Genomic DNA, 56,874 nt, shown 5'->3' with positions numbered 1-56,874 from the left:
GTTGGTTTTTTTTGATATTAATACTCCTGAAATCTATAAACAGAAGGTAGTAGATTACAAAAGTGACTACGAAAATTTTGTTCCCGTTTTTATTGACGGTATGAAAAATTTCCTTCCCGAAATTGTAAAAACTATTAGTAATCTTGATTCCCAGGAATATATAATAACCTCACGGCTAGATAACGACGATTGTATTCACCAGAATTATATAGATGTTGTGCAAAGTTATTTTAATAAACAAGAGCATCAAGCGCTTGATATAATTGATGGTTATACTTTAGAAACCGGTAAAAATACCCGTTTGGGTGCTTTAAGAAAATTAAATAATCCATTTATTAGTCTTATAGAAAAGAAAGATGATTTTAAAACTGTTTGGTTTCGAAATCGTCATGGCTCCTGGAAATATGAAAAAAATCTGGTTAGAATAAAAAATCAAAGACTCTGGTTAAGTATAATTCATTCTAAAAATAAAGTGAATAGATTTTGGGGATATGGAAATATAAACCCTGAAAAAATCTATGATTTTAATATTTCTAAAACCCGAACAACAGAAATCTTTAAAAGTTTAGTGAGTTTTAATTCATGGCGATTATTAAGTTTTAAAAATAGGGTAAAGTTAATTAGCAAAGAAGTTTACAAAAAAATTAAAGCGGCTATAGGGCTTTATAGAAATACCTGAATTAAATAAAGCACAGGAACTTCTCTAATTTACTCCATAATCTGGATTTAATGCTTCAAGGCTTGTTACCAGGGAACATCTTAGCTTTCACTTAATCGCTTTTTTATCCAAAGTAAAATATAATTTAATATTTCGTCATTGGCCATATCCAGGGTTTGAAAGGTGAGAAAAAGTTTCTTTTGGTTTTTTTCAAACCATTTCAATTTTAGTTTTGTTGACGATAGGTTTTTATATGATCTAAAGTAAGTTAACTGCGAGTAACTACGATAATGGTAAGTGTTATTCTTAATTTCCAGATGCTCAGATAAGGAAGATAGCAGAAATTGATTTGGATTTCTAAATCTGTGTTGAATATTGTTTCTAAGTAAAGAATCTTCTTTAAAAAAATTTGTTAGAGTTGATTTTCTTACACTAACCGGAGTATGAAATCGTCTAACATATTTATCCATTTTCGCCAATTTGGCGCTGTTTTGTTGTAGTTTTTTAAAACTGATTTTATCCTTTTTTGTAGAAACATCCAGGAAGTTTAAAAATTCATGATATGATTTTCGTAATTTTTTGTTTTCATTGAAGTCTTGCCATTTACCTCTTATGATAGGTTCTCCATTAATAAAAAAATCATCTACAGAGACTTCTTTCATTACAAAAGTATCATCATTAAAAATAACAAAGTGCTCAGATAAGTTGGGGATTCTATACAACATAGATATAATAGAACACGAGTTAAAGGTGGGGAGGTATTCTTCAAATCCCCTAAAAATAATTTCGTGATCTACCAGTTCTAAGTTCATACCTTTCTTTTGAGCTAATGATTTTAGGTGATCAAAAGATTCGGGCGATTGATTATCGGTTACTAAAAAAATATTCCTAATAAAAGGCGCAAATTTGATTATAGATTTAATAGCCATATCAATTTCCCCAATTGAATTGTATCTTTTTAAGTGTTTTTTAGAGGAGAAATTTATAGGAGATTTAGAATAATTATTAATTTTTTTTTGCCAATTTTTGTCGTCGCCATCTACCCATGTTATAACGGCATCAACGGGAATATCTTCTAGAGATTCTTTCATTCTTTGAAAATTTAACCTGGTAATTTAGGTTTTAATTTGAATTATTCACTGAAAAATAAGGATTAATTTACCTTTTGTTTAAATGCTAAATTATAATATTCAAAAAAAAAGTAGCAAATTTAATACGTTAAAATCACTTAAGCGCTATTTAATTGTAGGTGGTTTTCGGTAAGTCTTTAAAGGATAGAAATTAAGGTTTTTGCGAACTTTTAGCTTTCGTATAATATTTAAGGGTTTAGGTTTTAAATGACTTTTATCGGCATGTAGAAATTTTATTGATGCATCTATTAAGCGCGCGCTAGACTTGCCATCTTTATAGGGGTGCATGTTTTTATTAAATTCCTGGATTTCTTCAAGTAAATTCACATCAGGATCAAGTGCATTTTCTATTGCGCTTTCAATTTTTTCAACCTGGGTGATATTTAGTAAGTGTTTTCCGGGTTGTGAATTTCTAAAAGTTACTACCGGTTTTTCTTGAAGCAAAAATTCAGTTACTACAGAGGTAGAATCGGCAAACAGTACATCGCTTTCTCGAAATAAAGGGATCAAATCTGTAGTATCGTAATAGGTGAGGTTTTTCCCCTGTATGTCTATAAATTTTTGAACACGTTCCTGCGGAATTTTTGGGTGGAGCACTACTTTAAAATTCCAATTTCCTTTTTTCGAAATGCGTTTTATTTCCTCTATCACATCATCATTATAGGCTAAACTCAGTTTTTTACTAAAGGTAGAGGAAATTAAGATACTAGGTTTTTCCCGCGGAATTTCTTCTAGCGGAAACAGGGGATCCAATTTGGGCCAACCGGTTTCTACTACTTCAAAGTGTCTATATTTTTTCTGCAACTCTTTAAAAGGTTGTGTAGTAAACGGTCCTTGAGTTGAATATAGATCGAAAAATCCGCGAATTCTAAAGTGCCCCTTTTTAAAATTACGTTTACTGGGGGCAATCCCATGAAATACCTGTACTTTTAAACCCGGGAGAAAATCGGCTATACTGTTGGTAATACTTAAAATAATATGGGGGTTGTAATCAATGGCCTGGTGAATATCATCTAACACAAGCTTATCTTTACTAAATTTCTTTTTGGTTTCCGGTTCATCAGCAAACCATTTTACCTGGTATCCACGTTTTTTAATTTCTTCTTCCAGGGGCTCACCAATTGGAAAAGCATAGGTATAACTGATATAAATAAGAAACCGATAATTCATATGTTGAGGTTTTTTAAAAACTCACTTAATTTTAATTCCATGAGCTCGGGATTTAATTTTTGATATAACCTGTCATTTTTAAGTTTGCTGAAGCGGGGTGTATTGTTTTTGAAAAGATGTGGTTCGAAGTCCTCCAAATGTATTGAAACCTGTTTTACATTATCTTCATAAATCGCCCAATAATTCTTTTTTACAATTGGGGAGTGTATAGAGAAACCTGGTATACCCAGTGCTTTCATAATATTGGCAGCTCCACCTTCATTTCCAAAATAAAGATCACAATTAGCCGCGTTAAGTATAAAGCCTTTTAATGAGTTTTCATAAATATCAAGAAAAATACACGATTGGGTTTGGGGACTGCACAGGTTGTAAATTTTTTTTGCTTCAGCATTTTGCATCGGCAAATAGTTAAATAATATCTGCGCTTCTGGTATTTGTTTTACAATTTTATCCAATAAAAATGCCATATAAGCTTTAGGATAAGATTTTGTGGTGGAACTTCCCAGTACACCGCACATAATTACCGGTTGGTCTATGTCTATTCCTTGCTTTTTCAGCTTCTTTCTAAAAGTCTCTTTTTCTTTGGGAGAGATAAAAATTTTAGGTCTAAGCGCTATAGGAAAGCTCTGATCCAGACCTTTTAAAAGTTGCATTCTGTTCTCTATGGCGAGACCTGCACTAGTTTGGGGATTTTCTTTATAACTAAAAGTTTTTGTATAAAACAGTCGGGTATAATTTTTATCAAAACCAAGTCTTCTAGGTGCCCCTGCAAAGTAGGTAATAATGCCTGAACTTATTTTAGAGTAAATGTCAATTATTGTAGAATAAGATTCATTACGAATAAAACTCAAAAACTTTAGAAATTTTAAAGGGTTTCTTCCTGTCTCTGGTTTATACTCAATAAGCTTATCTATAAATGGATTGTTTTCTACTACTGGCTTTGTGTGTGGGTAAATTAAATAATGTAATTCAGCATTCGGATATTTCTTCCGAAGGGCTTCAAATAAGATTGAGGATGTGAGCACATCCCCAATCATTTTTTGCTGAATTATAAGTATTTTCATACGTTTTTTTCACTCGCCTCACAGCAAAGTTTATAAGATAAAACCTTATACCGCTACATCATACTCACGTAGTGCATCGTTTAGCGATGTCTTTTTATTGGTAGATTCTTTACGTTTACCAATAATTAAAGCACAGGGAACATTAAATTCTCCCGCAGGGAATTTTTTGGTATAACTTCCCGGGATAACCACCGATCTTGCCGGAACAATTCCCTTCGTTTCTTTAGGCTCTTCGCCGGTAACATCTATAATTTTAGTAGAAGCGGTAAGTACAACGTTAGCGCCTAAAACAGCCTCTTTTTCAACTTTAACACCTTCTACCACAATACTCCTAGAACCTAAAAAGGCGTTGTCTTCTATAATTACAGGAGAAGCCTGTAGCGGTTCTAAAACCCCTCCAATTCCTACACCACCACTAAGATGAACGTTTTTGCCAATTTGAGCACAACTTCCTACGGTAGCCCAGGTATCTACCATAGTACCTTCGTCTACATAAGCACCAATATTTACATAGCTAGGCATCATAATTACTCCGCTAGAAATATAGGCCCCGTGTCTTGCAACCGCGTTAGGAACTACTCGAATTCCTTTTTCTTTATAACCATTTTTTAGTGGGATTTTATCGTGATATTCAAAAATGCCAGCCTCTAAAGTCTCCATTTGCTGAATAGGGAAGTAAAGCACCACGCCCTTTTTAACCCATTCGTTCACTTTCCAACCATTTTCAGTCGGTTCGGCAGTTCTTAACTTCCCCGAGTCTAATAGCGAAACAACTTCGCGTATAGCTGCTATGGTTTCTGTATCTTTTAGTAAATCCCGGTTTTCCCAGGCTTCATTGATCTTAGCTTCTAAATGATCCATAATATTATTCTTGATTTTCAGCAAATATAAGAGCTTAAAGCTAATTTTTGGTTCTAAAGCAATATAAACCTTACCTTTGCGCAAATTTTGAAGATGGCACGAATTATGGCACTTGATTTTGGGACAAAACGCACCGGTATTGCCGTTAGCGATGAGCTTAAAATGATTGCCTCTGGACTAACTACTGTAAAAACCCCAGAGCTTCTGGAGTTCCTTGAAAAATATTTTAAAGAGGAAAAAGTAGAACTGGTGTTGGTAGGGGAGCCTAAACAAAAAGACGATACAGCTTCAGCAGTAGAAGTTTATATTCAGCAGTTTTTAAAAATTTTTAGTAAAAAATTTCCTGAAATGCCTTTTAAGAGAGTAGACGAACGTTTTACTTCCAAGATGGCTTTTCAGTCTATGATAGATAGCGGTGTAAAAAAGAAAAAACGCAGGGATAAAGCGCTTATAGATGAAGTTAGTGCTACCATAATCCTGCAGACTTATTTATATGAGTGAGCTTAAAATGTATAATGCCTATTGAATAATTTATAATTTAAGTTGTTTAATTTAATGAAAACTGACTTAATTAATCGTTCAAATGTTTTTGCCCATAAATGCGTAAAACTAGCAATAAATCTTCCAAAAAATAAATTAGGAAGCCATATTGAGGGTCAGTTAATTAGGTGTAGTACTTCGGTTGCAGCAAATTATAGGGCCGCATGTTTAGGGCAATGAAAAAAAGCTTTTATTTCAAAATTAGGAATAGTAATTGAAGAAGCTGATAAATGTATTTTCTGGATAGAATTCGCGAAAGATGAAGATCTGCTAAATGAGAAAGATTCAAAGGAATTGATATTTGAAGCCAAAGAGTTGACATCAATCTTTATCGCGTCTGGAATCACAGCGGTAAGAAACCAAAATTCCGGGAAATGATATTATAAATTATTCATTATAAAATATAAATTCTAAAAAGAATGATTTTACCAATTGTAGCGTACGGAGATCCGGTTTTGCGAAAAAAGTGCAAAGATATCTCTGAAGATTATCCAAAACTGGATGAGTTAATAGAAAATATGTGGGCAACTATGTATAATGCTTATGGCGTAGGCTTAGCGGCACCACAAGTTGGCCTGCCAATTCGTTTGTTTCTTGTAGACTCGAGCCCGTTTGCAGAAGATGAGGAATTAGAGTTACAGGAGAGGGAAGAACTCAAAAAACTAAAAAGAGTTTTTATAAACCCAAAAATTGTAGAAGAAGAAGGAGATGAGTGGGCTTTTAACGAAGGCTGTTTAAGTATTCCTGAAATTAGGGAAGACGTTTTTAGAAAGCCTAAAATAGTGATAGAGTACCAGGATGAGAATTTTAAGGAGCATCGTGAGACTTTTACAGGTCTGGCAGCCAGGGTTATTCAGCACGAATACGACCATATTGAAGGAATTTTATTTACCGATAAACTATCCAGTTTAAAAAAGCGTTTACTAAAAAGTAAACTTGCAAATATTTCAAAAGGGAAGATTAAAATTGAGTATAAAATGCGTTTTCCCGAAATGAAAAAAGGCCGTTAATTGTATTGTTAAAGATTTAGAGAAGGTTGCGTGTCCTGATGGTTACCCCAGGCTTAGTTGAACATTATTCTTGAGTATTAGGAATATTGGGGAAGCTTTGTAACTACAAATATTTATGAGTTATCTCATAAATATTCCGGGCTAATCACTTTGATAAGTTGTTTTGGCAGCTGATATTTGCCAGCCTAAAAATAAAATCTGACAATAGGATTACAAAAACATTATTTAGAAAACTATTTATAATGCTGGGCCAAGGCCCACAAAATAATAACCTCGTCGAGGAATTAAAGATATACTATGGGATTAGATAAGATATTAGCGATTTCGGGAAAACCCGGTTTATACGAACTTACTGCACAAAGCCGCGGAGGATTTATTGTAAAATCTATTCCTGACGGAAAAAAAATGGCAGTAAATATTCGTCATAATGTAAGTTTGTTGAGTGAGATTGCCATTTACACATATACCGAAGAAGTGCCATTGGCAGAAATATTTGAAAAAATAAAGGAGAAAGAAGATGGTGGCGAAACTATAAACCATAAGTCTTCTAAAGCCGAGTTGGAAAAGTATTTTGCCGAGATCCTGCCAGACTATGATGTAGATCGTGTATATGCTAGCGATTTGAAAAAAATATTTCAGTGGTATAACCTGCTTATTAAAAACGGTATTACCGATTTCTCTACCGAGGAAGAAACATCAGCAGAAAAAGATACTTCTGGAGAGGAAGAATAAAGATTTCTGCTGTCATTGAGAAATGAAGCAACCTTGCAAAGTTACTTCAATTTGTTCTTAATGGCGTTAATTAATAAAACCTCACAGGTTCAAAAGCTGTGAGGTTTTTTGTTTAAAAATACGTCATCCTGCACTTGTTTCAGAATCTAGCATGGTTTTATTTCGCCGAAATTTTAATCCAAAATTCCCAAAAACTTAAGGCCAAAAACAAACGCAGCTTCCCGCTGGCCATCTTTATTGGAAATCACGTAGTCTAATCTTAAAAGCCTGTATTTTCCAAAACCAAGATTATCAATTCCAACCGAATATTCAGAATAAGGTTTGCTGTCTTCAGTATAGAGTGCATGGGCACCAATTACAAGGTTGTAATTTAGCCGATTTATAAATGGGATTTTCCCTAAAACCCATCCTTTAAAATCGTGTTCGGCGTGAACTTCGGCGTAAGTTTTATTTGTGCTTAATGAATAATAAGGGAGAAGGTTAAACCTGGAAACATTAGTAAAGCCATTATAAACCCTGGTTTGATTTCCTATAAAATGCCTGTAATCTAAAAAGGCCATATCTTGAGCATTCAGGAATGCACCAGCCTTTAAATTATAAGCTAGTTCACCTTTATTCCCCAAGTTAAGTTGTTGTGTAACCGAAGCATTAAAATAGTCGAAATTATAGGTTGCCAGGCTTGCTCCAAAAGCTTTTTCGTAACCCAGATAAAGTGTTGGGTACTTCTCATTGGAAACATTGAATTTACCACTAGGGTAGCTCATATATTTTTGACCAAACCTAATTCTGGTACTAAGCTTAAGCTTAAATAAATCATGTTCTCTAAAGGCTGAAGTCCCAAAATTTTCAGGTTGTAAGGGATTGTTGGAAGTGTATTCAACCCCATCATTATCAATAATTACCTGGCCGGTTTTATTAAATAGTGGTTTTCTCTTTTCATAACCAATATCGCCAAAAAAGTAAATGCCGTTAATAACTTCCTGCTGATAGGCGATTTTAGCGAAAGAGCGTTCATAAAGTTTAAGGTAATTACGTTCAAAAAATATACTGGTAATATCGTTTAATCGTTCCGAAATTGGAGTTCTATCGTTAATTTGTGCGGTTTCAATTCCGCCTGAGATTTTTAAAACCGGCCTGTTGTAATTATTAAATTGTTTTTGAAAACCTCCCTTAATCCTAAAGCGTTCATCGCTAAACCCATAATTGAAGCTGGCAAATAAACGCCAGAATTTACCGGGGTTTTCATTTTTAACGTCATTCTGTCTATAAGAAATTGTACTGGAGGTATTCCACCCCTGCACGGTATTAAAATGGGTGCCCATTAGAGGGGAGCTTATATTTAAATAACGTTCTTTAAAAGAATCTTGCCAGGAATAACCAAACACCGGAGCGCCTAAGTTAAATTTATTCCGCACTGAATCTATTGAATCTTTATATGGCTTTGAATTTCGAAGGCTTTGAATACTATCTTTTTTTACATAATCGTTTATTTCTTCATCGGTTAGCGGTACCGGACGCAGTTTTTGCCAATAGGTTGAATCCTTTTTATTGGCTGCTTCTGCAAAAGACATGATTTCATTACTAAAACTATTTTTATTGAAGTCAGGTTTAAAATTGTAGTTGCTGTAAATCGCGGTAAACCGGCCATCTCCCGAAATACCGAACATTTCAAATTTAAAATCTACAGTTTGGGAAATTTGAATATAAAAACCATTTTCTTGCGAAAACCGATAATTCTGTTTAAAATCCAGTGTTTCAATTGGCGGCACTTGTACGGCCTCACCGGTAGTTTGTAGTTCTACTCCAAAAATTTGCCATAGATCTTCTACAATATAGATATACCCTGAAAATACGCGATCTTTCTCTCGTTTCGGGCTTACTTTTATTTTATTGATAAGATTCCCGTTTTCATCATAAAAAGTTCCAACTAACTTATAATTATAGTAGTTAAAAGCATATTCTGCGATAGGTGAAACCATTTCACTGTTAATCTCAATCGTGTTTTCATAAAATGAAAAGTAAGACTCCTGGGCCGAGTTTAAACTGAAACCATTATCATCACCACTTACTTTAGAGGCAATAATTTTTTCATTAAAATCATCTGGACGTTTATAAGAAATTTTTGAAATAGTTTCGCTTAAATATACGATTCCGCTTCGGGTAGAATCCAGGCCCCCACCAAGATCGCCAACTTCCTGCCCGAGTATTTTTTCCGGGGCATTTTCAATTCGCCAAAGACCCCGGGAATAGAAACTAGCGGTATAGGCCTCCAGTTTTTTAGCATTTTGCTTCCTAAATTCTATTGCTTTTTTAATAACTGCATTTGCTAGATTTTTATCTGAAGAAATATTTATCTCATCCAAAGTGGTGGTTTCAGGCTTTAGACTTACATTTAGCTGATAGGGGAACTCTTCAATAGAAATAATCTTTTTCTGTGTTTGATAACCTAAAAACTGAAAAACCAGGTTATAGTCTCCGGGACTATCTATTTTCAATTCGTAAATCCCATTTTCATTGGATGTAGTTCCAAATTTTCCATTTTCGGTATAAATATTTACATAAGGAAGTACCTTATTTTCGGTATCGGTAACTTTTCCTGTAATTTGGGCAGTTAAATTTAATGATGAAAAAATAAGGAGGATAAATAGGATTTTATGATGCATGATGATGAATTGAATTTAAAAATAGAAAACTAAGTAAAATAATTGCTTTTTTATTTACTTTTCTTTATAATTCTCCATAAGCCAAATGCAGGGCCCAGGCTAAGAAGGCTAAGGCTGTAAACAGGTGCAACTTGATGTAAATAGTTAATTAATTGCAGATTTACTATGGTAATGACAAAGCCTATTGAATTAACAATGGTGAGAACCGTGCCTTTATTTTCTGCCACTGCGTTATTGGCTATTAAAGTGGAAAATAAAGGTGAATCTGCAACCACAGTGATGCCCCAAAAGCATAAAAATATAAGGAGTATTGTTGCTGATGTCTCCAGAAAAATTAATGGAAAAAGTAAGCAACAGACACCTGATAATAGTAAAGCTATGGAGGCGGTTTTCTTTACTCCTAAATGTTTAGAAATATAGCCTCCTAAAACACATGAAACCCCGCCAATTCCTATAATAACAAAAGACCAGAGGGAAATGTTAAAATCGCTTGTTGGAAATGAAAGTTTGTAGGCAGTTAGGATAACAGGAACAAAAGCCCAAAAAGTATAGAGTTCCCACATGTGGCCAAAATAGCCAAAGGCTGCACTGCGCAAAGGCTTATTGTTAAAAGCCTTAAAAATAGCATTAAATTTAAATTTGCCTTTTGCTTTTCGAAAAGGTCCATTGGGAACAAAAAGCAAAATTAAAAGTCCACCCAGCAAGGCGAACAAGGAAGTTGCAATAATCACCAAACGCCAGGGTAGTTCTTCGGTGCCGGTAAAAGTCTTTAAAAAATGGGGAAAAGCAGTTCCCAAAACCAGTGCACCTACCAGATACCCTAGAGATTTCCCCAGGCCTTTATCATAGTAATCGGCAGCGATTTTCATTCCAACAGGATAAATTCCCGCAAGGGAAAATCCGGTGAAAAAACGCAATAAAAGCAAGCTGTTTAAATTATTGTTGTCCAGAATTATTCCCAGATTAAAGATTGCGCCAAAAACTGCAGAGATAAAAAACAGTTTTGAGGGAGAAAACCTGTCGGCCAGGCTTAGAAAAGCGAAAATGAGTGTGCCCGTAATAAAACCAAATTGTACCGCAGAGGTTAGGTGTCCAAGCGCTTCTTTGTTTAAATTAAAGTTGAGGTAAAGCTCAGGCATTACTGCGTTCCCGGCAAACCAAAGTGAGGTACAGCAAAACTGGGAAAAAACAATGAGTGGTAAAATTTGTTTTGCCGGCCTCATCCGGGAGCTAGTTGTATTCTTTCTTAATTCTGTCTAGTTTACGTTTACTTTCTCTATCTTTTATAGTTTCCCGTTTGTCGTAAAGCTTTTTACCCTTTGCCAGCGCAATTTGCATTTTCGCAAGTCCACGATCGTTAATAAAAACACGTAAAGGAACAATGGTAAGTCCCGAGTTTCTCACCTCTTTTTCCAGTTTCCTTAATTCGCGACGTTGTAATAATAGTTTACGTTCGCTTTTTGGGTTATGATTAAAATGAGTGGCGTGAGAGTATTCTTCAACATGCATATTTATCACATATAATTCGTGATCCTGAAATTCACAAAAACTCTCGGCAATAGAGGCTTTTCCCTGCCTTATAGCTTTTATTTCGGTACCTGCCAATTTAATCCCGGCCACGTATTTATCCAGAATTTCATATTCAAATCTTGCCTTTCGGTTTTTTATATTTATGGTATTGGTATTCTTCTTCATAATCAACAAAAATAGGAAGCATTATAGAAAATACCTCTATGTTTATCAAATTCGTAACAAAATATCTTATAAAGTTTAATTACAAGACTATGATGTTGGGTTAATTATAAAGGATATGCGGCTTTCTTTATGATCTTGCTTAGCATTTTCTGCCAATATATAGGTTTTAATTATCTTTGCTGGTTTCAAATATTTATAATAAAGAAATGAAAAAGTACATATTAGGATTTATCGTGATCTCATTGATTTATGCTTGTGAAACAGAACAGGAGAGTGCGCAGCAAATTATAGATAAAGCAATTGTAAAAGCCGGTGGGGAGCGTTATAAAAATGCTGAAATTAGTTTCGATTTTAGAAAGGGAAGCTACCGAAGTAAACGCGAGGGTGGAGACTATGAATTGGAACGAATAATGTCTGATTCTACCGGAGCCCAGTATAGAGATGTGGTAAATAACAATGGTTTTACAAGGTACTATAAAGATACCGTAGTAAAACTTCCCGACTCCATGAAAACTATCTATGCAAATTCGGTGAATTCGGTTCACTATTTTGTGCAACTACCTTTCGGTTTAAATGATGCTGCAGTGAACAAAGAGTTGATGGGAAAAGACAGTATAGATAATAAAGAGTATTACGAGATTAAAGTGACTTTTGATGAAGAGGGCGGAGGAGAAGACCATGAAGATGTGTACATGTATTGGGTAGACACCAAAAATTATCACGTAGATTACCTTGCCTATAGTTTTGAAGTCAATAAAGGTGGATTGCGTTTTAGAAAGGCCTATAACCCACGAACTATAGAAGGAATACGTTTTGTAGATTATGAAAACTATAAAATGGACAATCTAAGCACTCCTTTAGATACCTTAGATGATCTGTATGAGAGCAGGCAATTGGAGTTGCTATCTAAAATTGAAACTAGAAATATAGAGGTAGAACTTTTAGAATAATAGGGCAGTATAAGGTGTTAGATGTTAATTCTTATTAATTAACTTGCTGTTTTAAAATCTTTAACGGCACATTACATCTATTTAGTTTTTGCTCTTTCTAACTTTAATTTTTAAAAATTGAAGAGTTATGGAAGAGAAAGTATTGAAGACTGTGAATCCTGCTACCGGGCAGGAATTAGAAACTTACAATTATTTTACCGATCAGGAAGCAAAAGATGCCGTAGAGCAATGCCACCAGGCATTTTTGAAATGGAAATTGAAATCTCCAAAACAAAGAGCTGAAATAATAAAAGCCATTGGAGAAAAGTTAGCCGAATACAAAAACCAATTGGTGAATTTAATGACCTCTGAAATGGGAAAGCTTCTAAAGCAAGGGGAGCAAGAGATAGATCTTTGTATAGGTATATGTGAATGGACGGCAGCAAATGGGCCGGATAATCTTAAAGATGAAGAATGCGAATTACCAGATGGGGGTCGTGGTATAGTTACTTATTCTCCATTAGGCGTTATTTATGGAATTCAGCCATGGAACTTCCCAACCTACCAGGTTATTCGTTATGCTATTGCCAATCTTATGGCCGGAAATGGAGTTCTGTTAAAACATGCAGAAAGTGTTACCGGTACTGGTTTATTAATTGAAAAAATACTTAATGAAGCTGGTTTGCCAAAAAACCTTTTTAAAACTATTTTGATAGACCATGAGCAGTCTGATGCTATTATTAAACATAAGCTTGTTCGTGGCGTTACTCTAACCGGAAGTCCTGATGCCGGAAAAATAATAGGTGAAAAAGCAGGTGCAGCCTTAAAGAAAAGCGTTCTTGAATTAGGGTCAAACGATGCATATATGGTTCTAGAAGATGCCAATTTAGATAAAGCGGTAGACTACTGCGTAAAAGGGCGTGTGTATAATAATGGAGAAACCTGTGTAGCTGCAAAACGTTTTATAGTAGTTGAAAAGCTATACGATGAATTCAAAGAAGCTTTTGTTGAAAAAATGAAAAGCCTTAAAGTGGGAGATCCAACTAATGAAGATAGTGATTTAGGGCCTATGGCTAGAAAAGATTTGCGGGAAGAACTTCATGAACAGGTAGAAGATAGTGTAAAAAAAGACGCTGCGGTTCTATGTGGTGGAAATATACCAGAAGGAGAGGGCTACTATTACCCTGTTACCGTATTGGCCAATGTTAAACCCGGACAGCCGGCTTATGACGATGAGCTTTTTGGCCCGGTGGCCTCTTTAATTAAAGCAAAAAATGATGAAGATGCCATGCGAATAGCAAACGATAGCCAATTTGGACTTGGAGGCGGAATCTTTTCTGAAGATGAAGAAAAGGCTGTAGAGCTGGCCAAAAAGCATTTTGATACCGGGATGGTGTTTATCAATTCTTTTGGGCTGGCACAGCCAAATATGCCTTTTGGAGGGGTGAAAGATTCCGGTTATGGTCGTGAACACGGTGGTTTCGGACTTAAAGAATTTGTAAATGCCAAGGCAATAAATATTTTAAAAGGATAATTGCAGCATAGGAATTATCAAATTGGCTAATTTATACAATCAAAGTAAAATATTTCAATTCATAAAAAAGACCGGAATTATTTTCCGGTCTTTTTTATGAATCTGGTGTTGCTAATAAATAAAATATAGAAGTCTTTTCTATTTTAATCAATATATAAAACTTGTACAGTGCGCTCACCGTTTGGATGAATAGTGACTATAAAAAGGCTGCCATAAACGCTTTCGTCCAATTGTTGGTATTTTTTCTTTCCTAAAATATAATTTACCCATTCCGGGTTAAGATTGCTGTGGCCTACCACTAATACCGTTTTGTTTTTTGTTTGTTTCTGAAAATCCCGGTCGTTTAACTTTTGCGTATCATAGAATTTGACGTCTATGTTTTTACTTTCTGCAATTGGTTTGGCCGTATTTAAAGTACGCTTATAATCTGAACTATAAATGAGGTCGAAATCTATATCTTTAAAAGTATTTACCCAATTTTTAGTACGTTTTATACCTGCTTCAGTTAGTTCGGGGTCTTTATTTGCAGCATTGGTAGTATCCTTTTCAGTATGCCTAATAAAATAATAGGTAGTGATCTTTTCTGAAGGATCAACGGTATTGTCCATAATTTCTGAAGTCTCTTCGTCTCCAAAATTACAGGAACTAAAAAATAGTAGGCTTAGTATTAAAAAGTAAGGTTTCATAACTTAATCGATTTCCAGTTCTAAAAGAATAAATTGAGTAATTTGCTTACTAAAACTACTAAAATTATCGTCTGAAACCAGGATTAAAGATTTTTTTTCGTTAGGCAATTCAGGCCCAAAGCTCATTCCTTCAATATTATCTATAATCTCCTGATTTAAAAAGTTTTTGATCGATTTAAAATCGAAAATCAATCTTTTTTCAGCTTCCTGATAGTCAGCTTTTTTTAGGTTTTCAATTTCCAGGGTATTGCTCGCTTTTGAGGCATCTACATCATAGATTCTAACGGTATTTCCATTTGAGCCGTAGCCGGCCGAATAAGCGCGTTCCAGAACCAGAAATTTATCTTCTGCATATTCAAGAATTTCAGTGACACCATTTACCGCAAACCAATTAATGGGAAGTTTTGAAATTCGGTCTAATTTATAGGCGAACTGGCTAACCGGCAACATAGATTGTTTATTGAATTTCGTGATTCTAACAGGAGAATTGGTTGGGTAAATTTTCGGCTTTGGCCCATCTTTTTCCAATGGAAGTTCCATGGCAACCCAATACCCGGTTTTATCAGAGCTTCTGGCAATACCTTCAAAAACACCATTATTTCTTGGTTTTTGTTCTCCAAAAGCTTTAAAATACTCAGGGATTTCGTAGGTCGAAATAAAATTGCCTTCGGTAGAAATATTAAAAACAGAAGGATCTTTGGCATTTTGAATGGAACCTTCAGAAGAAAGTATAAGCGATTTACTTTCGGCGTCAAAACGAATGCCTTCTAAATCTGGAGTGTGCTCTTTATAAAATGCTTCTTCTTTATTTAAATAAATAGCTTCTGTGATAATAACAGTGTCTATAGACCTGTTTGTAAATGGGATTTTTGCCTTGTAGATTCTTGGATTAGAAGGCTGGTCACAGACCAGGTAATAGTCGCCCTGGTGGTAATCTATACCCGAAAGTCCGCCTACCAGGCTTCCATTAACCTCAAGGTTTTGGGGTAGTACAAAATCGTCTAAATAGCTGAGTTTTATAGAAGAATTGTCTAGTTTTTTTGTGGAGCCGCAGCTAAAAATACCAAGAGAAAGTATTAATAAAATGAATTTTTTCATCAAAAGATTTTTGGCTCCAAAAATAACAAATCCTTAAGAGAACTATGGGAGTTTCTTGAGAGTTTACCCAAACATCGTATTGTAACTTAGTTTTATAATTAACACCTAAAACCAATTATTATGAATGAGGATCAATTAGAAGGAAAGTGGAAACAAGTAAGAGGTCAATTTAAACAAAAATATGGCCAGGTGACCGATGATGATACCACTTATACCGAAGGAAAGTTTGATGAGATGTTAGGTCGTTTACAGGAAAAAACCGGTAAGACCAAAGAAGAACTGAAAGAAGAAATTGATAAGATGTAATTTGCACCTATGAAAAAGGAAAAGGCCGGGAAAATTTTCCCGGCCTTTTTTTGCTCAATAATTTAAGGTTTAGTGGCATCGCCCAAAGGTCGTAATGCCTCAAGGCTTGCCTCGAAATTAAAAATTTGTTTCCAACAAATACCTCTTGGGCTTTCCCCGAGGTAGTTTACGTTGTCTCTACCGGATTGGTTTCATTTCTAAATACCAACTCATCGTTAAATTCATCTAACAGAATAATACTATCGGTTTTAATAGTTCCAGAGAGAATTTCTTTAGATAATTTATTTAAAACTTCCCGCTGAACAACCCTTTTTACAGGTCTGGCACCAAACTGGGGATCAAAGCCCCGACTGGCCAGAAAACTAATGGCTTCTTCTGTTGCATCCAAAATAATATGCTGTTTTTCAAGCATTTTCTTAACACCTTTAAGCTGCAAGGAAACAATTTTCTTGATATCCTGTTGGGTTAACGGGCTAAACATAATAATATCGTCTATCCTATTAATAAACTCGGGTCTTACATTTTGTTTCAGCAAGCCCAATACTTCAGTTTTTGCAGCCTCCATAGCGGTATCCAGGTCTTTTATATTTTCGTATTTCTCCTGGATAATATGGCTTCCCATATTAGAAGTCATAATAATAATGGTGTTTTTAAAATCTGCCAGGCGTCCTTTGTTATCGGTTAACCTTCCTTCATCCAGTACCTGCAGTAAAATATTAAAGGTATCAGGATGGGCTTTTTCAATTTCATCTAAAAGCACTACAGAGTAGGGTTTTCTTCGAACAGCTTCGGTAAGCTGGCCTCCCTCATCATAACCAACATATCCCGGAGGCGCTCCCACCAACCTGCTCACAGAATGCCTTTCCTGATATTCGCTCATATCAATACGGGTCATTGCCGATTCGTCATCAAATAAATATTCGGCCAGGGCTTTTGCCAATTCGGTTTTTCCCACGCCTGTTGTTCCTAGGAATAGGAAAGAACCAATAGGCCTTTTTTGATCTTGTAAACCGGCCCGGCTTCTTCTAACCGCATCACTTACAGCGATTATAGCTTCGTTTTGTCCAACCACCCGCTTATGCAATTCGTCTTCCAGTTTTAGTAATTTTTCACGGTCGGTTTGTAACATTTTGGTTACCGGGATACCGGTCCATTTAGCTACCACTTCGGCAATATCTTCGTTGGTTACTTCTTCCTGGATTAGGGATTTTTCATTTTGATTTTCGGCTACGGTTTCTTGCAGTTTTTCCAGTTTTTCCTGGGCTTCTTTTATTTTACCGTAACGAATTTCAGCTACTTTTCCATAATCACCTTCACGCTCGGCACGTTCTGCTTCCAGTTTATAGTTTTCAATTTCAGATTTTAAATTCTGAATATTGTCTACCACACCTTTTTCATTTTGCCAACGCGCATTTAATTCGTTTCTATCTTCTTTTAAATTAGCTAATTCAGCCCGAAGCATTTTTAATTTAGCTTCATCTTTCTCACGTTTAATAGCCTCAATTTCAATTTCCAGTTGCATAATTCGCCTATCTAAAACGTCTAATTCTTCCGGTTTAGAATTGATTTCCATCCGTAATTTAGATGCAGCTTCGTCCATTAAATCTATGGCTTTATCGGGCAGAAATCGGTTGGTGATATAGCGTTTCGATAGCTCTACAGCAGCGATAATGGCCTCATCTTTAATTCTAACCTTATGATGTGTTTCATATTTTTCTTTAATACCTCGTAAAATAGAAATGGCACTTTCGGTATCGGGTTCGTCTACAGTAACCTTTTGAAACCTTCTTTCCAGAGCTTTATCTTTTTCAAAATACTTTTGATATTCATCTAAGGTAGTGGCACCAATGGCTCTTAATTCTCCTCTTGCCAAAGCAGGTTTTAAAATGTTGGCCGCATCCATGGCTCCCTGCCCACCGCCGGCGCCTACCAGGGTATGTATTTCGTCTATAAAAAGTACAATATTGCCATCGCTGGAGGTAACTTCCTTAATTACGGCTTTAAGTCGTTCTTCAAATTCACCTTTATATTTTGCACCGGCAATAAGTGCTCCCATATCCAGGTTGTAAATCACTTTGTCTTTTAAGTTATCGGGAACATCCCCGGCAATAATTCTATGTGCTAAACCTTCGGCAATGGCTGTTTTACCTGTTCCCGGTTCTCCAACCAACATTGGGTTGTTTTTGGTTCTTCGGGAAAGGATTTGCAAGATTCTTCTAATTTCTTCGTCCCGGCCAATAACGGGGTCAAGTTTTCCCTCTTCGGCCATTTGGTTTAGGTTATTGGCATATTTATCTAAAGAATTGTAGGTGTCTTCGGCGCTTTGTGAAGTCACCCTGTCGCCTTTTCGCAATTCTTCAATGGCTGCTTTTAAAGATTTCTCAGTCGCTCCCTGGTCTTTTAAAATTTGCGCTACTTTGCTTGAAGATTTAAAAATGGCCAAAATAAGATGTTCTATAGAAACATATTCATCTTTCATTTTTTTTGCAATAGTAGATGCTTCATTCACGGCTTTTCCCGCTTCCCGCGAAAGCACTATATCGCCCCCACTAACTTTTGGAAAACTCTGTAAGGTTTTATCCAGAATATCGTTAAATAGGTTGACATTAATATTTAGCTTTTTCAATAAAAATGGAGCTACATTTTCGTCTACAATACTTATTGCTTTAAAAATATGCTCATTTTCAATTTGTTGATGCCCCATCTCTTGCGCAAGCTGCTGAGCCTGCTGAATGGCTTCCTGTGATTTTATGGTAAAATTATTGAAATTCATAGTCGTTGTTTTTTGAATGAGTAAAGCAATTGATATACCATTAAAATATTAAGACAAAATGACTGATTTTATTTTAAAATTAACGCCAAATTGACACTTAGGTTAAAATTCTGAAAATAATTTTGAAATGAAGAGCAGATTAAATTTATTAAGAATTAATTTTATACGAAAGAAAATTAACTATGGGATTATTAGATAAATTATTTAAAAGTGATGGCGGGGAGACCAGTAAGGTGACGAGCTTTCCCTGGACCAAATTAACCGATAAAGATCAAATAACGATAGCCATGGAGGAATCTAAAGATAAGCTTGTGGGGATATTTAAACATTCTACACGCTGTGGTATTAGTAATATGGTGCTTAGAACATTTGAAAGGGAGTATGAGGAAAATGAAGAGGTGAAATTATATTTTTTAGACCTAATTAAGGATCGTGAGATTTCTAACGCTGTTGCTAATGAATTAAGCGTACACCACGAGAGCCCGCAGTTTATTGTTTTGCGGAATGAGAAGGTTGTTCATCACGCTTCTCACCAGGATATTGATGCTTCAATATTAAAGGAGCTCGACTAAGAGTATAAAATCCTGTTAAAAGTTGTTTTAATTTAAGCTGGACGCATTTGCCTTTGTACCTTTTACTGTTGAATAATAAATAATGTGTTATGAAGGCAAAAAAAGAAGATATACGAAAGCTGGAAGAAAACTGGAAGTCCTTAAAACAGGAAGATAAAGATAGAGAGCAACGAGAGTTTCGTGATCTTAAACAAAAAGAAAAGGATTCAGGGAAGACTTTAAAGAAAGAAAAAGACAGGAGTTCTTCTAAAAATTCAGGGAAGGCCAGTTCCCGTGAAGAACGGGAATTTATGGATGGGGTTCAAAAGGAAAAGACTGATAAGAGAAAGTAGGATATAAGTTTTGAGGCTTGTTGTAATAAGTGGCACTTCATTAAATATATAAAGCTGTTTGAAAAGTTTTATCGGCGTCAAGCTGAATTTATTTCAGCTTCTAACTTGTATTAATTCCCTCAAGTTATATCCTGAAACAAGTTCAGGATGACGTTAAAATAACTTTTCAAACAGCTTTTTTTATAAATTAGATGTAAGAAATCTATTTTTTCTTAGGCTCAAATACGGGAAGTAATTTGCTGCTTACCTCTCCAAAACCTATTCTTCGGCCTTTGCTTTCGCAATACCCACGCATAATAATGGTATCGTGGTCTTCAATAAATTTACGTTCACTACCATCTTTAAGCTTAATTGGTTTCTCGCCTTTCCAGGTGAGTTCTAGCATAGAGCCATAACTATCTGGGGTTTTTCCCGAAATGGTTCCCGAAGCCATCATATCTCCAGAATTTACCGGGCAACCGTTAACGGTGTGGTGGGCTAGCTGCTGACTCATATTCCAATACATATTCTTGAAATTAGTTTTTGCCAATAGGTTCTCTTCAGAATGCTCGGGCTTCAAGGAAACCTCAAGATTAATATCAAAGCTTCTCTTTCCTGTACTTTGCAGGTAAGGGAATAATTCTTTTTCTGGTTTTGGGCCTTCTGTTCTAAAAGGTTCCAGTGCATCTAAAGTAACAATCCAGGGAGAGATGGAAGATGCAAAATTCTTGGCCAAAAACGGACCTAAAGGTACATACTCCCAGGTTTGTATATCTCTTGCACTCCAGTCGTTAAATAATACCATTCCAAAGATATATTCTTCGGCCTCATCGATTGGGATTGGTTCACCAAGTGGGTTGGCATCAGTAGTAATAAAAGCCATTTCTACCTCAAAATCTACTCTTTTTGATGGTCCAAAAACAGGAGTGTCAGAATCTTTTGGTTTGGTTTGTCCTTTTGGTCTGTGAACAGGAATACCGCTAGGTATAATAGAAGAACTCCTGCCGTGGTAACCTACCGGAATATGTAGCCAGTTTGGTAATAAGGCATTATCTGGATCGCGAAACATAGTTCCTACATTGGTAGCATGTTCTTTGCTTGAGTAGAAATCGGTGTAATCGCCAACCTGAACCGGCATTTGCATTTCAATCTCATCAAGCGTAAAAAGAACGCGGTTTCTATGTTCCTGATTGTCTCTTAATTTTTCATTGTTCGCATCAAAAATTTCAGCAATTCGGTTACGAACCAGGCGCCAGGTTTTTTTTCCGTCAGAAATAAAATCATTAAGCGTATCCTGTAAAAATATATCGTCGGTTAACGGAATTCCATCAAAATAACCCAACTGGTGCAAAGCACCAAGATCTATAGCAAAGTCTCCAATACGGGAGCCAATAGTTATTACATCGTCCCGGGTTAGGAATACCCCAAAAGGAATATTCTGAATAGGGAAATCGGTGGTTTCCGAAGTTTCCAACCAGGTTTTTCTATTTGGGTCGTTAGCTGTAATAGGCATGTTTTTCTGTTTTTATTAAGAAATCTAATGATTTCAAATATATTATTTTCCTGTTATTAACCGAATGTATTTATTACTTTTGAGGAATATTTAACGTAAACTTTTGTGATGCAACGAGACACCCAAATATTTAATTTAATAGCGGAAGAAAAAGAGCGCCAACTTAATGGACTTGAGTTAATTGCCAGTGAAAACTTTGTTAGTGAACAGGTTTTGGAAGCTGCTGGATCTGTTTTAACCAATAAATATGCTGAGGGCTACCCGGGCAAACGCTATTATGGCGGTTGTGAAGTGGTTGATAAAGTGGAACAATTGGCCATAGATAGGTTGAAAGAGTTATTTAATGCCGAATATGCCAATGTGCAACCACACTCTGGCTCACAAGCAAATACTGCAGTTTTTCATACTTGCTTAAACCCGGGAGATAAATTTTTAGGTTTTGACCTGTCTCACGGTGGGCATTTAACTCATGGTTCTCCTGTAAACTTCTCAGGAAAACTTTACAGCCCTGTGTTTTATGGTGTAGATAAAGAAACCGGACTTATAGACTACGATAAGGTTGCTGAAATTGCAGAAAAAGAACAGCCTAAAATGATTATTGCCGGTGCTTCTGCATATTCAAGAGATATAGATTATAAAAGATTTAGAGAGATTGCAGATAGTGTAGGGGCTATCTTAATGGCTGATATTGCGCATCCTGCCGGTTTAATCGCTAAAGGTTTAATTAGTGACCCAATACCACACTGTCATATCGTAACCTCTACCACACATAAAACCCTTCGTGGGCCGCGTGGCGGAATTATTATGATGGGAAAAGATTTTGATAATCCATTTGGTCAAAAACTTAAAAACGGAAAGCTTAAAAAAATGTCTACCCTATTAAACAGCGGAATTTTTCCAGGAAATCAGGGTGGGCCTTTAGAACATATTATAGCCGCTAAAGCCATAGCTTTTGGTGAAGCTCTTACCGATGAGTTTTTGCATTATGCTGTGCAGATGAAAAAGAATGCTGCAAAATTAGCGCAAAGTTTTGTTGAAAAAGGATATAAAGTTATTTCTGGCGGAACCGACAACCATTGTATGCTTATAGATCTTAGAAATAAAGATGTAAGCGGAAAAGAAGCAGAGGAGGCCTTAACTAAAGCCGAAATTACCGTAAATAAAAATATGGTGCCTTTTGACGATAAATCTCCTTTTGTAACTTCCGGAATTAGAATTGGTACGGCTGCAGTTACTACCCGTGGACTTGTAGAAGAGGATATGCCTAAAATAGTAGAGTTTGTTGAGCGTGTTATTACCAATATTGATAATGATAGCGAGTTGGAAGCCGTTAAACAAGAGGTGAAAACCATGATGCAGGATAGACCGCTTTTTAAAATGTAATTTTTTAAAGAACGAAATATAAATTATATTAAAGCTTATTTGAATGCTCTTTTTTCCCGTTATCCTGAAGTTGTTTCAGGAGTAAGGTTGAAGAATATTCAAATAGGCTTTTTTACAGCCAAATAATTGCCAGGCAAATTATAAGAAGGCTCAAAGCTGGCATAATTTGCTTAAAATTATCCTTTATTTTTAAATGCATTACAATAGCTCCAAGCATCATACCCGCCATCCCAATGGCAGCAGGATTTACTAGCGATTTAAACCAAATTCCTGCCAGGAGCATTAAGGCTAAAGTGATTTTTATAAAGCCCACCAAATAAACCAACGCCTCTGGTAATCCGTAGGCTTTGAATTCGGCTTTCATATTAGAGGCCTCTGCACCCCGATAGCTGGTTTTTTTGTTAAACCGTAATACTATACGTTAAGTATTCCCAGGCCAACAATTAGTTGAAGTACTATTTTTACTGTTTCCATAGCTTAAGTTTTTTTTAAAGATATAAATGTTTGATCTTTATTTTGAAATATTAAACAAAAATTAGGAATGTTTCTTGAATTTTTAAGAAAATAGCAGTGGTAGAATTAAGCCTATACTTCCTAGCTAAGAGATTGATGCTTATTTGGGAATTGTATATACCGTTCTTGGTTTTTCAGGGGGTAGTTTACTGCTGAAAAATTCTTTTTAACTCTTCAGAAATTTTGGTTGGTCGCTTCTTTTCCTGGTCCATAAGTGCCCAGGTGGTTTTTGCTTCCACCAGCACTTTTTTTGTTTCGGCATTTTTTATAATTACGTGCCTGATGGATTTTACATGGGAAGTCTCGCTTACATAGGTTTGTATCAGGATCTCATTACCTAAAAAAGCTTGTTTTTTATAGTTTATTTCGTGTTTTATTACCACCCAAAAATATTGTAGATTTTGCTTCTGGTTGGCTCTGGCTTCCCAATGTGCTTTAGCTATATCCTGTACCCATTGTACATACTGCACATTGTTAACATGATTTTGCTCGTCTAAATGTCGTTTTTCTACCAAAAAACTTTGCTCAAATATTTCTGGGGTTGACGTCATTATTTTTCGACTATTTCTACTTCAAAAAGCGTATCCCAATTTTTACCTGTTACGTAGAGCTTTTTGGTGTTGGGATTATAGGCAATTCCATTTAAAACGTGATTTTGGGGATCCAGGCTCTCCAAATTCCCTAATTCATCTCGAAGGCCTCTAAAATCTATCACACCTTCTATTGCTCCATTTTTAGGATTAATAATAGTCACACTGGGAAATTGGTATGTATTGGCGTAAATCTTTCCTTCAATCCATTCCAGTTCATTGAATTTCGAATAAATTTTGGTGTTGGTTGCTAGCTGAATAAAATCTTTTTCCGCAAGTGTTTCTGAGTCCAGGATCCAAATTTTTTCGGTACCATCACTTTTATAAAGCTTTTCCCCATCATTACATAAGCCCCAACCTTCTTTACTTTGGTTGTAGGCGAAACTCCCGGTTTGCTTAAAAGTATCAAGATTATAGATTAATCCTTCTTTTTCGCGCCAGGTAAGCAGGTAAAGTTTGTTGTTTAAAATAGTAAGTCCCTCCCCAAAATAGCGGTCTTCAAGGATGATTTTATTTAAAACTTCGCCGGTTTCCAGGTTTAGCTTTCTTAAAGAAGAACTTCCATATTGTCCGGTGCTTTCATATAAAGTGTCCTGGTAGAATTCGAGGCCCTGGGTATAGGCTTGTTTATTGTGTGGGTATTTATTTATAATTTTATAAGTATATGCTTTGGGGGGCTGATTGTTTAAAATTTTAAAGTTGTCACTAATGGTGTCGGTTTCTCCTTCAGAAAAAACAATGGCTTCTAATTTTTGGCGGCCTAACTTGGGATTTTCCAGGGCTACGGTAAAAGATGTCTCGCTAATAAGGGTTTTTAAATATTTCTGCTGAAAAAACAATCGAATAGAGTCTATTTGGCGATCTTTTAGGTTTTCTATAGATCCACGAATGGTTTGTCCAACTTGAAATTCGGACTTATTTTCTTCAGTTTTTAGTTTAAAATAAGAAGATTTCTTATCAGAATTGCTTCCGCAGGAAAAAATAAATAAACCTAATAATAACAGGCACAGGAACTTAAATTTATTCATGGATCTTTTGCATTAAATACATTGCTAAAATACTCAATTCACTATAAAAAATACTTGTGAAAAGGAGGAAAGATTGTATATTTGCACCGGCAAGTCCCACACAACCAGCTCCTGCTGAATCCCCCAGGGCGGGAACGCAGCAAGGGTAAGCGGTCGTAGCGGTGTGATGTGGGGAGCTTGCCATTTTTTGTTTCTGGAAGGTTCTAAATTTTATCGCATCTTTGCAGCCTATGAAAACAAATGCATCTCCTCAAAAAGTAGTGCTTATAACCGGAGCTTCTTCCGGGATTGGAAAATCTATAGGCGAATACTTATCTAAACATAATTTTAAGGTTTATGGTACCAGCCGAAATCCGGCAAAAATAGCTAATCCTCCCTTTACGATGCTTGCTTTAGATGTTACCAAAAAAGAAACAATTACTGCGGCAGTAGGCCAAATAATAGCTAAAGAAGGTAAGCTGGATGTGCTTATTAATAATGCCGGAGTTGGCATTACAGGCCCTATAGAGGAAACTCCCGATGATGAGATTGCCAGGGCTTTTGAAACCAATTATTTTGGACCTATAAAAGTGATTAAAGCCGTATTGCCTCAAATGAGAAAGCAAAATACTGGCTTGATTATAAATATTACTTCCATTGCAGGCTATATGGGCTTGCCTTATCGCGGCATTTATTCGGCATCAAAAGGTGCTTTAGAGCTTACTACAGAGGCTTTTAGAATGGAGATTAAAGATTTTAATATAAAAATGACAAATGTGGCGCCCGGAGATTTTGCAACTAATATTGCTGCGGGTCGTTACCATGCTCCTGTTTTAGAAGATTCTCCGTATAAAGAGCCGTATGCTAATACTCTGAAGTTAATGAACGATGATGTTGATGCCGGAAAAGATCCTTTTATAATGGCTAAAGCGATACATAGAATTATTCAGGAAAAAAATCCTCGTGGGCATTATAAAATTGGTGAGGCCCTGCAAAAGTTTTCGGTGGGTCTAAAAAGAATTCTACCCGATAAAGTCTATGAAAAAATGCTGCTAAAGCATTATAAATTATAACTTTGCGAACACAAGATTAACAAACAACTATAGCTTATGAAATTTTTTATTGATACAGCCAATCTTGACCAAATAAAGGAAGCTCAGGAACTTGGCGTTTTAGACGGGGTAACAACTAATCCGTCTCTTATGGCGAAAGAAGGAATTACCGGAAAGGATAATATCTACAAACACTATAAAAAGATTTGTGATATTGTTGATGGAGATGTAAGTGCAGAAGTGATCTCAACCGATTTTGAAGGAATGGTAAAAGAAGGTGAGGAGCTTGCAGAATTGCATGAACAGATTATTGTAAAAGTTCCTATGATTAAAGAAGGGATTAAGGCGATAAAATATTTTAGTGACAATGGGATTAAAACCAATTGTACTTTGGTATTTTCTGCCGGGCAGGCCTTATTGGCTGCTAAAGCCGGAGCTACGTATGTTTCGCCATTTATAGGGAGGTTAGATGATATCTCTACAGATGGTTTGAACCTTATTGCTGAAATTAGGCTGATTTATGATAACTACGGTTTTGAAACTGAAATTCTTGCAGCTTCTGTACGTCACACCATGCACGTATTGGAATGTGCTAAAATAGGTGCCGATGTTATGACAGGGCCGCTTTCTTCTATTGAAGGTTTGCTAAAGCACCCACTTACAGATATTGGATTGGAAAAATTCCTTGCCGACTATAAGAAAGGAAATCAGTAAAATTTCTTGATTGAAATTAAAAAGAAAGGCTATTTAGAGAGTTCTAAGTTGAAAAGAACTCTCTAAATAGCTTTTTTAATTATTTAAAAACTCCAGGATTTGCCTTTCAAAATTAGGTGTGTTAAGCTGGGCTTTACCATTAATTATGTTGCCTCTGGAATCAAGGAAAATAAGTTTGTTAAGGTAATTTTTAAGTAAATTGATATCAATATCGATGGTACTTAGTTTATATTCTCTGGTCTGGTCCATATTGTAAGCCTTAACTATATTTTTCCAGGCTTGCTTAGAACCTTTGTCAATATTTATTCCTACAAACTCAAGTTCCGGGTACTTCTCTTTTAAGCTTCTAATTATATCGTGCTGCCATTTGTAATGTTCGGGGACGTCTAGAGACCAATGGTAGGTTACAATGGGTTTGTTGGAAATGTCTTTTAGCCGAACCATTTCATCTTTAAAATTGATTAAAGGTAACTCTCCAATATTATTACCCGGTAATAATCTTTTTTGAATTTTTGCCATTTCCTGTAGCTCGGGTAACTTTTCGCCATTAAACTTAATTTCTTTAAGAATGTTTAGTATGCCATCAATTTTTTCGGCATTATCTGAAAAGGTGATGCCTTGAATGGCCAGGCGATTTATAAAAATACTTTTTATTTCTTCTTTTTCAATTAGAGAATCGGCGAGATTAATTCTATAGCGAATGTTTGGTACAGAGTGAAGTTCAAAACAATTAGAGTTGGTATCAAAATTATCCAGACAATTCTCAATAGACCGGGTTCTTAAATGATCCTCTATAAAATTTAAATAGCCATAATATTCCTTGAGCTGGCTGTTGTTAAAATTTAGGTCTTTTCGATAGCTATTAAAATCATCAGGAATTTGCTGCGCTAATTCGTTGTAGTATTTTTTTACCAAAAAAGTATAGCGTTCCCTTAAGTGATAGAAGTCGTAATTTATAGTATTATAGGCAAGTTCTCTAAAGGCCTCAGAAAATTGCTCTTTTTCATTTAAAGTATTTAATTTATTTCTTCTTGATTTCTTGATAGAGTCTGTGATGCCGGCAAATTTGGTAGGATTAATTTTGTAGTAAGAGAGCATCATATCGTTATTTTGCTCGTTACTTAGAAACATTTCTAAAAGGAAACTACTTTTGGAAGATCCCGGCCCACTAAAATTAAGGGACTCATCAAACTGCATAGTGTTTAGCCAAACCAAAATACTATCGCCGGGCTCCAAATACATTATTTGGTTTTCTGGCGGATGCGTAAAACTGTATATTCCGGGTTCTAAATTTTCTAGCTTTTTTCCAAATTGGTTGTTCTGATCCAAAAAAAGCGTATCGATAGTTTTAGTGCCTTTAGAAAGAACAAAATAAGGGTTATTGGGGTTCATAATTTGCCCTCCAATAAAAATTCCTTTTTGGTCTTTTTTAGAACTGTTGCAACCAAAAGAAAATATAACTCCGATAAGAAAAAAAAGTAAATAATATTTCATGTAGATCGTTAAGAGCTAAATACTTGGGATGCCGCTAATCCTGGTAGCAGCTACAAATATAGTTTGCGGTATACATTACCAATGTTAATCGGGAGTTAAAAGAATAATAAAAACGTTAATCTTTAGATAAGTCTTTGGGATTGGCTATTTTTGCAAAAATTTTCAAATTATAATTTTATGCTTTCAGTATCAAATCTTTCGGTTCAATTTGGCAAGCGTGTTTTGTTTGATGAAGTGAACACCACTTTTACTCAGGGTAATTGCTATGGAATTATTGGAGCCAATGGCGCCGGAAAGTCTACTTTTTTAAATATACTCTCTGGTAAAACCGAGCCAACTTCTGGTCATGTGAGCCTGGAGCCGGGCAAAAGAATGTCTGTACTGGAGCAAAACCATAACCTGTATGATGATACTCCGGTACTGGAAACGGTGATTTTAGGGAACCAACCTTTGGCCAGGATAAAAAAGGAGATGGATGAAATCTATATGAAAGAAGATTTTAGCGATGCCGATGGAGAAAGAGTAGGAGTATTGCAGGTAGAATTTGAAGAAATGAATGGTTGGAATGCCGAAAGTGATGCCGCTTCCTTGCTTTCTAACCTGGGTATTAAGGAACAATACCACGCTACCTTAATGAAAGATCTTGACGGAACCCAGAAGGTAAGGGTGCTTTTGGCTCAGGCACTTTTTGGAAATCCAGATGTGCTGATTATGGATGAACCTACCAACGATTTGGATTATGAAACCATCTCGTGGCTGGAGCATTTTTTAGCTAATTACGATAATACGGTAATTGTGGTATCTCACGACCGTCACTTCCTGGATGCTGTTTGTACGCATATTTCAGATATTGATTTCGGAAAAATAAATCATTATAGCGGAAACTATACTTTTTGGTACGAATCTTCACAATTAGCAGCCAGACAAAGAGCACAGCAGAATAAAAAAGCGGAAGAGAAAAAGAAAGAATTACAGGAATTTATACAGCGTTTTAGCGCTAACGTAGCTAAATCTAAGCAGGCTACTTCCCGTAAAAAGATGATTGATAAATTAAATATTGAGGATATAAGGCCTTCAAGTAGAAGATATCCTGCAATTATTTTTGAACGAGAACGCGAGGCGGGAGATCAGATTCTTAATGTAGAAAAACTTGAAGCTTCTATTGAGGGGGAAACACTTTTTAAAAATGTAAATATCAACCTTGCAAAAGGAGATAAAGTGGTGGTTTATTCTAGAGATTCAAGAGCAACTACTGCCTTTTATGAAATTATAAATGGAAAGCAGGAACCGGTATCCGGTAAATATTCCTGGGGTGTTACTACTTCACAGTCGTATCTTCCATTAGATAACTCGGCGTTTTTTGATAACGACCTTACCCTGGTAGATTGGCTTAGACAATGGGCTAAGACAGAAGAAGAAAGGGAAGAGGTTTATATTAGAGGTTTTTTGGGGAAAATGTTGTTTAGTGGCGAAGAAGCTTTAAAAACTTCTAAGGTGCTTTCAGGAGGAGAAAAAGTACGTTGTATGTTAAGCCGAATGATGATGATGAGAGCTAACGTTGTTATGCTGGATGAGCCTACAAACCACCTTGATTTAGAGTCTATTACTGCTTTTAATAATTCTTTAAAGAATTTTAAAGGAACTGTTTTGTTTACTACGCACGATCACGAATTTGCACAAACAGTGGCTAACCGTGTAATTGAATTAACACCGGGAGGGGCTATAGACCGTTACACCACGTTTGATGAATATATGAGTGATAAGAAGATTAAGGAGCAACGCGATAAAATGTATGCTGTAGAGGTTTAAATATTGCCTTACCTAAATACTTTGTTTTATTGATGAGATAGTTGCTTTAGCTCAAAGTTTGGACAAGAAGAAACAAGTAAAAAACCCGGTAGTTGCTACCGGGTTTTTTTTGGCTAATTAAAACAAAAAAACAAACTATCTGAATTCTTAAAACATTCCACCACCATCTGCTTCGTTGTCGTCTCTTTGCTTTCTTTTTAATGCCTGGTTTTTTCCTCCGCCAAAGCGGTAAGAAAAGCCTACATATACATTTTGGGTTTCGCCCTTAAACCTTCCTGTTTGTGGTAAGGGGCGACCGTTGATAAAACTAAATTCCTGTGTATTAAAAACATCGTTAAAATTCAGGCTAAGTGTGGCTTTACCATTTAGTAAAGAATACCGTCCTCCCAGATTTATAAAATACATGGGATCCATATCCATTTGTAGATTTTTGGCCTTGCTTCTATAGAAGCCAAATAATTGAAAAGTTAATTTTTCGGTGGCTTTAAAACTATGGTTAGATCTAAATGTCCATGCAGTGTTATCGGTTTCGAGGTAATCGGTGCCTACAACGCCTTTTAATTGTTGGCTATAGAGTTCAAAATTTGTATTGGTGCTCCACCAATCGGTAAATTTATAATTAAGTCCAAGCTCAAGGCCATAGGCATTATTGTCTTTAAAATTTTCAAACTGTAATAATAGTGAGCCTTCTTCAGTTGGATCTTCTATAAAGACCTGGCTAATTTCATCGTTAATATTTCTAAAGAACACTCCGGTAGTTAAACTTCCTTTTTTAGTGAATTTTCGGGTATAATTAAATTCGAGGGAATTGGTGAATTGTGGATCTAATTCAGGATTTCCGGATACAGTTAGCCTTGGTGTACTTATTTCGCGAATAGGGCTTACCTGGCCAAAACCCGGACGATCTACCCTTCGGCTATAGCTTAATTGATAGGAATTAGTTTCACTTGGTGTATAATTTAGAAATCCGCTGGGGTAAATATTAAAGTAATCGTCTGTAAAAACCTGTTCGCCATTATAAATTGCGTCTACACTAAAGTTTTCTAACCTGGCACCGATCTGATAAGACCATTTTTCGAAATTTTGGCCATAGGTTGTGTAAAAAGAGTAAATATCCCTTTTATATTGATAAGTTGCAGGGGTAAATAAACTACTGTTGGTAGTGTAGTCGTTATCGGTATCTAATAGACGGGCTTCAGCGCCTATTTCTAATTTACTATTTTCAGAAAGCGGATTTTCATAATCTATATTTGCGATAAAATTTTCCCTTGTTTCTTTTACATGGTCACGATAATCTGTAAAGCCTTCGGTATCCCCTTCAAAGTTAAAAATAGAATTTTCATCTTCATCAAAGGTGTTGTAGTCTAATTCAAACAGGATTTTATGTCCCTCTTTTTCAAATTTCCGGTCGTAAGCAAAATTATAGGTGCTATTAATATTATCGTAATTAGAGTCCAGGTTTTGCGCTAAATTGCTTTGTGGATTGTTGGGGTAAATAATTCGCAAGGCTCCCTGTGGGCCGCCGTTATAATGATTCTGATTGGTATAGAAGGAAAAAGTGTTTTTTTCGTTTATATAAAAATCTACGCCAACTTTATATAAATAAGATTCTCGGGAGTTAAGGATGTCAAAAGCCTGGCGATAATTATCTTCGGTAAAGTTTATTCTTCCCATGTTTTCCCGGTCTCCAAACTGTGTTCCGAAATTTCCGTAGAAATTTAGTTTACCTTTTCTATAGTTTAAATCTAAAGAACCGTTATACCTGGTATTTTCACCAATAGTCACGCCCGTATTTAAATTTCCGTTAAAACCATCTTTTGCATTTTTGTGAAGTACAATATTGATAATTCCACTCATTCCTTCCGGGTTATATTTGGCAGAAGGGTTGGTAATTAACTCTATAGTTTTAATAGAGGTTGAAGGGATTTGTTTTAATAATTGGGCCGGATCCATATTGGTGGGTTTTCCATCTATTAGGATACGCACATTTGAATTTCCGCGAAGTGCTATATTTCCGTCCTGGTCTACATTCACCGAAGGTACATTGTTCATAATCTCGGAAGCACTGGCCCCGGTTGTGGTGAGATCTTTCCCAACATTAATTACTTTTCGGTCTATTCGTTGTTCTATGGTGGTGCGCTCTGCAACTACGGTTACACCTTCCAACATAGCTACGTCTGGTTCTAAAGCTATATTGCCAAAGTTGTAGGTCTTCTGGTCTTTGGTAACCTTAATTTCTTTAGAAAATGTTTTATAGCCCATAAACTGCACTGAAAAAGTATAGGTGCCGTTGGGGATTTTTTCTATGCTGAAGGTTCCATCGGCAGCAGAAGTATTTCCCGATACCAGGTTTCCTTCTTTGTCTGTAATACTAATAGTTGCGTAAGGGATGGGCTCTTTGAGATCATTATCCAGCACTAAACCTGAGATTTTTCCCATGGGTTCATTGGCCATTGCGGTTAAACCGCTAATACATAATGTTAAAATTAAAAATAACTGTTTCATTTTTTGATTGATTTTGATGGTTAGTGTGTTTAGAATAATTCCTTGTAATACATAATAGATGAATATTTATTTTGGTAATTTTCGGGTTGTTGATGAGTGAAACTTACCATGTTAGATTGATGAATGACCCCGTTTGTTTTGTTATGCCTTATACTTTGTATTGCATAATACATAAGCCTGAGCTTCCAAAATTTCGATCTTTCTTCTACTATAAAAGACGAGGTGAAAAATGAAATGTTACACTTTTTTTAAATATTTTTTTGAAAAAGGGCCATCTGCATGTTTTTAAAGATTGTTTTTCCGGAATAACAAACTAAAACTTACAGACAGCCTATCAAAAGCTTGCCGGTTTACTAACCATCACATCTATATTCCAACAAGCCTCTCTAAATAAAAGACTCGTACCAAGTATTTTTGTTACACTTAGGTCTAAATCTTAAGTTTGTGATATGCAAAAGAAAACATTGGTTTTGGGAGCTTCTTTAAATTCGGCACGATATTCTAATATCGCGATTAAGCGCTTGGTTAAATATAACCAGCCGTCAGTAGCTTTGGGCTTGAGAAAAGGAGAAGTAGAAGGGGTGAAAATTGAAACCGAAAAAATTATGTTTCGGGACATAGACACGGTTACACTTTATCTAGGCCCTCCCAGGCAGAAGGAATATTACGATTATATTGTTTCTTTACAGCCTAATAGAGTGATTTTTAATCCCGGAACCGAAAACCCTGAGTTTTACGATATTCTAAGAGATAATAATATTGAGTTTGAAGTTGCCTGTACTTTAATTATGCTTGGAACGAATCAATATTAATCCTAATAAAGTGAGAAATCCATTTAGAATTAGAATAAAGAAACCAAATTCAAAGCCAAACCAAACCAGACTGTTTATACTGATTATATAAGATAAAACCGGAGCTACTATAGCTACTATCGGAACAAGCTTATCTTTTACTTTTATGGAAGTGAAAAGGCCAAGCGTGTATAGGCCAAGTAGTGGCCCGTAGGTGTAACCCGCAAATTCAAATAGTTTATTGATCACACTTTTATCGGCTATGGCGTATTTAAAAATTAACATAACGCCGATAAATAACAGTGAGATTACAATATGAATTTGCTTTCTTATCTTCATTTGTTTAGCCTCTTCATAGCGTTTTTCAATATTTAGAATATCGATACTAAATGAGGTGGTAAGCGCGGTTAAAGTGCCATCGGCACTGGAATAAGCTGCAGCAATTAAGCCAAGGATAAAAAGAATGGCGACACCAATTCCCAGTTCGCCGCCTGTAGCTATGGCCGGGAAAAGTTCATCTTTAATGGCGTCTATTCCACTTAAATCGGCGTATTGACTAAGAAGCACTCCTAAAATAAGAAACATCATATTCACTATGGTAAGCACCAGGGTGAAAGAGAACATGTTTTTTTGGGCTTCTTTCAGGTTACGACAGGTAAGGTTTTTTTGCATCATATCCTGGTCCAGTCCGGTCATTACAATTGCAATAAAAGCTCCACTAAAAAATTGTTTTACAAAATGGTCGCTACTTTTCCAATCTTCAAAAAAGAAGATTTTTGTGAGGCCACTTTCCGAAAGGTGATTAATCATGTTGCCTGCTGTAATTCCTAATTCATCTGAAACCACAATTAAAGTTGCACCAAGGGACAACAGCATAAAAAATGTTTGTAGGGTATCTGTCCAGACTACCGTTTTAATCCCGCTTCTAAAAGTGTATAACCAAATAAGTAATATGGTTGCCGATACAGTTACGTAATAAGGCACCCCCAGTTCATCAAAAAGGATAAGTTGTAAAACGTTGGCTACCAGAAATAGTCTAAAGCTAGAGCCTACAATCCTGGATAATAAAAAAAATGAGGCCCCGGTTTTATAGGAGTATTTTCCAAAACGAGATTCCAGGTAGGAGTAAATAGAGGTAAGGTTTAATCTATAGTATAACGGTAGTAACACAAGGCCAATTACCGCATACCCTACAGTATAACCTAAAACCACTTGAAAATAACTAAAACTATCGGTTGCAACCGTACCGGGAAGAGAGATAAAAGTAACCCCGCTAAGCGAGGCACCAATCATTCCAAAAGCTACAATATACCAGGGAGACTGCCTGTTGGCCCTGAAAAATTCGGCATTACTACCGGCTCTACTCGAAAAGAAAGAGACCAAAAACAAAAGTCCGAAATAAACGGCTATTAAAATTAAAATCTGGTAAGGCTGCATAGCTTGTGATTTTAGAAAGGGACGAATTTACAAATTAAGCATAAACTTTTACCTACTTCCTTAAAATGGAACTTTAGCTCCCTTCAAGATGCTGCTTAAAGCGGCGAAAGCAAAAAAATATCATTACAATTAGGCTAAGCCTCGGCATTTACATCTTTAATATCGCGTAAAAGTCATAAATTCGCAATATGGATTTTTCTTCGAAATTATTGGAACAGGCGGTAGATGAAATGTCTCAGCTACCGGGTATTGGTAAGCGTACTGCCTTAAGGTTGGTATTACACTTGCTTAAGCAACCCGAGTCGCAAACCAAGCAACTTACAGAGGCCCTTACCGGGCTTAGGTCTGGGATAAAACTTTGTAAAAACTGTTACAATATTAGTGATACAGATTTATGCGCTATTTGCGCCAATCCTGCCAGGAATTCAGAAATTATTTGTGTGGTAGAAGATATTCGCGATGTAATGGCTATTGAAAATACCAATCAATACCGGGGGCATTACCACGTTCTGGGAGGTAAGATAAGTCCGATGGACGGGATTGGCCCCTCACAATTAAGTATTAAGCCATTAATTGAAAAAGTGCAGGCCGGGAAAGTAGAAGAGCTAATTTTTGCGCTTAGCAGCACCCTGGAAGGTGATACCACCAATTTTTATATTTACAGACAATTGGAAGGTACAGAGCTAAGAACTTCTACTATAGCCCGCGGAATTTCAGTGGGAGACGAACTAGAGTATGCAGATGAGGTTACTTTAGGGAGAAGTATTACCAACAGGGTTCCTTTTGAAAATTCTACCAAAAATTGATATCTTTAAGTGAGCTTCGCGCTAAAAAATAAACAGATGGAAATTTCAGCATTAAAAAAGCGATTATTGAAAAATTAGAGGAGCTTGATGAAGTTCAATTGCTTTGAATTCAGGAGTTGATTGATATTTTTATCAACCTAAAGTATTGAGCAACCGCAAATCGATTATCACCTTGAAGGGTGAAATTTAATATCTGATTGGCAAAAGAAAGAATTTAAAATGCTGAAAAAAGTTTAATTAGGGTAGCAGGAGTTTTTCATAAGGAAGTTGCAAAACGAGTAAAAGTTAAATATGGCTTCTAAAAGGGAAGTTGTTTGGGCTATTTCAGTAATAAAAAAGCTAGACAATATTCTTGATTATATTGAAAATAATTGTAGCAAAACAATTGATGAAAATTTCTTTAATACCTTAAAGCATTCGATAGAGCTAATTAAATCCTTATCATTTTCCTGCACTTTCAAAAGAAAAGAGTTTTTATAAATGTGTGGTAACAAAGCATAAATCTATTTTTATAGTGTTCCGAATGAAGCTCTTATTAGGATTCTTAATGTTTTTGACACGCGACAGGATCCTCGAAAACTTCCACTTAATCGATAATATTTGTACTGAAAAATTTAGTTTCAGCTTTTGAAATTGTAATTTTACCCAGAAGCGGATCTTGTTTCTAGAACACGGAATATAGAATGAAAATTTATTTTATTGATTTTTTAATACTTTTAAACTTGAAATTTCATTAAATTCGCAAATATAAACCTTAAAATAAGCTTTCTGATAAAGATATGGCAAAGTTTGAACTTAAGCTACCAAAAATGGGCGAAAGTGTCGCCGAAGCAACTATTACCAACTGGTTAAAAGAGGTAGGAGATGCTATTGATGCCGACGAACCTGTATTGGAGATTGCAACCGATAAAGTAGATAGTGAAGTCCCTAGTGAAGTAGAAGGTACTTTGGTGGAGAAACTTTTTGAAGCCGACGATGTAGTGCAGGTAGGTCAAACTATAGCTATTATTGAAACTGAGGGGGAAGTTCCGTCAGGTAGCGATGATGATGAGATAGATCTTGACCTTGAAGATGAAGAAGAAAGTGAATATGCTGAAGAAGTTGCTGAAAGTGTAGAAGCTGCAAAAGAAACCGCAGGAAGTAATGATTTTTCTGAATCTTCCAGGTTTTACTCTCCGCTAGTGAAGAATATTGCCAAAGAAGAGGGTATTAGTCTTGAGGAGCTGGAAACAGTAGAGGGAACCGGTAAAGATAATCGGGTGACTAAAGACGATATTCTTGCTTACGTTGAAAACAGGCAGGAAGGTACTTCAACTCAGCAAAAGCCTACAGCAAAACAAGCACCGGCGGCAGATACTTCAAAAATGGCCAGTGCTACCGCCGAGTCGGAAAAGGTGGTTCGTTCGGGTGAAGACGAGATTATAGAAATGAGCCGTATGGGTAAAATGATTTCCCACCATATGGTAGATAGCGTTCAAACTTCGGCACATGTTCAATCTTTTATAGAAGTAGATGTTACCAATATCTGGAACTGGAGAAATAAACACAAAAACGATTTTCAGAAAAAAGAAGGCGAAAAACTTACCTTCACCCCAATTTTTATGGAAGCCGTGGCGAAGGCTATTCGCGATTTCCCGCTGATTAATATTTCGGTTGATGGTGATAAAATCATTAAGAAGAAAAATATAAACCTGGGAATGGCAGCAGCCCTTCCAGATGGCAACTTAATTGTACCGGTAATTAAAAATGCCGATCAGCTTAACCTTGTAGGGCTTGCTAAGAAGGTTAATGATTTGGCAAACCGTGCGAGACAAAATAAATTAAAGCCAGACGATATTCAGGGGGGGACTTATACGGTAACCAATGTAGGAACATTTGGTAGTATTATGGGAACACCTATAATTAACCAACCACAAGTTGGTATTCTTGCGTTGGGCGCTATTAGAAAAGTGCCGGCTGTGATAGAAACTCCGGAAGGCGATTTTATTGGAATTCGTTATAAAATGTTTTTATCGCATAGCTACGATCATAGGGTTGTAAACGGGGCACTTGGTGGCCAGTTCGTGCAACGCGTGGCTCAGTATCTGGAAGGATTTGATAAAAACCGTGAGATATAATAACTGGCAGACTTGTATTAAAGTTTTCTAAGTGATTAAGGAGAAAATCCTCAGGTTGAAATAGGTTCAGCCTGAGGATTTTTAGTTTACAGTTTTCTTCGCTTAAAGATTTTTACAAAATTCTTTAATAAATTTAGCGCAGGTTGTTCATCTCGGTTTTTATTGGCACCGCCAAAGGGGGGAATACCCCGAGGCTTGCTTCGAAATTAAAAATTTGTTTCCAACGAATGTCTCGTGGACTTGCCCCGAGGTAGTTTGCTATTCTTAAAAAAATGGTCGGTCTCCAAATCTCTATAGCCTAGAATTGTAAAAGCTTCATTTTTCTGTAACTTTTAAAAGTCATAGGCCAGTTAGAAAAAGTCCGTTTCTCACTAAATCCAGAGTCTATTTCAATGACATTTTTGTGGCGTTTGTCTCTTGCTATTTTACTATACAAGCTATCTACCTGTTTTTCTTTTCCTTCAAAATATAGATAAAAATTCCCTGGAAGTAAATTAATAAGCCTGTAATTTCAATGCTACTATTATTATTACGAGATTTTTCAAGTAATTCTTTTAAGTCTTTATTCGGTAATTACGTGACTCTGTTTGCTAACCTAAGCCAAATATTTAAGCATCCTCAGTTTTTATATAAATTCAAAGATTAAAAATGAGTTTTGTTTTTGTTGAAAAGGAGGTAAATTAGGAACTTCTTAAAAAGTAAAGCTCATAAATTATAGTATCTTTACCCCCAAAACCAAGCCCATTCTATGGAATTAAACCTAACCAAACCCATTTGTTTTTTTGATTTGGAAACTACCGGAACAAATGTGGCTAAAGATCGTATTGTAGAGATTGCCATTCTTAAAGTTTTTCCTAACGGAAATAAGGAAAGTAAAACCTGGTTGGTAAACCCCGAAATGAAAATCCCAAAAGAAGTGGTGGCCATTCATGGTATTTCAGATGAAAAAGTAGCCAATGAGCCAACTTTTAAAGAACTTTCTTCCCAGGTTCACGAAATGATAAAAGGCTGTGACCTGGCCGGGTATAATTCAAATAGATTTGATATTCCCTTATTGGTAGAGGAACTTTTACGTGCCGGCGTAGATTTTGAAATGAAAAATGTTGTAGCAGTAGATGTGCAAACCATTTTTCATAAAAAAGAACAAAGAACACTGGCGGCTGCTTATCAGTTTTACTGCGGAAAAGATTTAATAGATGCCCACAGTGCTGAAGCCGATACCACTGCTACTTATGAAGTTTTAAAATCGCAGTTAGATCGTTACGACGACTTACAAAACGATATGAAGTATTTGGCCGATTATTCTGCCAGAAAACGTTTTGCCGATTTTGCCGGCTTTATAGCTTTCAATAAAAAAGGAGAAGAGATTTTTGCCTTTGGTAAATTTAAAGGGCAAAATGTAGAAAAGGTATTGGAAGACGAACCGGGTTATTATGGTTGGATTCAAAATGCCGACTTTCCTTTGTACACAAAAAAGGTACTTACTGCTATAAAACTAAGAAAGCTAAATAATAAATTGTCTTAATAAAAAATGAAGCAAACTTTTATCGTATTGCTTCTGCTTTGCTGTAATTTTTTAAGTGCTCAGCAAAACCATGTGGTGGGCCAGGTGGTAGATGCCGTTTCTTTAAAAGGTTTGCCTTATGTGAATGTTGTTTTAGAGGAGCAGCATAAAGGTATTTCTACAGATGCTCAGGGGAGGTTTGCTTTTGTCTTTAAAGGTGTTGATTCTTCTGCTAGCCTTAAATTTAGTTATGTAGGGTTTGAAACCAGAAAATTAAAACTGTCTGATCTGGATAGCAGGGTGGTAAAGTTGCAACCGGGCGTTGATGATCTTGAAACAGTATATTTATACAATATTACCGGGGAGAATTCTAAAAAGATTAATGATTTTCGTGGAAAAGAAAGCATTGGGCTGGGCAACTTTAGTGGCGGGCAGTTTCCAAGTATGGTGGCACGTTATTATGCCAGGCCTAAAAAGTTTACTGCAGCTTGTTTTATAGAAGAGATAGAGGTTAGATTTTTTTCTACCGATATAAAAATGAATAGAAAGTCTAAATTCAGGTTAAGAATATTAAATGTAGGAGAAGATGGAAAGCCTTCAGGAGACTTGTTAACCGAAGACTTAATTATAGAACGAGAAGACCATAGGGCTAAGGCAAAAATTCCTTTGCTTAAATATAAGATTTCAATACCTAAAGAAGGTTTTTTCGTAGCTGTAGAGCATCTATTTATTGAAGAAAATAAGTATATTGAAAAGAAAGATTATCGGGTATATCGGGAAACAGATACACTTCACTATAAAGATTATAAGGTAGTTAAATATTTACCCGTATTTAAAGGGGTGTTGGAAGAAGGAGGTGAAGATTTCAAATCTTTCTTTAAGGATATTAATGGTTGGAAAAAAATGAATAATTTAGATAATTCTCATTCTGTTTTTAAAGGGGAGATTCCTGCTCCTGCTTTTAAAATTAAACTAACCGATTAATTATTGAAGCATGAAGATAATTTGTATAGGTAGAAATTATACCGATCATATTTCTGAATTGAAAAATGAAAAACCCGAAGCACCGGTAATTTTTTTAAAGCCCGATACTTCCATTTTATTAAAAAAACAGCCCTTTTTTATACCAGATTTTTCTGAAGAAGTACACTACGAAGTAGAAGTTTTGGTAAAAATTAAAAGAGTAGGAAAACATATTCAGGAAAAATTTGCGCATAAATATTATGATGAAGTTGGACTTGGTATAGATTTTACCGCCAGGGATCTTCAGCAGAAATTAAAGGAAAAAGGTTTGCCCTGGGAAAAGGCAAAAGCATTTGATGGGGCTGCGGTTGTAGGAGAAAAATGGTTGACTAAAGATTCGATAGCCGATATAAATATGCTTAACTTTAGTTTAGAAAAGAACGGGGAAACCGTACAAAAAGGGAATACAGCATTAATGCTTTGGAAAATTGATGAGCTAATCGCTTATATTTCCCAATTTTTTACTTTAAAAATAGGGGATATTATTTTTACAGGAACACCGGCCGGAGTAGGCAAGGTTGCAGTAAATGATAGATTAACCGGATTTATAGAAGAACAACAAATTTTTTCAATTCAAACAAAATAGTGATATGAGCAACTACAATTTAAGTGAAGTTAAAGAAATGGCCGGTGGTGACGATGATTTCATGAAGGTGGTGGTGCAGACTTTTTTAGAGGAGATTCCCCCAGACGTAGAGGCTATGAATGAGGCAATTTCAAACGATAACCCCACACTGGCCTATCAATATGCCCATAAAATGAAGCCTAATTTGCAACTTTTTGGCTTAGAGTTAATGGACGAAGTAAAAGTGATAGAATCATGGGCCAAAGCCGGAAAGAAAAAGGATGAAGTGCCGCAGGCAGCCAGTAAAATTACCAAAAAGGTAAATGTAGCCAGTATTGCACTTAAAAGAGATTTTGAGCTGGAATGAAGGCAGAAATAATTACCATTGGAGATGAAATCCTTATAGGCCAGATAGTAGATACCAACTCTGCTTTTATCGCAAAAGAATTAAATAAGATTGGTGTTTCCGTAAAACAAATTTCTACGGTAGAAGACGAGAGAAGTCATATTCTGGAAGCGCTGAGCGAAGCTAAAAATCGTGCCGATATTATAATTATTACAGGTGGCCTGGGGCCTACCAAAGATGATATCACCAAAGATTGTTTATGCGAATTTTTTGAAGATAAACTCGTTAATAACGACGAGGTTCTAAAGCATATAGAATTTCTGTTTGAGAAGTATATAGAAACTCCAATTTCAGATTTAAACAGAAAGCAGGCCATGTTGCCTTCAAAAGCTGCGGCATTAAAAAACCAGTTTGGAACTGCGCCCGGAATGTGGTTTGAAAGCGAGAACAAAGTTTACGTATCTCTACCCGGTGTTCCTTTTGAAATGAAAGCTTTAATAGAAGGTGAAGTAATCCCAAGGCTCCAGCAAAACTTTAAAAGGCCTGTTATTTTGCATAAAACCGTATTAACATACGGGATGGGAGAGAGTGCCATTGCTGAAAAAATTGAAGACTGGGAAGATAGCCTTCCGGCATATATTAAATTGGCTTATTTACCAAACCTGGGCAGAGTGCGGTTGCGCCTAACCGCTAAAGGAGATAATGTAGAGCACCTTAAAAATAGTATAGAGAGCCTGGTTAGTAAGCTTCACAGTATTATTGGTGATATAATTGTGGGCTACGAAGATGACGAGCCGGTTGAAATACAAATTTCCAGACTACTTTTAAAAAATAGAGCAACAATAGCCACCGCCGAAAGCTGCACAGGTGGAAAATTGGCGGCCTTATTTGCCACTCCTCCGGGAGCCTCTAATTACTATAAAGGCAGTGTGGTAAGTTACGCCACCAGTGCTAAAGAAGATGTTTTAAAAATAGATAAGAAGCTAATAGAAGAACATTCGGTGGTTAGTGAAGAAGTAGCTATGGCCATGGCTAAAAATGTTAAAGATCTTTTTAAAACCGATTATGCGATTTCTACAACCGGCAATGCAGGCCCAACAAAAGGTGATTCCGATGCAGAAATTGGAACTGTTTTTATAGGTATTGCAACCCCAAAACAGGTGTATGCAAAGAAATTTAACTTAGGAAATCATCGTGACAAAGTAATTGGGAAAGCGGTAAGCAAAAGTATAGAAATGATTAGAGCCGAGTTGTTTCAGCAGGTGAAAGCACAGAATTTGTAGATGATTTTGTATAATAAAACTTGTGAGTATTTTAGTTGAAATAATTGAAATTCAGTATTTTAAATATTCAAGGTATTGATTCCTTTAAGATGGAAATCAATACCTAATCTAAGTTGGTTTCAACCTAAAGTAAACACTGGCTTTTAGCTGAAGAAACCCAAAGAAAGAAGAAAAATTGTAAACCTGATATTTTTTTTCAAATTAATATTGTTTGTTAGGTGAAAAAATCGTTAATTTGCAGCCTGTTTTGAAATAACGAGAAAAGAATAGAGCAATGTCAAGAGTTTGTGAACTTACTGGTAAAAAAGCAATGGTTGGGAACAATGTTTCTCACGCTATGAATAAAACCAAGCGTAGATTTAATGCTAATTTAGTAAAGAAACGTTTTTTTATTCCTGAGGAAGATAAATGGGTCACTTTAAAAGTATCTACATCTGCACTTAAAGATATTAATAAAAAAGGTATCTCTGCTGTAATTAAAGAAGCGAGAGAAAAAGGATTTTTGAAAAAATAATCCTGATAAAAACACATTACAATGGCAAAGAAAGGAAACAGGGTACAGGTTATATTAGAATGTACAGAGCATAAAGCTACCGGGAAACCGGGAACTTCAAGGTACATTACTACCAAGAATAAAAAGAATACACCGGACAGGATGGAATTAAAGAAATTTAATCCAATCCTTAAGAAAATGACGGTTCATAAAGAGATAAAATAATAAGTTATGGCTAAGAAATCAGTAGCATCGATACAAACAGGGTCTAAGAGATTGACCAAAGCAATAAAAATGGTTAAATCTCCAAAGTCTGGTGCCTATACTTTTGTAGAACAAATTATGGCTCCGGAAGAAGTGAACGACTTTTTAAAGAAAAAGTAATTCGAGCAAACTACCTTGAAAACATTTATAAAGCCGTCTGGATAATCTCTGGACGGCTTTTTCTTTTTGTGTATATTTACCACTTGAAATTTCGGAAACAAACTTTCGGAATTTGTTGATTTTAAACCTTCCAAAAATGAGTTTATTTAAAAAGATATTTTCAAAAGATAAAAAAGAAAATCTGGATAAAGGCCTGGAAAAGACCAAAACCAGCTTTATGTCTAAAATGAGTAAGGCCGTTGCCGGAAAATCTAAAGTAGATGATGAGGTTTTAGACGATCTGGAAGACGTGCTGGTAAGTAGCGATGTTGGTGTTACCACTACCGTTAAAATTATTAATAGAATAGAAGATCGTGTGGCCAGGGATAAATACCTGGGCACCGACGAGCTTAATAGAATACTTCGCGAGGAAATTGCCGGTTTGCTATCAGAAACCGAAAATGGGGAGGCTGCCAATATTCAATTACCCGATGTAAAACCTTATGTTATTATGGTAGTTGGTGTAAATGGGGTGGGGAAAACAACCACCATCGGTAAATTGGCGCATCAATTTAAAAGTGCCGGTAAAAAAGTGGTATTGGGTGCTGCCGATACCTTTAGGGCTGCCGCTATAGACCAGTTGCAAATTTGGGCAGATAGGACCGAGGTGCCTATCGTAAGACAAAAAATGGGAAGTGACCCCGCTTCTGTGGCTTTTGATACGGTGCAAAGTGCCGTAAAACAAGATGCCGATGTGGTGCTTATAGATACCGCAGGGAGGTTGCACAATAAAGTGAACTTAATGAACGAGCTTACCAAAGTAAAACGCGTGATGCAAAAGGTGGTTCCCGATGCTCCTCACGAGGTATTATTGGTCTTAGATGGTTCTACCGGGCAAAATGCTTTTGAGCAGGCAAAACAGTTTACAGCGGCTACAGAGGTTTCTTCACTTGCGGTTACTAAACTAGATGGTACAGCAAAAGGCGGTGTGGTAATAGGTATAAGCGATCAATTTCAAATTCCGGTAAAATATATTGGGGTTGGGGAAGGTATAAATGATCTGCAGGTTTTTAATAAATATGAATTTGTAGATTCTTTCTTTAAAAAGTAACCGGCATGATGCCGGAAGCAAATAATTGGCAATACCATAGTGGATAAGTGTTGCCGTCCAATTAATTTCCGGTATAAATTCATACTAAATGAAGAAACTTTTAATCCTTCTTTTACTTCCGGCTCTAATTTCTTGCGGAAATGATCAGAAATCTAAAACAGATGTAGAAAAAACATCTCAGACAGATTCCCTAAAGACTGAAAAAGAAAAAGAATTTAAAATTTTAGATTCTAAAAATATTTCCCAGGATTCGCTCTGGGTTCCATTTAAAAGTGATTTAGCCGAGTTTTCGGAAGAAAAATATAATGAGCTGAAACCATTTATTCTTGAGAAGAATATCCCCGAAATTCAATCGGCCATCAAAAATGGGAAACTCACTTACACAGAACTTTCGCTGTTTTACCTACATAGAATCCGGCAATTTGACCGGGAAAATGAATTGTCTTTAAATTCGGTTGTTTCTTTGAATCGTAATTTGCTGGAAGAAGCAAAAGAAAAGGATAAGAAGCTTAATAATTCTGAAAAAAATGATCTTTTTGTGACATTCCGGTATTGATTAAAGATAATATCAATACAAAGAAAATGGCAACAACTGCCGGGGTTTTGGCTTTTGAAAAGGCTACCAAATACCGAAAATCTCCTAAAAAATACGAGTAAATGAAGCAAAGAAATTTAAAAGCACTTATAAGTAAGATCATTTTATTTTATAGTGTTTTTTATGGCGCTATGAAAATTATAGCCGTATTATTTAATGATGCATGGCCGTTGCCTAACCTTATTATGGCTATTCCTTTTGTGATTTTTGCCGTAGTAGGAGGGCTTATGTTAAAAAGAGATAGTTATTCGTGGATATATGTAGCCGCCGGGGTAATAGTTATAAGTATTGTGCGTTATTACGAAATACAATGGTTGCAACAATTGCATCAGTATTTTAGTTAAATATGTCTGGTTTACTCATAAGATCAAAATCAAGAACAAATCGTCATGCTGAGTTATTTCAGACTTTATCCCGATTTTTTTCGGGAATCTAACATAATAGTACGATACATTCAATTTAGATCTCCGAATAAATTTAGGAGCAGGCTCTGAAACAAGCCCGTCTGAACTGTCGGGCAGGTTCAGGATGACGACCATTTTACATTATGATTTTTTACGGAGAACAAATTTATTACTATGAAACCTGAAAAAAAGTATCCTAAAGAGGTTTATTTAAACGGAAAGTGGTTAAAGCCCGATGAAGCTTTTGTCTCGGTTTTTGACCGTGCGTTTATGTTTGGTGATGGTATTTATGAGGTGACCCCTTTCTATAAAGGAAAAGGTTTTAAACTAAAGGAGCATCTTAAGCGATTACAATATTCTCTAGACCAAATACAAATAACTTTTGATGCTTTTAGCCTTGAAAAGTTGATGTTAGAAGCCATAGACCGGGCCGGCTTGCATAATGCCGATGCTGCGGTATATATCCAGCTAAGTAGGGGGGCGGGGGCCAGAAGTCATTTTGTTCCCGAAAAGATTGAAACCAGTATTTTATTGTATGCCTTTGGGGTAACTTTGGAAGGTTTTGAAAAAAAGACCTGGCATGTGATGGCAAGCGAAGATAAACGTTGGTATAGATGTGATATTAAGTCTACTGCCTTACTGGCGAATGTAATGGCAAATGAAGCGGCTATTTCAGCCGGGTTTCATGAGAATTTACTGCTGCGTAATGGGTATTTTACCGAAGGTTCACACTCCAGCCTGTTTTTTGTAAAATATGGTGTGGTATATACGCATCCCGAAGGTCCTGAAATTTTATCGGGCATTACCCGCGCCGAAGTTATTAATATTTGCGCCAGTTTAAATATTAAAGTGATTGAAAAAACGGTGCATTTTGATGAATTGGTAGAAGTAGAAGAAGTCTTTGTAACCGGTACCACCACGCAAATTATTCCTATAAGCTCCATTACCCACCATAATAAAAAAGTCTATACCACCCGTAAAGACAGCCTTACCAAAAAACTACAGGAAGTTTTTATTAAGAGAACAAGGAGGTAGATTTTGTTTTATATTTTTTGCTGGGGGATGTTTTAGCCAGGTAGAAGCTTCTAAAACAGGATTGCCTTATTTTTATGAAAATTTTGCACCAAAAATAAGATAATTTATCTGGAAGTTAGCTCAGTTCTTTTTTGCCTTTTTTTACTTCGATAGCTGATAATTATTCACAAGAACGGAAGCGGAAATATGTAAAACCCGTTCTAATTCTCTAATCATATCTACCGTCAATCTTTTCTTTTTATTGAGAATCTCTGAAACCCTGCTTTTTCCACCAATGATTCCTACTAAATCTTTTTGTTTAAGATTCATTTCTTCCATTCTTATTTTTATAGCTTCTATTGGATCTGGAGCTTCAATTGGGTACTGTTGGTTTTCGTAATTCTCGATTAAGAGTGATAAGATTTCCGCTTCATCTCCTTCTTTTGAGGTTGAGTCGGCATCAAAAATCACTTCTAATCGTTGTAAAGCCTGTTCGTAATCTTTTTCTGTCTTTATAGGTTTTATTTTCATAGTCTTTTGTGTTAAATCGTGTCCGCATTTATTTTGTCATACTCAGCGTGAGTTCCCACAAATCGTATAAACGCCCATTCTCTATCATAGTTGAATTTTACAATCAATCGATAGGAATTTCCTTTAATATTGAAAATTACTCTGTTATCCTTTAGAATGCTTGCATTTATGTACGTTCTCTTAATATCATTTGGTGACTTCCAGTTTGATGATTTTACTGTTTCATACCAGGTCTTTAAATATTGTTCGGAATCGGAATGTTTTTCCCAAAATTCACGTAAAGTTCTTTTTGCAATTATTCTTTTCATAGATTAATTTCTACGGCAAAGATAAATAAAAGTTCTCTATTTTGGAACTTTTATTGTCGATTCTTCTTTTGTGAAATTAAAGGCTAACGATTTTATGATACAAAGTTGTGTGTTCGCTCTATTCTTCTCTCAGTTAGTTTGGAGAGTTAAGAGCCATCTTATTTCCTTCGGAATCAATGAATATAGCAAAGTATCCACTTTCGTCTGCGTGAGCTGTTTTAGGTACCAGGATTTGTCCGCCATTTTTTTCTACTCTGTCAAGAACTACCTGGAGATTTTCTCCTGCGTTTAAATACATTGTAACTCCGCCTGCAGATGGCTCGTATCCGTCTGCCTGAATTATGATACCTGTTACCATTTGTTCTTCATAAGGTAATATTCCCATTTGCATTCCTTCAACATCCATTTTCTCTATTTTAATGTCTAACAATGCCTGGTAAAAATTAATTGCTCTTGAAATATCCGTTGCTGGAATTTCAAACATTGAAATGTAACTCTTCATATTTTTTGCTTTTAAATTTGTTAAAGTATCTTTTCCCATTGCTTGAGAATTTGTCTTGCCTGAATTGGTGTATAAAACAAAACAAATTGCAGAAACCAACGATGCTAAAATTATTCCTTTGGCTTACATTGATGCGCTAATTTTAATTCAATTGTAAAGTTACAAGTAGGCAAAAAGTCAAAATAGTAGAAATGCGACACTAAAAATTTATTTGTAGAAGAGTGAAGATAGAGTCATGTTTTCATTGCCTAAAAACTGCTTTGGAGTTACTCCAACAAGTTCTTTAAAATCTTTTATGAAATGATTTTGGTCGAAATATTCATTCTCGTAAGCAATGTCTGTAAGTGTTTCTGATTTTTTGTTGAGCATCAAATTTAAAGTGGCTTGCAGTCGAATGGCTTTAGATAACTGTTTTGGGCTAATACCAATTTGTTTTTTGAAGTGCCTTTCAAGCTGTCTTCTTTTTGAAATGTCTTCTTTTAAAAGAACATTGATGGGAGTTGTTCCGTTTGTTTTGAGAAGAGTATTAACGGTTGATTTCACAATATTACTAATCGTATTTTTTTCATGTAGTTTTTTCAGAAGAAAGTTTTCAATAGTATCAATTCTTTTTTGAGTGTCAATAGCTTGAATCATTTGTTGCTCTAGCTCATAGGCTTCTGATTGCTCGAAAAGTTCTGAAATAGGTATTTCCTTGTCAACCAGGTTTTCAAGGGGTGTTTTCACGAAGTTTGCAAATCCAATAGGATAGAAGCAGATTGCCAGAGAGTCAACATTACCAACAGGTAATATATTAAATGATTTTGTTCTTTGCCCCATTACCATTGCATTGGGATGAAGGATAAATTCTGTTTCCGAAGTGAATCTTTTAATCTTGTCGCCAAAATTGAAAGTCATTTCTATACATCCATCAGGCACGATTTTTTGTTTTTGATTTTTCGAATCAAAAGGAACTTCCAATGTCCAATAAAATTTAACTATTGATTCTAAATCTTTATGTGGCTTATATGTCTGATAGTTCATTTAGAATGGGTGTTTCTTAGAGTGACCCACAAAGGCTGTGGTTACCGCCAGTGCAGAAACTAGCACGTGGAGTAGTCGGCTTATTCTTTTGTTATTTGGAGTTCTAAGTTATTCTTTTTCCCGGAATACCGCATATTGGCCTTGTTAATCGCTATTTGCGGAAGTTTTTTACAACCAAGAATCATTTCACACCTTACCTTTGAGGTTCCTAATCTAATATATTTGATCTTTTTGCGGAATTTCGGAATGATGACCGCAGTTTCCTTGACCTAATTCTAAAACGGAATATTTATCTTTAATATTTAGAAAATCGATTGTGTTAGAAATCATTCGTTTGTTCGATTCATTTATCAACTTGCCGGGTTCAACAGCTTTTTGTCCTGTTGGATTTAATTGCTGTGCAAGTTCAGTAAGTTGTTTTACCCATCGTTTAATTATAATTTCATAGTTATAGAATTATCCATTTTCTTTACATCTGCTAAAAATAATGGAATATTTTCTATAATTTCATTAGAATGTAGTACACCTATGTGCAAAGATGGTGTCTTCAATATTTTTAAGGCAAGTTGAACGGTTAATAATGCCGTAATATTTCCCTCGTTTTTACCTATTAATTCGCATTCGTAGGTTTCTTTATCGCCATTTTCAGCTATTACTTTTACCCCAAACAAATCGCTACCCAAAGATGCTTTTTTAAACAGTGGAATCATTATTTTTTGCATTTTTACATTGCTGAATATTTTCGTTATCCCCGTTTTTCTTAAAATTGCCACAAGTTTTGTAAAAAAAATAGAATCGAAAGCGAGCCTTGTTTTTACTGTGGGAATGCTTGTTATGTTTGCTAAACTATGTTGGTCGGAAAAATTGAAATAGTAAAAGGTTCTTTGGCCTAATAGATTTGTTGTTTTAGGCTCTGTAAAGCTTTTTACTGTCTTTTTTGTTCCGTTAATCTGTATGACATAATTTTTATGAATGTTCTCTAAGGTCCATTGATATGCAGAATCTCCATGCTTTTCTCCAAGACCCAATAAAATATAAATTTCAATTTTTTTGGTATTTGGTAATTTTTCAATACACTGTTTTGCCAATAGGTTTGTAATTCCGGGTGCTAAACCAACGCTTAAAATTACGCTTACTTCTTTTTCTTTGGCTTTGGCGTTTAATTTTTCAAATTTCTCAATGAGTTGTTGATTGGCAGTTATATCTATGTAATTTATTTTATAGTTGATGCAGGTCTCCACAAAATTGCTGTCCTCTTGATCAATGCACATAATCACCAATCTTACATTTTTTAAAATTTCGAGTGAACTGATATTTGAAACGTCAAATTCATAAGGAATAGTCAAATTATTGAGCTTTGTAGTAAGCTTTTCAGCCTTTTCAATATCCCTGCCGGCAACAATTATTTTGTTAGGATACACTTTTGATAAGTTTGTGGCGATTGTACTTCCAACCGTTCCATAACCACCAATAATTAATATTTTATCTTTCAATTTGCTTGTTTAAATTTGATAGTTGTTTTTAGGTTGGAGATAATGGTCTTGTTTATAGATAGTTGGATGGATAAGGGACGCGGACTTGTCGGTTTAGTATTGGTTCGTTGGTCAAGTTAATTATTTTCTTACTAACGCTTAGTATATGAAAAGTAGGCGATTTCGAAGCACGAAACTTTCGGTTAAGTACAAACTTTGGTACAAGCCAAAAGCCTTGAATTTACTGCTATTTCGCCTATTTTTTATAAGATACATTGTTAGCCACTGGCTTTCTTTATTTAGTTTCATATTCCTAATGTAATCTGTTCTTTTACATTGTGATAAATCAAAGATGCTCTTATACATTCCTTTAATTCTAATTCAGGAATTTTTTCGTTTAATTTAAAGACGATTGCTCGTTTTCCTTCGAATTGAAATTTGTCGTCAAAGACTAACCTGAAAGTATTAACTAATCTACTCGTACATTGGAAATACATTGCATATTGGTCAGGTGTTTTTTCTTTCCAATCCATTCGCAAAGTGCTTCCGTTTTTGGTAACAAAACTGGGCTCTCCCCATTTCAAAGTTTCTTCCAAAACAGTTAGACTTTCGGTTTCTTCCGCTGTTTCTATTACCAATTCCCGAAGATGTTGCAATTTATCCCGAACAAAGTCGGGATAATTCGCAAAAACTTCATTTACTCTTGGGTCTGTCTTTAAGGTTAGTTTACCCATTCGTTTCTTGTTTTATACCTACATAGAAATCTACTTCCGCATCAGAAGGATTTTGTGCTTTTTCCCCGAAAATCTCAAAATCGGCATCATAGGTTCTGTCCAATTCCATTTCAAATATTTTAGACCATTGGTTAACGACCAATCCTTGCATTAAGTCTCCTTTTGCAGTTGTCTTGGTGTATGTTCCTCCACTAAATGATTTACCAACCATTCCGCTGGGAATGTTGTCTAAATTTTCAACTTTGCAACCAAGTATTGCAGTATACGGTTTTGTATGGTCGCCTTCATAGTCCGTATAAAGTGAATAAATTTCATTGTCAATTTTGTTAGGGATTTTTGCTAAAACACTCTCGGACATAAACTTACCCCAAAGTTCAGCAATTTCTTTACTTGCCTGTCCGTTCTCGTTTGTCGTTCTAATCGAGATTCCGATAATGTTAAAAGGTTCAATTTTTACTGTTTGCATTTTTTAAACTTTATGATTTAATGCAAAAGTAGATTGACCTTGTGCCAAAGGTGTGTCAGGGGTGCCCTTATATTTTTCACTACATTTTTCAAGGTAATCTTGCAAAGTCATTTTATGTGGTTCAAAATGACCATCCAAGATTTCTATTTTTTGGATACAATCAAGACGAAACGCTCTAAAGTCATTTCTTAATTTACAAAAGGCGATAAGTATCCAATTGTCCTGTGTAGTGTAAAGTGCAAACGGTTCAATTTTTCTTTGACTTTGCTTGTTTTCCAATGACAGGTAATCAATTTTTATTGTTTGATAATTTGATATAGTCGATTGAAGTTGTATCAGATATTTGCTTGTTTTTTCATTTTCACGATTATTGCGTACCTGTATTCTGTTAGTCAGCAATTCTGATTTTTCTTTTTGGGCGTAGTTTAAGACTGACTTGATTTTTGTGACAGCACTTTCGTATTGTTCAGTTAAAGATTGGTCTTTATTTTTTCTGATTAGTTGTTCTGCTGTTATTAAGGCGTTAGCCTCTTCTTGGGTAAACATTACGGGCGGAAGTTTGTAACCTTCCATAATGGAATAGCCTTTTCCTTCTTCCGTCACGATTGGAATTCCCGACTTCTCAAGAGTTCGGATGTCTCGATAAACAGTTCTGATACTTACATTATGTATTTCGGCGATATCCTTTGCGGTTACAATCCTTTTCGATTGTAATTGGGTTAGGATAGCTGTCAATCTTGCAAGTCTTGGTTTTTCTTTGTTCATCGTTTTTTCAGCTGCTTACAACGGTCTCCTTTATCGCCAGTTGGCGGAGTAAGGGACGCGGATTTGTCGGTTTAAACCTGGTTTGTTGGTCAAGTTAATTATTTTTTTCTAACGCTGCTTCTTATTGGCGATGAATCATTTTTGTTGGCAGCTGCTTTTTTATTAATTATTTATTTTTAATGTGAATCTACATTTTGGATAATTTTCACAACCATAAAATTTACCATATTTACCTTTCTTTTTAATAAGGTTACTTCCACATCTTGGGCAAATTTTCCGATCTTCATTTCTCTTTTTGGCCCGAATATTATCTTTTATTCGTTTTGTATGATATTTCTTTACCTTCTTATCAGTTATGTTGTGTTGTTGTATTTTATCAGAAATCAATTTCATTTGATTAAATGACAAGTTTTCTGAATCATTTACTTTTCTAATAGTTCTCAATAGTTTATTGGTATAAATAACAGGAATATCGGATGTTATATTTTTTAATTTTCCATTTCCTGAGAATACTATTATTGGAAAATATATGATATTGTTATATTCTGAAAGCAATTTTTTAATAGTAAAAACATGAACCCAGTTTTGTTTTATTGGATTTCGAAGCCTCTTTTTGTATTTATAAATGGTTTGAGTCCAATATTCAGAATTTTGGTGACCATGGATCCAACCCTTATAATTTTTTGTTTCAATTACAATAATTCCACTTTTACAAATTACGATATGGTCAATTTGAGAAGTTGAATTACCTTTTCTTAATAGTATATCGTTTAGGATTATATATTCATTTTTATTGAGGTGTTTTAATTTACTAGCGACCTTATATTCTCCAACAGCACCTTTAATTTTAGGAAGGATAATTTTTTTGAAATAGAGTGAAATTCCAGAAACAACTAAAAAAATAATAAGGAGAATTAATATTTCCATTTCTAATTATTCTTCTTTCTATTATTTTGAGCGCTAGTAGTTAACGGTCTTGATTAACGCCAGTGTGCGGACTGAAGCACGCGGAGTTGTCGGCTTATGATTTTGTTGTTTGGAGTTCTAAGTTATCGATTTTCTTCGAATACCGCATATTGGCCGTTAATCGTTGTTATATGCTGTTTGTTTGCTATTTTCAATTAGATAATTATAAAGGTGCTTCTCATCTTCTTCTATTTCTTCAACGGATACTTTTCCTTTACCAATTGATTTAGCAGAAATTGAAATCAAACCTGTAAATACTTTTGTGTATTTGTCAGTTAGTGACCATAACTTTTCTATAAACTTTGTCACTTCTTTTTCGTCAATCTCTTTTTTAGAAAGAAATTCTTTATGAAAACTGTGTATGAATTTATTCCTTTTTGATAAAAGTTCTTTAAATTCTGCATTATCAAAATTTGGTATTTCTGATTTAATTATAATCATTAATTGCCCAAGTGTCTGTTTAGTTTTTTCAGTATTATTATCTAGAATATTGCGACTAGATAATTCTTTAATTCTATATTTTTTATTCTCTTTTACACTCGAATTACATAAAGAGATGAAAAGCTTAATTATAGTTTCCAAAAATTGCAATTTGATCAGAAGCTTTCCAAAACTAGCATAATTTAGCTCATTCATTCTTGTTCATTTATAAGGTTTTTTCTTTTAGCTAGAAATTCTAATATTTCTATCCTGTCTTTATGATTTATTTCCTTCTTAGAAAGCGTTCTTTCAAAATTTCTCAGTTTAATCAACTCACTCTCTTTATATTCGTCAGGCTTGTAATTTATTTCAAATATTACTAATGCAAAAAGAAGAGCTTTCATTTCAAATTTATCTCCATAATAATTAGCAAAATAAATTGGAGTTTTGGGATGTCCCCAATATTCTTCAATTGTTTTTTCGAGTAACATTCCGTAATCTTTCATATCAGTTTAAATTTTGATGACAAATAGCATATAACTCAGTTTATACCGCTTAATATAGCCTTTTAAGAGTAAATTTATCAGGATAAACCAATGTTTTGCTAAATATAAACCAATAATACAAATTAAGAATGTGGAAAACCGTAAAGGCGGCTATTGTAGACCGGAAAGTATAGCTTATTCTTCAATAAACTGTTTATAATGCTTATAGCGTAAAAATATATCTTTTACATAGTTGTAGGGTTCGGTGCCTCTTACAAAACCATGTCTTACTACCTCGTCCTGGTAGTATTTTTTGTCTTTTAATTTCAAGATATATTCTTCTACATTTTTATCCCAAATATTGGGGTTTTTACCGTTTTTTTCTGCTAGTCGCATCGCGTCAAAAACATGACCGGCTCCGCAATTAAAAGCAGCCAACGTGAATTTTATCTTTTGAATAGAATCTTCTACGCTTTCAAAATTGCCACGCATCCTTTCTAAATACTTCACGCCGCCTTTAATATTTTGTTCGGGGTTATAATTATTGCTAACTCCAACTTCTTTGGCGGTGGCTGGCATTAATTGTATAAGTCCTGTGGCACCTGCCCATGATTTTGCTTTGGGGTTAAACCTGGATTCCTGGTATACCTGCGAGGAAAGAAAACGCCAGTCCCAGCCTAATCTTGCTGCGTTTTCTTTAATAATAGCATCGTATTTACTAATCTTATTTCCGTTTTTGCTGTAAAAATCACTCTTTATCCTGGTTCTATTAGACCTGGTATTTTTAAAGTACTTATTATAGATTACATAATAATCGTCTAATTTTTTCTCTTTGTTAATCCATGTATTTATGGCCTTTAGCAGCTTGGGGGAATTTTGCCGTACCGCCCAGGCTATACGCTGGGAAAACGAAACCCGGGTCTTGATATTAAGTACCGGGTAATAGGTTTTGTTGATAGACGCAATATTGTAATCGGCCACGGTTCTATCAATTTTACCGTCTACTACCATTTTAATAATCTCATCGGTAGTGATATTACCCTCAATATATTCTATGGGAATATCGCCGCCAATTTCATTTTGTAGGTTTTGCAGCCTTTCGGCATAAGAAGAATTCTCCCTCACCCATACGGGGTTATCTATTAGCTCTAGCGTGTTTGAAATAAGTTGCTTATCTATTTTATAACCGGGCATAGAACGCCAATTATCGGGCATTCGTTGCACTAAAGCCTGGTGCGTTACATAATGATTTTCTGTAAAGCTCACCAGGTTTTTCCTGGGTTCGGTAATGGTAAGGCCATAGGCAATTAAATCTCCTTCGCCATTGTTTAGCATATCAAATAAATCGTCTATATCTTCGGCAACAGTTATTTTTAGCTCCAGGTCTAAATTTTCAGCCAGGCGCGATAACAATTCATATTCGAACCCCATTGGCATTCCTTTATATAAAAAATAGCTCGTGGAATTGTAAATGGTGATTGCATGTAAAACCCCATCTTCTTTAATGGCTTTAAGATCTTTTGAGACTTTATAGGGTTTGGTATCCGGCTTAAGTGCGCTTAGGCCATCATTGGCATCTTTGGCTACTTGAGAACAACCAGATAAAAACACTAATACAATAAAGGAAAAAACGCTTCTTTTTATATTCATGTTCTTTAAAATACAAAGAAATGAACAAATTGCATTTATTTTTGTTAAAAATATACGTAAGTGCTGTTTTTTTAGGTTTAATTCAGAGTATAAATGAAAACAATCAGGGGGTTTCTAATACGCTTTAGTTGAATTATAGTTAAAGTTCTTTTTAAAATAGCATTGTAGCCTTCCCCAATTTAAGACAGGGCTAAATTCAATAAATTTTCATTAATATCATTCGATTCGGGGAAGAATTCTTCCCCGAATCGAGGTTTGTATTCCCTTGGTGATTTATTGCCCAGGGATTGATGCGGATGGTTATTATTGTAATCTTCCATCCATTTATTGCTTAAAGAACGCAATTGATGTAAATCATTAAACCAGTAAGCATCTAATATATCTTCTCTATAAAATCTATTTAAACGTTCTATATACCCGTTTTGCATTGGCTTACCTGGCTGGGTATACCGTATTTCCACACGTTTTCTATTGCACCATTGACTGAATGTTTTAGAGATAAACTCAGGGCCATTATCACAACGGATAGTTTGTGGTAATCCAATTTCTTCTTCTAATTGTTCTAAAGTCTCCACTAGCTTTCTAGCAGGATAGTTCAACCCTGGATCTACAGCCAGTACTTCTCGGTTGCAATCATCAATTATATTTAAGACACGTACCTTTCTGCCATCAGAAAGGACATCTGACATAAAATCCATACTCCAAACCTGATTCAATTGTTCAGGGGTCTCTAAAGGATGTTTTACCCTACCTGTAATGCGCTTTTTATGTTTGCGCCTTAGCTTAAGCTTCATCTGCCGGTATACTCGTAATACCCGTTTCCGGTTCCACTTATGGCCTTCGCGACGTATTCGTTTATAGTATTCATCAAAACCTCTGGTGGGCAACTCAGTGGCCAATTCAGAAAGTTTATCGATTACCTCATAATCGTCTCGCTTAGTCTGATAATACCACATCGAACGGGTTAAACCTACTACATTACAGGCTCGTTTTATGGAGACCTGGTACTCCTTGATCAAATAAACCGCTCTATGCTTCTTGTCGGAAGGCCTTAGAACTTTTTTGACAGTATATCTTTCAGCATTTGGTTATCTAGACTGGCATCGGCATACATCTGCTTGAGCTTGCGATTTTCTTCTTCCAACTCCTTAAGCCGTTTTAGCTCACTAGTTTCCATTCCACCATATTTCTTACGCCAATAATAGATAGTGCTTTTATCAATACCCAGTTCTCGAGCGATATCACCAACAGCTCGGCCTTGTTCGTTTTCTTTCAAGATCTTGATGATCTGACTTTCTGTAAATCTACTTTTTTTCATCGGACAGTTTATCGTTTTTAAAATTAACAATTTCGAATTTTAAACTGTCTTATTTTTAGGGAAGGCTACA

At 35.5% G+C, this 56,874-nt stretch carries 58 protein-coding genes, 1 other RNA gene and 2 pseudogenes (1 of these 61 only partly in view); 30 read left to right on the top strand and 31 right to left on the bottom strand.

From position 1 onward, the window contains the following. On the top strand, window positions 1–679 hold the 3' portion of the coding sequence (locus I6U50_RS07820; RefSeq protein WP_198638439.1) for a glycosyltransferase. Its footprint begins 170 nt before the window's first position; only the last 679 of its 849 coding nucleotides appear in the window; its start codon lies beyond the left edge, outside the window; the stop codon is at window positions 677–679. Window positions 680–759: 80 nt separating this feature from the next. Here the strand turns inward: I6U50_RS07820 and I6U50_RS07815 are convergent, their stop codons facing one another. The 4 genes from I6U50_RS07815 to I6U50_RS07800 all read right to left on the bottom strand — a co-directional run bounded on the left by I6U50_RS07815 (window position 760) and on the right by I6U50_RS07800 (window position 4,883). Further along, window positions 760–1,749 (bottom strand): Stealth CR1 domain-containing protein, encoded by a 990-nt coding sequence (locus tag I6U50_RS07815; protein WP_198638438.1) that lies wholly within the window; start codon window positions 1,747–1,749, stop codon window positions 760–762. A 144-nt stretch (window positions 1,750–1,893) separates the two neighbouring features. Next, window positions 1,894–2,958, bottom strand: coding sequence for a CDP-glycerol glycerophosphotransferase family protein (locus I6U50_RS07810; protein WP_198638437.1), 1,065 nt, complete (start codon window positions 2,956–2,958; stop codon window positions 1,894–1,896). Beyond that, a complete protein-coding gene (locus tag I6U50_RS07805; protein ID WP_198638436.1) occupies window positions 2,955–4,022 on the bottom strand; it encodes a glycosyltransferase family 9 protein in 1,068 nt (355 codons plus the stop codon). Before I6U50_RS07805 ends, I6U50_RS07810 begins: the two co-directional genes overlap by 4 nt. Window positions 4,023–4,067: 45 nt before the next feature. Next, a complete protein-coding gene (locus I6U50_RS07800; RefSeq protein WP_198638435.1) occupies window positions 4,068–4,883 on the bottom strand; it encodes a 2,3,4,5-tetrahydropyridine-2,6-dicarboxylate N-succinyltransferase in 816 nt (271 codons plus the stop codon). Between the two features lie 93 nt (window positions 4,884–4,976). On the opposite strand from I6U50_RS07800, the gene ruvX reads away from it, so the two are divergent. The 4 genes from ruvX to I6U50_RS07775 all read left to right on the top strand — a co-directional run bounded on the left by ruvX (window position 4,977) and on the right by I6U50_RS07775 (window position 7,165). Continuing rightward, window positions 4,977–5,384 (top strand): Holliday junction resolvase RuvX, encoded by a 408-nt coding sequence (gene ruvX, locus I6U50_RS07795; protein ID WP_079721323.1) that lies wholly within the window; start codon window positions 4,977–4,979, stop codon window positions 5,382–5,384. A 54-nt stretch (window positions 5,385–5,438) separates the two neighbouring features. Next, window positions 5,439–5,603, top strand: a complete 165-nt coding sequence (locus I6U50_RS16160; protein ID WP_198638434.1) for a four helix bundle protein — start codon at window positions 5,439–5,441, stop codon at window positions 5,601–5,603. A 239-nt stretch (window positions 5,604–5,842) separates the two neighbouring features. Next, window positions 5,843–6,433: a peptide deformylase gene (gene def / locus I6U50_RS07780; protein WP_193710993.1), complete on the top strand. Its 591-nt coding sequence runs from the start codon at window positions 5,843–5,845 to the stop codon at window positions 6,431–6,433. Window positions 6,434–6,730: 297 nt separating this feature from the next. After that, the gene (locus I6U50_RS07775) at window positions 6,731–7,165 is read left to right on the top strand and encodes a DUF5606 family protein (protein WP_193710992.1); all 435 of its coding nucleotides are present in this window, start codon (window positions 6,731–6,733) and stop codon (window positions 7,163–7,165) included. A 173-nt stretch (window positions 7,166–7,338) separates the two neighbouring features. Here I6U50_RS07775 and I6U50_RS07770 read toward each other — a convergent pair whose 3' ends face one another. From I6U50_RS07770 to smpB, 3 genes are read right to left on the bottom strand one after another with little or no spacing between them, the layout of a single operon-like run. Next, window positions 7,339–9,828: a DUF5686 and carboxypeptidase regulatory-like domain-containing protein gene (locus I6U50_RS07770; protein ID WP_198638433.1), complete on the bottom strand. Its 2,490-nt coding sequence runs from the start codon at window positions 9,826–9,828 to the stop codon at window positions 7,339–7,341. A 50-nt stretch (window positions 9,829–9,878) separates the two neighbouring features. After that, window positions 9,879–11,051, bottom strand: coding sequence for an MFS transporter (locus tag I6U50_RS07765; protein ID WP_198638432.1), 1,173 nt, complete (start codon window positions 11,049–11,051; stop codon window positions 9,879–9,881). Window positions 11,052–11,058: 7 nt separating this feature from the next. Further along, the gene (gene smpB, locus I6U50_RS07760) at window positions 11,059–11,523 is read right to left on the bottom strand and encodes an SsrA-binding protein SmpB (protein ID WP_193710989.1); all 465 of its coding nucleotides are present in this window, start codon (window positions 11,521–11,523) and stop codon (window positions 11,059–11,061) included. 206 nt (window positions 11,524–11,729) lie between these two features. On the opposite strand from smpB, the gene I6U50_RS07755 reads away from it, so the two are divergent. After that, window positions 11,730–12,473 carry a DUF6503 family protein gene (locus tag I6U50_RS07755; protein WP_198629619.1) on the top strand — a complete coding sequence of 248 codons (744 nt, stop codon included), beginning with the start codon at window positions 11,730–11,732 and terminating at the stop codon, window positions 12,471–12,473. Window positions 12,474–12,600: 127 nt separating this feature from the next. Next, on the top strand, window positions 12,601–13,986 hold the full coding sequence (locus tag I6U50_RS07750; RefSeq protein ID WP_198638431.1) for an NAD-dependent succinate-semialdehyde dehydrogenase: 1,386 nt from the start codon (window positions 12,601–12,603) through the stop codon (window positions 13,984–13,986). Window positions 13,987–14,129: 143 nt separating this feature from the next. Here the strand turns inward: I6U50_RS07750 and I6U50_RS07745 are convergent, their stop codons facing one another. Together I6U50_RS07745 and I6U50_RS07740 are read right to left on the bottom strand one after the other, a co-directional pair. Then, window positions 14,130–14,672: a phosphoglycerate mutase family protein gene (locus I6U50_RS07745; RefSeq protein ID WP_198638430.1), complete on the bottom strand. Its 543-nt coding sequence runs from the start codon at window positions 14,670–14,672 to the stop codon at window positions 14,130–14,132. A gap of 3 nt (window positions 14,673–14,675) precedes the next feature. Beyond that, window positions 14,676–15,770, bottom strand: coding sequence for an esterase-like activity of phytase family protein (locus tag I6U50_RS07740; RefSeq protein WP_198638429.1), 1,095 nt, complete (start codon window positions 15,768–15,770; stop codon window positions 14,676–14,678). A gap of 120 nt (window positions 15,771–15,890) precedes the next feature. Between I6U50_RS07740 and I6U50_RS07735 the strand changes: the two genes are divergently transcribed. Beyond that, window positions 15,891–16,076 (top strand): CsbD family protein, encoded by a 186-nt coding sequence (locus I6U50_RS07735; RefSeq protein WP_198629623.1) that lies wholly within the window; start codon window positions 15,891–15,893, stop codon window positions 16,074–16,076. A 166-nt stretch (window positions 16,077–16,242) separates the two neighbouring features. Here the strand turns inward: I6U50_RS07735 and clpB are convergent, their stop codons facing one another. Beyond that, window positions 16,243–18,849, bottom strand: a complete 2,607-nt coding sequence (clpB, locus tag I6U50_RS07730) for an ATP-dependent chaperone ClpB (RefSeq protein WP_193710983.1) — start codon at window positions 18,847–18,849, stop codon at window positions 16,243–16,245. 182 nt (window positions 18,850–19,031) lie between these two features. On the opposite strand from clpB, the gene ytxJ reads away from it, so the two are divergent. Further along, complete coding sequence (ytxJ, locus tag I6U50_RS07725) at window positions 19,032–19,421, top strand: bacillithiol system redox-active protein YtxJ (RefSeq protein WP_198638428.1); 390 nt, start codon at window positions 19,032–19,034, stop codon at window positions 19,419–19,421. Between the two features lie 89 nt (window positions 19,422–19,510). Then, window positions 19,511–19,753, top strand: a complete 243-nt coding sequence (locus I6U50_RS07720; protein ID WP_198638427.1) for a hypothetical protein — start codon at window positions 19,511–19,513, stop codon at window positions 19,751–19,753. Between the two features lie 202 nt (window positions 19,754–19,955). Here I6U50_RS07720 and fahA read toward each other — a convergent pair whose 3' ends face one another. After that, window positions 19,956–21,245 carry a fumarylacetoacetase gene (gene fahA / locus I6U50_RS07715; RefSeq protein WP_198638426.1) on the bottom strand — a complete coding sequence of 430 codons (1,290 nt, stop codon included), beginning with the start codon at window positions 21,243–21,245 and terminating at the stop codon, window positions 19,956–19,958. Window positions 21,246–21,353: 108 nt separating this feature from the next. Between fahA and I6U50_RS07710 the strand changes: the two genes are divergently transcribed. Next, the gene (locus I6U50_RS07710) at window positions 21,354–22,628 is read left to right on the top strand and encodes a serine hydroxymethyltransferase (RefSeq protein WP_198629472.1); all 1,275 of its coding nucleotides are present in this window, start codon (window positions 21,354–21,356) and stop codon (window positions 22,626–22,628) included. 112 nt (window positions 22,629–22,740) lie between these two features. Here the strand turns inward: I6U50_RS07710 and I6U50_RS07705 are convergent, their stop codons facing one another. The 3 genes from I6U50_RS07705 to I6U50_RS07695 form a co-directional block, all read right to left on the bottom strand. Beyond that, window positions 22,741–22,992, bottom strand: coding sequence for a DoxX family protein (locus I6U50_RS07705; RefSeq protein ID WP_198638425.1), 252 nt, complete (start codon window positions 22,990–22,992; stop codon window positions 22,741–22,743). A gap of 295 nt (window positions 22,993–23,287) precedes the next feature. Beyond that, the gene (locus I6U50_RS07700; protein ID WP_198629474.1) at window positions 23,288–23,692 is read right to left on the bottom strand and encodes an acyl-CoA thioesterase; all 405 of its coding nucleotides are present in this window, start codon (window positions 23,690–23,692) and stop codon (window positions 23,288–23,290) included. Continuing rightward, a complete protein-coding gene (locus I6U50_RS07695; RefSeq protein WP_193710976.1) occupies window positions 23,692–24,759 on the bottom strand; it encodes a glutaminyl-peptide cyclotransferase in 1,068 nt (355 codons plus the stop codon). The genes I6U50_RS07700 and I6U50_RS07695 overlap by 1 nt, the downstream gene beginning before the upstream one ends. Before the next feature lie 87 nt (window positions 24,760–24,846). Here I6U50_RS07695 and ffs point away from each other — a divergent pair. The 3 genes from ffs (at window position 24,847) to fsa (ending at window position 26,504) form a co-directional block, all read left to right on the top strand. Further along, window positions 24,847–24,945, top strand: an RNA gene (gene ffs / locus I6U50_RS07690) — signal recognition particle sRNA small type. Window positions 24,946–24,989: 44 nt separating this feature from the next. Continuing rightward, entirely contained in the window at window positions 24,990–25,811 is an 822-nt protein-coding gene (locus tag I6U50_RS07685; protein WP_198638424.1) for an SDR family oxidoreductase, read from the top strand. Window positions 25,812–25,847: 36 nt separating this feature from the next. Then, entirely contained in the window at window positions 25,848–26,504 is a 657-nt protein-coding gene (gene fsa / locus I6U50_RS07680) for a fructose-6-phosphate aldolase (RefSeq protein WP_198638423.1), read from the top strand. A 75-nt stretch (window positions 26,505–26,579) separates the two neighbouring features. On the opposite strand, the gene I6U50_RS07675 is transcribed toward fsa, so the two are convergent. Beyond that, complete coding sequence (locus I6U50_RS07675; RefSeq protein ID WP_232805899.1) at window positions 26,580–27,896, bottom strand: TlpA family protein disulfide reductase; 1,317 nt, start codon at window positions 27,894–27,896, stop codon at window positions 26,580–26,582. A gap of 279 nt (window positions 27,897–28,175) precedes the next feature. Here I6U50_RS07675 and I6U50_RS07670 point away from each other — a divergent pair, with 279 nt between their 5' ends. Then, window positions 28,176–29,807 carry an ABC-F family ATP-binding cassette domain-containing protein gene (locus tag I6U50_RS07670; protein WP_198638422.1) on the top strand — a complete coding sequence of 544 codons (1,632 nt, stop codon included), beginning with the start codon at window positions 28,176–28,178 and terminating at the stop codon, window positions 29,805–29,807. 147 nt (window positions 29,808–29,954) lie between these two features. On the opposite strand, the gene I6U50_RS07665 is transcribed toward I6U50_RS07670, so the two are convergent. After that, window positions 29,955–32,312 (bottom strand): TonB-dependent receptor domain-containing protein, encoded by a 2,358-nt coding sequence (locus tag I6U50_RS07665; protein WP_198638421.1) that lies wholly within the window; start codon window positions 32,310–32,312, stop codon window positions 29,955–29,957. Between the two features lie 449 nt (window positions 32,313–32,761). Here I6U50_RS07665 and I6U50_RS07660 point away from each other — a divergent pair, with 449 nt between their 5' ends. Continuing rightward, a complete protein-coding gene (locus I6U50_RS07660; RefSeq protein ID WP_198638420.1) occupies window positions 32,762–33,124 on the top strand; it encodes a CoA-binding protein in 363 nt (120 codons plus the stop codon). Here the strand turns inward: I6U50_RS07660 and I6U50_RS07655 are convergent. Next, a complete protein-coding gene (locus I6U50_RS07655; protein ID WP_198638419.1) occupies window positions 33,095–34,540 on the bottom strand; it encodes a sodium:solute symporter in 1,446 nt (481 codons plus the stop codon). The genes I6U50_RS07660 and I6U50_RS07655 overlap by 30 nt on opposite strands. Before the next feature lie 188 nt (window positions 34,541–34,728). Between I6U50_RS07655 and recR the strand changes: the two genes are divergently transcribed. Beyond that, window positions 34,729–35,346 (top strand): recombination mediator RecR, encoded by a 618-nt coding sequence (gene recR, locus I6U50_RS07650; protein ID WP_193710969.1) that lies wholly within the window; start codon window positions 34,729–34,731, stop codon window positions 35,344–35,346. A 779-nt stretch (window positions 35,347–36,125) separates the two neighbouring features. Continuing rightward, window positions 36,126–37,463 carry a dihydrolipoamide acetyltransferase family protein gene (locus I6U50_RS07645; protein ID WP_198638418.1) on the top strand — a complete coding sequence of 446 codons (1,338 nt, stop codon included), beginning with the start codon at window positions 36,126–36,128 and terminating at the stop codon, window positions 37,461–37,463. A 298-nt stretch (window positions 37,464–37,761) separates the two neighbouring features. Here I6U50_RS07645 and I6U50_RS16150 read toward each other — a convergent pair. Next, window positions 37,762–38,021 (bottom strand): annotated as a pseudogene (locus tag I6U50_RS16150) (BLUF domain-containing protein); the annotation flags it as partial. A gap of 190 nt (window positions 38,022–38,211) precedes the next feature. Between I6U50_RS16150 and I6U50_RS07630 the strand changes: the two are divergent. The 12 genes from I6U50_RS07630 (at window position 38,212) to I6U50_RS07570 (ending at window position 46,185) form a co-directional block, all read left to right on the top strand. Then, window positions 38,212–38,988, top strand: coding sequence for a 3'-5' exonuclease (locus I6U50_RS07630; RefSeq protein WP_193710967.1), 777 nt, complete (start codon window positions 38,212–38,214; stop codon window positions 38,986–38,988). A 6-nt stretch (window positions 38,989–38,994) separates the two neighbouring features. Beyond that, window positions 38,995–39,951, top strand: a complete 957-nt coding sequence (locus tag I6U50_RS07625; protein WP_198638417.1) for a carboxypeptidase-like regulatory domain-containing protein — start codon at window positions 38,995–38,997, stop codon at window positions 39,949–39,951. A gap of 10 nt (window positions 39,952–39,961) precedes the next feature. Continuing rightward, window positions 39,962–40,576, top strand: coding sequence for a fumarylacetoacetate hydrolase family protein (locus I6U50_RS07620; protein WP_198638416.1), 615 nt, complete (start codon window positions 39,962–39,964; stop codon window positions 40,574–40,576). A gap of 4 nt (window positions 40,577–40,580) precedes the next feature. Further along, the gene (locus I6U50_RS07615) at window positions 40,581–40,922 is read left to right on the top strand and encodes an Hpt domain-containing protein (protein WP_193710963.1); all 342 of its coding nucleotides are present in this window, start codon (window positions 40,581–40,583) and stop codon (window positions 40,920–40,922) included. Next, window positions 40,919–42,184 carry a competence/damage-inducible protein A gene (locus I6U50_RS07610; protein WP_198638415.1) on the top strand — a complete coding sequence of 422 codons (1,266 nt, stop codon included), beginning with the start codon at window positions 40,919–40,921 and terminating at the stop codon, window positions 42,182–42,184. The genes I6U50_RS07615 and I6U50_RS07610 overlap by 4 nt, the downstream gene beginning before the upstream one ends. Before the next feature lie 274 nt (window positions 42,185–42,458). Continuing rightward, on the top strand, window positions 42,459–42,698 hold the full coding sequence (gene rpmB, locus I6U50_RS07605) for a 50S ribosomal protein L28 (RefSeq protein WP_037320239.1): 240 nt from the start codon (window positions 42,459–42,461) through the stop codon (window positions 42,696–42,698). A 21-nt stretch (window positions 42,699–42,719) separates the two neighbouring features. Beyond that, window positions 42,720–42,902, top strand: coding sequence for a 50S ribosomal protein L33 (rpmG, locus tag I6U50_RS07600; RefSeq protein WP_029034962.1), 183 nt, complete (start codon window positions 42,720–42,722; stop codon window positions 42,900–42,902). Between the two features lie 6 nt (window positions 42,903–42,908). Further along, the gene (locus I6U50_RS07595) at window positions 42,909–43,061 is read left to right on the top strand and encodes a DUF4295 domain-containing protein (RefSeq protein WP_193710961.1); all 153 of its coding nucleotides are present in this window, start codon (window positions 42,909–42,911) and stop codon (window positions 43,059–43,061) included. Between the two features lie 136 nt (window positions 43,062–43,197). Beyond that, window positions 43,198–44,151: a signal recognition particle-docking protein FtsY gene (ftsY, locus tag I6U50_RS07590; protein WP_198638414.1), complete on the top strand. Its 954-nt coding sequence runs from the start codon at window positions 43,198–43,200 to the stop codon at window positions 44,149–44,151. 88 nt (window positions 44,152–44,239) lie between these two features. Continuing rightward, window positions 44,240–44,707, top strand: coding sequence for a hypothetical protein (locus tag I6U50_RS07585; RefSeq protein WP_198638413.1), 468 nt, complete (start codon window positions 44,240–44,242; stop codon window positions 44,705–44,707). A 101-nt stretch (window positions 44,708–44,808) separates the two neighbouring features. Further along, window positions 44,809–45,090: a hypothetical protein gene (locus I6U50_RS07575; RefSeq protein WP_193710958.1), complete on the top strand. Its 282-nt coding sequence runs from the start codon at window positions 44,809–44,811 to the stop codon at window positions 45,088–45,090. Between the two features lie 234 nt (window positions 45,091–45,324). Further along, window positions 45,325–46,185, top strand: coding sequence for an aminotransferase class IV (locus tag I6U50_RS07570; RefSeq protein ID WP_198638412.1), 861 nt, complete (start codon window positions 45,325–45,327; stop codon window positions 46,183–46,185). A 141-nt stretch (window positions 46,186–46,326) separates the two neighbouring features. Here the strand turns inward: I6U50_RS07570 and I6U50_RS07565 are convergent, their stop codons facing one another. The 13 genes and pseudogenes from I6U50_RS07565 to I6U50_RS07505 form a co-directional block, all read right to left on the bottom strand. Then, window positions 46,327–46,695: a helix-turn-helix domain-containing protein gene (locus I6U50_RS07565; protein ID WP_198638411.1), complete on the bottom strand. Its 369-nt coding sequence runs from the start codon at window positions 46,693–46,695 to the stop codon at window positions 46,327–46,329. A gap of 11 nt (window positions 46,696–46,706) precedes the next feature. Continuing rightward, window positions 46,707–47,003, bottom strand: coding sequence for a type II toxin-antitoxin system HigB family toxin (locus I6U50_RS07560; protein WP_198638410.1), 297 nt, complete (start codon window positions 47,001–47,003; stop codon window positions 46,707–46,709). A 133-nt stretch (window positions 47,004–47,136) separates the two neighbouring features. Then, window positions 47,137–47,544: a VOC family protein gene (locus tag I6U50_RS07555; protein WP_198638409.1), complete on the bottom strand. Its 408-nt coding sequence runs from the start codon at window positions 47,542–47,544 to the stop codon at window positions 47,137–47,139. Window positions 47,545–47,712: 168 nt separating this feature from the next. After that, window positions 47,713–48,528: an AraC family transcriptional regulator gene (locus I6U50_RS07550; RefSeq protein ID WP_198638408.1), complete on the bottom strand. Its 816-nt coding sequence runs from the start codon at window positions 48,526–48,528 to the stop codon at window positions 47,713–47,715. Between the two features lie 434 nt (window positions 48,529–48,962). Further along, a complete protein-coding gene (locus I6U50_RS07545; protein ID WP_198638407.1) occupies window positions 48,963–50,021 on the bottom strand; it encodes a saccharopine dehydrogenase family protein in 1,059 nt (352 codons plus the stop codon). A 284-nt stretch (window positions 50,022–50,305) separates the two neighbouring features. Then, a complete protein-coding gene (locus tag I6U50_RS07540) occupies window positions 50,306–50,734 on the bottom strand; it encodes a DUF1801 domain-containing protein (RefSeq protein ID WP_198638406.1) in 429 nt (142 codons plus the stop codon). Then, complete coding sequence (locus tag I6U50_RS07535; protein WP_198638405.1) at window positions 50,727–51,200, bottom strand: GyrI-like domain-containing protein; 474 nt, start codon at window positions 51,198–51,200, stop codon at window positions 50,727–50,729. Before I6U50_RS07535 ends, I6U50_RS07540 begins: the two co-directional genes overlap by 8 nt. Before the next feature lie 3 nt (window positions 51,201–51,203). Further along, on the bottom strand, window positions 51,204–51,965 hold the full coding sequence (locus tag I6U50_RS07530) for a helix-turn-helix transcriptional regulator (RefSeq protein ID WP_198638404.1): 762 nt from the start codon (window positions 51,963–51,965) through the stop codon (window positions 51,204–51,206). A 162-nt stretch (window positions 51,966–52,127) separates the two neighbouring features. Further along, a complete protein-coding gene (locus tag I6U50_RS07525) occupies window positions 52,128–52,892 on the bottom strand; it encodes an NERD domain-containing protein (RefSeq protein WP_198638568.1) in 765 nt (254 codons plus the stop codon). Window positions 52,893–53,048: 156 nt separating this feature from the next. Next, a complete protein-coding gene (locus tag I6U50_RS07520) occupies window positions 53,049–53,567 on the bottom strand; it encodes a hypothetical protein (RefSeq protein ID WP_198638403.1) in 519 nt (172 codons plus the stop codon). Continuing rightward, window positions 53,564–53,857: a hypothetical protein gene (locus I6U50_RS07515; RefSeq protein ID WP_198638402.1), complete on the bottom strand. Its 294-nt coding sequence runs from the start codon at window positions 53,855–53,857 to the stop codon at window positions 53,564–53,566. Before I6U50_RS07515 ends, I6U50_RS07520 begins: the two co-directional genes overlap by 4 nt. Window positions 53,858–54,031: 174 nt before the next feature. Further along, entirely contained in the window at window positions 54,032–55,486 is a 1,455-nt protein-coding gene (locus I6U50_RS07510; RefSeq protein WP_198638401.1) for an MltF family protein, read from the bottom strand. Between the two features lie 179 nt (window positions 55,487–55,665). Beyond that, a pseudogene (locus I6U50_RS07505) lies at window positions 55,666–56,804 on the bottom strand (IS3 family transposase). Between the last annotated feature and the right edge of the window lie 70 nt (window positions 56,805–56,874).

It is taken from the genome of Salegentibacter maritimus (assembly GCF_016236975.1).
Classification (GTDB): Bacteria; Bacteroidota; Bacteroidia; order Flavobacteriales; family Flavobacteriaceae; genus Salegentibacter; species Salegentibacter maritimus.
This window is presented reverse-complemented; position numbering and strand designations above follow the sequence as displayed.

Excerpts from the sequence above, each read along its gene's own strand:
- I6U50_RS07815 (WP_198638438.1), bottom strand. The coding sequence starts at position 1,749 with ATGAAAGAATCTCTAGAAGATATTCCCGTTGATGCCGTTATAACATGG.
- I6U50_RS07810 (WP_198638437.1), bottom strand. The coding sequence starts at position 2,958 with ATGAATTATCGGTTTCTTATTTATATCAGTTATACCTATGCTTTTCCA.
- I6U50_RS07805 (WP_198638436.1), bottom strand. The coding sequence starts at position 4,022 with ATGAAAATACTTATAATTCAGCAAAAAATGATTGGGGATGTGCTCACA.
- I6U50_RS07800 (WP_198638435.1), bottom strand. The coding sequence starts at position 4,883 with ATGGATCATTTAGAAGCTAAGATCAATGAAGCCTGGGAAAACCGGGAT.
- ruvX (WP_079721323.1), top strand. The coding sequence starts at position 4,977 with ATGGCACGAATTATGGCACTTGATTTTGGGACAAAACGCACCGGTATT.
- I6U50_RS16160 (WP_198638434.1), top strand. The coding sequence starts at position 5,439 with ATGAAAACTGACTTAATTAATCGTTCAAATGTTTTTGCCCATAAATGC.
- def (WP_193710993.1), top strand. The coding sequence starts at position 5,843 with ATGATTTTACCAATTGTAGCGTACGGAGATCCGGTTTTGCGAAAAAAG.
- I6U50_RS07775 (WP_193710992.1), top strand. The coding sequence starts at position 6,731 with ATGGGATTAGATAAGATATTAGCGATTTCGGGAAAACCCGGTTTATAC.
- I6U50_RS07770 (WP_198638433.1), bottom strand. The coding sequence starts at position 9,828 with ATGCATCATAAAATCCTATTTATCCTCCTTATTTTTTCATCATTAAAT.
- I6U50_RS07765 (WP_198638432.1), bottom strand. The coding sequence starts at position 11,051 with ATGAGGCCGGCAAAACAAATTTTACCACTCATTGTTTTTTCCCAGTTT.
- smpB (WP_193710989.1), bottom strand. The coding sequence starts at position 11,523 with ATGAAGAAGAATACCAATACCATAAATATAAAAAACCGAAAGGCAAGA.
- I6U50_RS07755 (WP_198629619.1), top strand. The coding sequence starts at position 11,730 with ATGAAAAAGTACATATTAGGATTTATCGTGATCTCATTGATTTATGCT.
- I6U50_RS07750 (WP_198638431.1), top strand. The coding sequence starts at position 12,601 with ATGGAAGAGAAAGTATTGAAGACTGTGAATCCTGCTACCGGGCAGGAA.
- I6U50_RS07745 (WP_198638430.1), bottom strand. The coding sequence starts at position 14,672 with ATGAAACCTTACTTTTTAATACTAAGCCTACTATTTTTTAGTTCCTGT.
- I6U50_RS07740 (WP_198638429.1), bottom strand. The coding sequence starts at position 15,770 with ATGAAAAAATTCATTTTATTAATACTTTCTCTTGGTATTTTTAGCTGC.
- I6U50_RS07735 (WP_198629623.1), top strand. The coding sequence starts at position 15,891 with ATGAATGAGGATCAATTAGAAGGAAAGTGGAAACAAGTAAGAGGTCAA.
- clpB (WP_193710983.1), bottom strand. The coding sequence starts at position 18,849 with ATGAATTTCAATAATTTTACCATAAAATCACAGGAAGCCATTCAGCAG.
- ytxJ (WP_198638428.1), top strand. The coding sequence starts at position 19,032 with ATGGGATTATTAGATAAATTATTTAAAAGTGATGGCGGGGAGACCAGT.
- I6U50_RS07720 (WP_198638427.1), top strand. The coding sequence starts at position 19,511 with ATGAAGGCAAAAAAAGAAGATATACGAAAGCTGGAAGAAAACTGGAAG.
- fahA (WP_198638426.1), bottom strand. The coding sequence starts at position 21,245 with ATGCCTATTACAGCTAACGACCCAAATAGAAAAACCTGGTTGGAAACT.
- I6U50_RS07710 (WP_198629472.1), top strand. The coding sequence starts at position 21,354 with ATGCAACGAGACACCCAAATATTTAATTTAATAGCGGAAGAAAAAGAG.
- I6U50_RS07705 (WP_198638425.1), bottom strand. The coding sequence starts at position 22,992 with ATGAAAGCCGAATTCAAAGCCTACGGATTACCAGAGGCGTTGGTTTAT.
- I6U50_RS07700 (WP_198629474.1), bottom strand. The coding sequence starts at position 23,692 with ATGACGTCAACCCCAGAAATATTTGAGCAAAGTTTTTTGGTAGAAAAA.
- I6U50_RS07695 (WP_193710976.1), bottom strand. The coding sequence starts at position 24,759 with ATGAATAAATTTAAGTTCCTGTGCCTGTTATTATTAGGTTTATTTATT.
- I6U50_RS07685 (WP_198638424.1), top strand. The coding sequence starts at position 24,990 with ATGAAAACAAATGCATCTCCTCAAAAAGTAGTGCTTATAACCGGAGCT.
- fsa (WP_198638423.1), top strand. The coding sequence starts at position 25,848 with ATGAAATTTTTTATTGATACAGCCAATCTTGACCAAATAAAGGAAGCT.
- I6U50_RS07675 (WP_232805899.1), bottom strand. The coding sequence starts at position 27,896 with ATGAACCCCAATAACCCTTATTTTGTTCTTTCTAAAGGCACTAAAACT.
- I6U50_RS07670 (WP_198638422.1), top strand. The coding sequence starts at position 28,176 with ATGCTTTCAGTATCAAATCTTTCGGTTCAATTTGGCAAGCGTGTTTTG.
- I6U50_RS07665 (WP_198638421.1), bottom strand. The coding sequence starts at position 32,312 with ATGAAACAGTTATTTTTAATTTTAACATTATGTATTAGCGGTTTAACC.
- I6U50_RS07660 (WP_198638420.1), top strand. The coding sequence starts at position 32,762 with ATGCAAAAGAAAACATTGGTTTTGGGAGCTTCTTTAAATTCGGCACGA.
- I6U50_RS07655 (WP_198638419.1), bottom strand. The coding sequence starts at position 34,540 with ATGCAGCCTTACCAGATTTTAATTTTAATAGCCGTTTATTTCGGACTT.
- recR (WP_193710969.1), top strand. The coding sequence starts at position 34,729 with ATGGATTTTTCTTCGAAATTATTGGAACAGGCGGTAGATGAAATGTCT.
- I6U50_RS07645 (WP_198638418.1), top strand. The coding sequence starts at position 36,126 with ATGGCAAAGTTTGAACTTAAGCTACCAAAAATGGGCGAAAGTGTCGCC.
- I6U50_RS07630 (WP_193710967.1), top strand. The coding sequence starts at position 38,212 with ATGGAATTAAACCTAACCAAACCCATTTGTTTTTTTGATTTGGAAACT.
- I6U50_RS07625 (WP_198638417.1), top strand. The coding sequence starts at position 38,995 with ATGAAGCAAACTTTTATCGTATTGCTTCTGCTTTGCTGTAATTTTTTA.
- I6U50_RS07620 (WP_198638416.1), top strand. The coding sequence starts at position 39,962 with ATGAAGATAATTTGTATAGGTAGAAATTATACCGATCATATTTCTGAA.
- I6U50_RS07615 (WP_193710963.1), top strand. The coding sequence starts at position 40,581 with ATGAGCAACTACAATTTAAGTGAAGTTAAAGAAATGGCCGGTGGTGAC.
- I6U50_RS07610 (WP_198638415.1), top strand. The coding sequence starts at position 40,919 with ATGAAGGCAGAAATAATTACCATTGGAGATGAAATCCTTATAGGCCAG.
- rpmB (WP_037320239.1), top strand. The coding sequence starts at position 42,459 with ATGTCAAGAGTTTGTGAACTTACTGGTAAAAAAGCAATGGTTGGGAAC.
- rpmG (WP_029034962.1), top strand. The coding sequence starts at position 42,720 with ATGGCAAAGAAAGGAAACAGGGTACAGGTTATATTAGAATGTACAGAG.
- I6U50_RS07595 (WP_193710961.1), top strand. The coding sequence starts at position 42,909 with ATGGCTAAGAAATCAGTAGCATCGATACAAACAGGGTCTAAGAGATTG.
- ftsY (WP_198638414.1), top strand. The coding sequence starts at position 43,198 with ATGAGTTTATTTAAAAAGATATTTTCAAAAGATAAAAAAGAAAATCTG.
- I6U50_RS07585 (WP_198638413.1), top strand. The coding sequence starts at position 44,240 with ATGAAGAAACTTTTAATCCTTCTTTTACTTCCGGCTCTAATTTCTTGC.
- I6U50_RS07575 (WP_193710958.1), top strand. The coding sequence starts at position 44,809 with ATGAAGCAAAGAAATTTAAAAGCACTTATAAGTAAGATCATTTTATTT.
- I6U50_RS07570 (WP_198638412.1), top strand. The coding sequence starts at position 45,325 with ATGAAACCTGAAAAAAAGTATCCTAAAGAGGTTTATTTAAACGGAAAG.
- I6U50_RS07565 (WP_198638411.1), bottom strand. The coding sequence starts at position 46,695 with ATGAAAATAAAACCTATAAAGACAGAAAAAGATTACGAACAGGCTTTA.
- I6U50_RS07560 (WP_198638410.1), bottom strand. The coding sequence starts at position 47,003 with ATGAAAAGAATAATTGCAAAAAGAACTTTACGTGAATTTTGGGAAAAA.
- I6U50_RS07555 (WP_198638409.1), bottom strand. The coding sequence starts at position 47,544 with ATGGGAAAAGATACTTTAACAAATTTAAAAGCAAAAAATATGAAGAGT.
- I6U50_RS07550 (WP_198638408.1), bottom strand. The coding sequence starts at position 48,528 with ATGAACTATCAGACATATAAGCCACATAAAGATTTAGAATCAATAGTT.
- I6U50_RS07540 (WP_198638406.1), bottom strand. The coding sequence starts at position 50,734 with ATGGGTAAACTAACCTTAAAGACAGACCCAAGAGTAAATGAAGTTTTT.
- I6U50_RS07535 (WP_198638405.1), bottom strand. The coding sequence starts at position 51,200 with ATGCAAACAGTAAAAATTGAACCTTTTAACATTATCGGAATCTCGATT.
- I6U50_RS07530 (WP_198638404.1), bottom strand. The coding sequence starts at position 51,965 with ATGAACAAAGAAAAACCAAGACTTGCAAGATTGACAGCTATCCTAACC.
- I6U50_RS07525 (WP_198638568.1), bottom strand. The coding sequence starts at position 52,892 with ATGGAAATATTAATTCTCCTTATTATTTTTTTAGTTGTTTCTGGAATT.
- I6U50_RS07520 (WP_198638403.1), bottom strand. The coding sequence starts at position 53,567 with ATGAATGAGCTAAATTATGCTAGTTTTGGAAAGCTTCTGATCAAATTG.
- I6U50_RS07515 (WP_198638402.1), bottom strand. The coding sequence starts at position 53,857 with ATGAAAGATTACGGAATGTTACTCGAAAAAACAATTGAAGAATATTGG.
- I6U50_RS07510 (WP_198638401.1), bottom strand. The coding sequence starts at position 55,486 with ATGAATATAAAAAGAAGCGTTTTTTCCTTTATTGTATTAGTGTTTTTA.